The organism is Flammeovirga sp. MY04, from assembly GCF_001682195.2.
GTDB lineage: Bacteria > Bacteroidota > Bacteroidia > Cytophagales > Flammeovirgaceae > Flammeovirga > Flammeovirga yaeyamensis.
The window spans coordinates 1,384,117-1,441,787 of sequence record NZ_CP003561.2 but is presented as its reverse complement, the minus strand read 5'-3'; the positions used below and the strand labels follow the sequence as shown (position 1 = coordinate 1,441,787).

The following is a 57,671-nucleotide window of genomic DNA, read 5'->3' as shown; positions in this document are numbered from 1 at the left end:
TTTTGATCAATGTAATCGGGACGAGTAGAAAGTCGAATACCGTGCACCTTTCCAGAAAGGATATAAGCATGGGCAATCTTCAAATATTCTTCTTGCAATTTGATGTCAATCCCTGTAAAGCTACCTCCGAAGAAAGCGATTTCAATGGTTCTACCATCGTTCATCGTACTTAAATACTCATCAATAATATCTTTAATTTCATGAGGTTGTACAATGCTATCCTGACCAGAAATATTTTTCTGATTACAAAATACACACTGATGCGGACAAGCCAACTCAGGAATGAAAATGGGGATATTTGAATGTTTCTTCTTCACGGATTAGGTTTTCGATTACTCAAATGTACAATGAATTGAGTTGGATTGGAATAAGGTTAATATCTATTGATAAAAAAGTTATTCAACAAGTTGATCAAATTCATACCCTTAATTTCAACAATACAGCCCCCGTTAAATCAACCCACTTTATTTTACTTTTGATTAGATAAAAAATGAAATCGAAATGAATAAACTATCGCAAATTACTCTACTCATTTTATGGTTGATGAGTTTCGGCTGTACTACCCAAAAATCCTACGATGTAAAGGATTATGGAGGTGTTCCTGATGGAATTACTTTGAATACATCGGCTATACAAAAAGCAATTGATACTTGTTCAAAAAATGGTGGAGGAAAAGTGATCCTTCAAGGTGGCACTTTCTTATCAGGAACAGTCTTGCTTAAAGATAATGTAGAGTTACATATTGCCGAAGATGCACAATTGAAAAGCAGTCCAAATCCAAATCATTTCGAAAGCATCGATCCCTTTATTGATGCAACAGGTCAGTATAGAGGGCAATGTTTAATTGGAGCAATTGATGTAAAAAATATTCGTATTACAGGTAAAGGTACTATCGATGGACAAGGAAAAGAGTTTACATGGGAAAACATCCAAAAAAATATAAAGGCATTAGGAATAAATTTAAAGGTCCCTCAAATGCCCAAGGAGAATTTTGAGGAGAGAGGATATGTCGATAAAAATGTGAAGCCTTCTTATCGTCCTTTTTTGATTCGATTAGTACGCTCAAAGGAGGTGAGCATTCAAGATGTGAAATTAAAAAATTCAGCTGCTTGGGCATTGCACTTTTATCAGTGTCAGTCTTTTTTAGTGGACAATATTTCCATCTATAACCATGCAAATAGAAATAACGATGGGATCGATATTGATAGTAGCAAAGATGGTCAGATTATCAATACACATATCGATTCTGAAGACGATGCCTTGTGTTTTAAAACGACAAGTGCTATTCCTACAGAGAATATTAGTGTAAATAATTGTCGATTAAAAAGCGATTGGGGGGCAATTAAGTTTGGTACTGAATCGATGGGAGATTTTAAAAATATCACCATAAAAAACTGTGAGGTGTACGATACAAAAGGCGGTGGTATTAAACTTTTAAGTGTCGATGGTTCGAATGTGGAAAATATCCTGATTGACAGCATCAAGATGACCAATGTTGATATGCCGCTTTTTGTACGATTAGGTGAAAGAAGATTGGTGTATAGAAATGCACCTCAACAACCTGTGGGAAGTATGAAGGGAATAAAAATTAGTAACCTTACGGCCAAAGCCAGAAAGTTAGAGGAGTCAAGAGTACAGCCACCTTCAGGCATCATGATTACAGGAACACCAGATCATAGTATTGGTTTTATTGAGTTGTCTAACATCAATATCACTTTGCCGGGGGCAGGAATGAATAGTGATTTTCAAACGGTTGTTCCAGAAAACATTACCCAATATCCAGAATATACTTTATTAGGAAAATCGCCTGTATATGGACTTTACGGTCGACATATCGATAAAATAAAGTTGGAGAATATTGCCTTCCATTTAGAAAATGAGGATGGCCGTGAAGAAATGAAACTAATTGATGCTAACCAGATTTAACCATGAAAAAATACATTCTTTTTGTTCTCTATTTATTGATATCACTTTCTCTAAAGGCACAACGACCCAATGTAGTATTGATTTATACAGACGATCATCGTTACACGGGAATACATGCTTTGGGTGGGATGCAAGTAAAGACACCAAACATCGATGCATTAGCCGACGAAGGAGTGGTTTTTACTAAAGCTTATTTAATGGGTGCTTTTACTGGAGCCACTTGTATGCCTAGTAGGGCAATGTTGTTGTCTGGGAGGTCACTTTTTCAGCTGGAAGGAAAAGGATATACATTACCCAAAAAACACACTACTATCGGGGAATCTTTTCAGGCGGCAGGCTATCATACGCATATGGTGGGAAAATGGCATCAGGATAGAAAATCACTCAATAGGTCCTTTAATTCTGGTGGATTAGTAATGGGTTTAGGTGCCTATTTGGTTGATCATTATCGAATGCCCCTTTGGGAGTGGAACAAAAAAAGCGACTACAAAACAGAGGACAGCTTTTTGATAAGATACGATAAAAATGATCACCAAATAAGAACCGCTTACAATCCAAAAGAGGTGAAAGGACCCATATCAAATGATGAGGAGGGACCGCATACTTCTGAAATATTTTCCGATCAAGCCATTAGCTTCATCGAAAATTATCAAAATGAAAAACCTTTTTTTATGTACTTGGCGTATCACGCCCCTCACGACCCAAGACAGTCATCAAAGAAGTACAAGAAACATTATCCAATTGATAAAATTGAATTACCCCCATCTTATTTAGGTATGCATCCTTTTGATAATGGACATATGAATGTGAGGGATGAAGCACTTGCTTCATGGCCAAGAACAGAGACAATAGCCAAGGAACACTTGTCTGACTATTATTCGATTATTACTCATTTGGATCATCAAATTGGTCGTGTAATCGAAGTACTAAAGGAAACCGGGAGGTATGAAAATACAATTATTGTTCTTGCTGGTGATAGTGGTTTGGCCGTAGGGAACCATGGTTTAATGGGGAAACAAAATATTTATGACGAAGACGGAATACATGTGCCATTCATTATTTCTGGTGGTAAAATTGATGCACCGAAAAGGTTAGATGCTTTGTGTTACATCCATGATATTTTTCCAACAATTTGCGATTTGGCAGGGATTGATACTCCTAAAAGTGCCACCGGCATAAGTTTAGCAAAGGTCATTAATGGTGAAAAAACACAAATTCGTGATTATACCTATCATGCATATCGTCAACATCAGAGAGCCTATAGAGTGGGTGATTATAAATTGATAGAATACGTTTCGGCGCCAGATTATTCGAACAATAAAGGTGAGTTCAGAGCGGGCTCTAGAGTCACTCAACTATTTAAGCTTTCAGAGGACCCTTGGGAAGTAAATAATCTTGCTGCTTTGGATACTTACCAACCTATTGTAGAGAAAATGAGGATAGAAATGATGGAGAAATCAAAATCATTGGGAGATACCAAAAAGAATACTGGGGAACGATATGATTTTTGGGAGAATTATCAAATAAATAGAAATGATACTATAGAATAGGGCTCACGATGTAAAAATGAAATTTATTTATAACAAAAGGGTTGTTTCAAAAAAATGAAACAACCCTTTCTAAGAGATAGTTAGAAGTTAGCTTATTGCTCGTCGTTCATAGCGACAGCTTTTTGATAAGCTTCATATCTTGATTTATAGCTATCGATGAAATCATCGATTTGCTTTAATTGTCTTTCGAATTTACCCTCACCTAAGATTTTAAGTTGAGTAGTATGCATTTTTACCTTCTTGAAATCTTTAGTAAACAAATAAGCTGCCGCTAAGTTAAAGTGCATACCACCTGTTACTTTTGCGTTTACTTTTGCTTTCTTGTTTTTAGGGTCTTTTTCTTTTAAAGTTTCTTCCCAAGTTGCAATAGCACTATCGAAGTATTCTTTAGCATCAGCAAAATCTTCTTCATTTTCCATCATGTTGTAACCCATAGACACTTGGCTAAATGCTTCAGCGTGTTCTGGGTAGATGTCTTTTTTAGAAGCACCCATGAATACTTTTAAATCAGTCTCTTTTATAACATAACCGAATTTGCTGTTTAAGATACTGTTTGCCGCTTTCATGTTTTTAGAAAGTAAAGATTTCTCGTTGCTACGATAGTTCTTTTCTCTTTCAGGACCCCAAGCTTTTGATAACTTAGAATAACTTGTGTTTTCACCCCATGTGATCGTAGTGAAATCGTTAGAACCTGGTACAAATGCATCATACAAAACTTCTCCTGAAGCTGTAGTAACAGTCATTTTTACAGGATTTTTCATTGTATATTGAACTTTCTTTAATGAATCACCTACGATTTTATAATCTGTGTAATCCATACCGTTGAAAGAAAATTTGATCGTAACATTTGCATCTTCAGATTTTGTTAAACCTTCGATCTTAATGTTATTGTTCACTTGTGTGCTACCGTCAATCTCAGAAGGATACATTGGCTTTACTGGATAAGAACCTTTTTTTACCTCAGCTTCAGTAGGACGAGTGTCTCCAAGAAGTAAAGCTGTCGCAATTTTAGCACCTGCAGAAGCAGAGTCATATTGTGCCTGACGTCTTCTTAAATCAGCTAAGTCAGCTTCATATTTTGCGTCTACTTTAGCTTTTGCTTCCTCATAATTCTTCTTCATTTCTTCTGCACGTTCAGCAGAAGTAGTTTCAGTCTCAATTTTGTACAATCTTTCTGCTTTAGGAAAAGGAGCAGAAGGGTATTGAACATAGCGAAATTCAACTTTTTCGTTTTTGATTTTTTGACCAAATGACGTGATAGAAACCAATAAGGCAGAGAGTATAAGTAAATACTTATTCATCGTTTAGTTATCTTAATAGTTAGAAAAAATAATAGTTTAAAAAAATACAGATGCAAAATTAAAGAGCAAAATAACTTTAACCCATAATTGAAGAGACTATTTCATAATATCATAATTTATGTTATACATAAACTTAGAATTTTAATATTCTTTGATAATGAAATAATACAATTTTAAAATATAAATTGACATTAGGAGTTGTATAACATTGTAGTGTAAGAATCAGATGGAAAGAAATAGTATTTTGAATAAAGTTTGTATGGATGTTGCATAACAACACCCATACAAAATACATGACTTAACTTAAGATATTATCCTAAAAACGGATGGGCTGTCCATCGTTTTCCAGTGGCTTTTTTAACCGCATTGGCAAATGCCGCAGCCGCAGGAGGGTAGGCAGGTTCACCTAAACCTGTTGGAGCTTCATTTGTATCTACAAAATGTGTTTCCACAATTGGCGTCTGCATCATTCTACCTAAAGCATATTGATCAAAGTTCTGTTCTTGCACTTTACCTTTAATAATTGATATCTCTGAGTTTCTTGAATGTCCCAACGCATCTAAAATACTACCTTCTACTTGTGCTTTAGCACCAGATATATTGATGACAATACCACAATCTACCGCCGCAACTACTTTCGTAGGTATGGCTTTTCCATCTTTCATTTCTATTTCACAGACCTCGGCCACATAAGTGTTGTGGCTGAAGTAACAAGCAAAACCTTGAATAGCATCTGTTTTACCCCAATTGGATTTTTCTTTGACCAAATCAATGACTGCTTTCATGCGTTTTGGTGCATAAGGTAATTTTTTACCTGTGGCAGCATCCAATATTTCCTGATGAAACTCAATACAGTCTTTGTTTAAACTCTCGGCCACATCATCTAAAAAGCTACCCGTAGAGAAACCAAGGAAATTGGTGATGGGTGCTCTCCACCAAAGTGTACTGATATCGGTTTCAATATGCTCCGAAGTGGTATGATAATGATCGACCGTTCCGCCAGGGAAAAAGTTAGCATTCCATGGTCTTAGTCCACTTTTTTGAGTAATGGCTTCTTTAATCTCAAGAGAATCTAACTTGTTATTCTTCATCCCGGCAGTAAGTTTATATTTTACTTTAGGTCTAAACATTCCCGAATCCATATCGTCCTCTCTCTTGTGTACTAATTTTACGGGAGCTTTAATCTTTGCAGAAATTTGAGCGGATTCTAATGTGAAATCTGTACTCAAACGGCGACCAAAACCGCCACCCATACGTGTCATTTCCACTGTGATGTTCTCTTCTGGAATACCCAAATCTTCCGCCACAGTTTTAGCACTATTTCTAGGGACCTGTGTAGGGCCAATAAGTCGAGCACTGTTTTCTTTTACATCAGCAAAGAAACATAAAGGCTCTAAAGTAGCATGTGGTAGATAAGGTGATGAGAAAGTTTTAGAGATCACTTTATCGGCCGATTTAATTGCCTTGCTATACTGACCTGTAGAAACTATTTTCTCTCCTTTACCCAATAATGCCTTATCCATTTTCTGATCAATGATTTTGGTATCTTGATCCGATTTAATGTTCTTCCATTTTACTTTAACAGTATCTTTGGCTTTAAAAACACTCCATGTGTTCTTTCCAATTATACCTACTTTATTATCAAATGATATGACTTGTTCAATACCATTCATTTTAAGTGCTTCGGTAGCATCAAAGCTATCCAATTCTGCACCGAAAGGAGGGATGATGACGCTGGCGTATTTCATTCCTTCTTCTTTATAGTCAATACCGAAAATAGGTTTGCCGGTAATGATGTCATCGATATCCACATTTAAGATAGGCTGACCGATCAATTTGAAATCTTTTGACTCCTTTAAAGGAGCCTCTTCAGGAATCTCTAATTTTGCTGCCGCTTCTAACACATCAGCATATTTTAATTGATCGCCTTTGGCATTTTTGATGATCGCATCTTCTGCTGTACATTCTGACACATCCACTTTCCATTGCTGAGCAGCAGCTGTCATCAACATCAATTTGACAGTGGCACCGGCATTTCTTAATGTTGGGAAATTTTGACGAATGGATTGAGATCCACCAGCCACTTGACGATTGAAATCGTTGCTTAAAGGTGCCTGTTTTACCGTAACCATTTTCCAAGGCACATCCAATTCTTCAGCAACAATCATTGGCATAGCGGTCTTAATACCCTGACCAATTTCTGGGTTGGGAGAATAGATAATCACATGTCCCGTCTTGGCCATTTCGATATAGGCATTAAACGCTGTAAAGTCCAACTCATCTATGTTTACAGGCATTTCTGATCCTTTACTTTCACATCCTGCAAACTGTAAGCCTACCAAAAGTCCACCGCTTCCTAACAACGATAGACGTAAAAAATTTCTTCTGTTAATTGAGTTTCCCATGTCTATTTTGTTAGTTTTTCTGCAGCAACTGCCACGGCTTTTTCAATACGATTATAAGAGGCACATCTGCAAATATTAGTTTGCATAGCCATTCGGATTTCGTCTTTATTGGGTGATGGATTTTTAGCTAAAAATGCAGAAGCTTTCATCATCTGACCACCTTGGCAATACCCACATTGCGGAACATCGATGTCCTTCCATGCTTCTTGTACAGGATGATCTCCTTTTTCTGAGAGTCCTTCTATGGTAGTTATTTCTACACCTTCGGCCAATTCGACCATAGTCTGACAACTTTTTTGTGCTTCTCCGTCCAAATGAACAGTACACGCACCGCATTGTCCGACGCCACAGCCATATTTTGTACCCATTAATTGAAGTTCGTCGCGGAGCACCCATAATAAAGGTGTGCCTGCTTCGACATCTACCGTGTAGTTTTTCTTATTGACTTTTAGACTAAATTCCATGATTTATTGTGATGTGATAATCTTGATCAAGAGTACTATCTGATTTCTTATTTTTTTGAATTTGAATGATTTCAGCCATAATAGAAATGGCTATTTCTTGAGGCGTTTCCGCTCCAATATCTAATCCACATGGAGAGTGTATACTTTCAAGAAATTTATTTGATACATCTGGTGAGAATTCCTCCAAATGTTGTAATAGTTTTTTCTTTCTTTTCTTGGCCCCTAAGATGCCTATATAGCCAATTTCTTGGTGTTGAAGTTGGGTGAGGTAATGTAGATCTTTAATCAAATTATGAGTCATTAAAACCACACCCGTCTGATGATCAAAAGACAATTGACTTACCTCATCTTCGTTTATTTTGATATAATTGACCTCCTCAGGAAATAAACTCGCTTCTCCTTTTCCATGAATACTATCCACCACATTTACTTTCCATCCATTCCCCAAAGCAAATTGTGCTAAGGGTAAGGCATCGTGATCTACACCGAAAATATAGAGTTGATAAATAGGAAGTAATGTTTGATGAAAGCTTTGCAAATGAGGACTATCCATTGATATGTCATAGGAGAATAGAGGAGCACCGTCACAGATAAAACGTGTTTGGGAATACCTCATCTCTAAAACGTTTTCAGAATATAAAGAGTAACATTCTATGATTTTTCTACTTTCAATGGTCTTTTGAAAACGTTGGTAACTGTTTTCATCAATGTGAAGTGGTTCGATAAGAATACTGAGAACACCTTCGCAACCCAAACGTAGTTTTCCATTATAGCGAATCACTTTGGAAAGTCCACTTTGGAAAACATCGGCAGATTGTCTTCTAATTTCATTCTCTACACACCCTCCACTAACAGCCCCAACAAAATCGCCTTCCTCGGAGATTAACATACGTACACCAGGCTTACGATAGGAAGAACCGTCCAATGCCACGACTGTGACCAAGACCGTTTTTATATTTTGAGTATTCCATTTGTAAGATTGCTGGACAATATATTGAAGCTCGTGTAACATGTTTAGAGTGTAGAATTAGATGCAATGACAATTTATAAAATTTGAATAGTAATGTCCTGAGTTTCATTACAATTTTATGTAATGATAACATTCTCAGAGAAATATTTAAACTGATTATAAATAGGAGGGTAGAGATGGATAATTGAGGCGTAGTAAAAGATAAAATTAGAATAGAAGTTTTTTAATAGGACGTCCACAACGATGGGTGCAACCCATCGCCTGAAAAATGGTGTCATAAACCGCTCCACCACTAAAAAAATATAACTATACACAGAATCAATTGTGTACAACAAATAATATTCATTATCCTCCGATAATATCGTTTTAGAAAAATTGATAAAGTACTACATTCGAACTGCGAAAAATTAGACAGTTTTTCGTAATACGACTAATAAATTTTTTACACAGCGGTTATTTTTATCGATTCGCTAAAACTGAAATATTTTTAACATGAAAAACAAACTAACTACGCTAGTTGCCATACTAGGTTACTTGTTATTACTGACAACATCATGCGATAAGTCAGAAGAAGAAATTAACGGTGGTGATGATCCTGTAAATGGGATGGACGGCGTAACAGTATCTGCTTCAGATCCAACGATTGGTTATACCTCTTTGGAGTTAATAGGTAGTATTGCCAATTATGAAGATTCATTAGAGGCTTCTGCGAAATTCGTTTTATACGATGGTGAAGAAGTGGTTTCAGAAAAGACATTTACTGATTTACAAAATCAAGAGTATACTTTAGAAGTTGATCAATTAACTTCTGGAAAAGAATACCAATACGATTTTTCTGTGATTCGTGGAGAAGACGTAGTTACTACAGGAAAAAAGAAAGTAAGTACTCAGGAAGTGAAAACAAATTTCGCTGCTGATGGAGGATTTACTTCATTCAGAATAAACGGGGCTTTAGAAGGAGTTTTAGAAAATACTAAAATTGACATTGTTACAGAAGTGCTTTCAGGAGAGACTGTCGTAAAAACAGTAACCAATGAATACGACTCAGATGTAGAAGAATTAGAAATTGTGGTTCCTGGCTTAGACATGGCAACGAACTACTCTTCGAAAGTAACAGTGAAGTACGGTGATGAAGCACTTTCTGAAGAAGAATATGATTTTAAAACGCATACGTTTTCCGTTAGCACTAAAGATGTAAGTAATAATCAAGGTGGTTTATACATGGAAGGAACATTCACTTCTGATATCGAACCTAACGACGATCTTGCACTTGGTTTCTACTACAAAAAAGCAACTGATGCTGACGATGCATATACTTGGATGGATGCAGAAATGAAAGACGAAACGACTTTAGTAGCAGTAGGACACGGTTTGGATATTGGTGTTGCTTATGATATTAAAGCAGCTGTGAAAATTGTTTCAGAAGAAGTAGAGGAAGTAGCGAAAGAAGTGAAAACGTTAGACGATTTACATGGTGGTGTATTTGTTGATGTTGCTGCGACTGGTACTGGAGATGGTAGTAGTTGGGAGAATGCGTTTACGAGTATCAAAACAGCTGTGGAGACTACTGAGGCTGCAATTGAAGGAAAAGATAATACGATTAATGTTTTGGTTAGAAAAGGTGAATATGCAGAAGATGAAAATATTGTGGTATCAAATTCTGCCTTTTTAAATTTCTATGGCGGATATAACAATAATGATTTTGAAAAATATGAAGAAAGAAACTTTGATTTAAATATTACCAAATTATTATTTAGAATTCAATTAAAGATAACTAATACCAATTATCTAAACAATTATAGAGTTTTTGATGGATTTAATTTTGATTTATCTGATATTGAAAATCCATATTCAGCATTGTTTTTAGGTGATGGTGAATATAAAATAATTAATTGCTCATTTTCTAACATTAATGGTCGTGGGATTAGAAATCATCATACCTATTTAGGTAAAAATTATAATATTTCAATCGAAAATTGTGATTTTGAAAATATGACAGAAGGTGTATATATTGATAATTCTTTTGATGATAATTTAGTTAATATTAAAAATATTACCTTTAAAAATGTTGAGAATATTATTATAAAGAGATTTATTGATAATAATCAAAACTTAATTATTGATAACCTTAAAGTTACTGGAGATAATACTATTTATGTTTTGTATTTTGATACTGATGAAAATGCATCAAGTTATCAGAATTGGTCTAGTGTCAATAACGTTTGTATCTCTAGTGAATTAGATGGTGTTGCAGAGGTATCAACAAAATTAAATTCTATTAAAGGAATTTTTAGTAAATGCAATTAATTGTCCCCAACTGTTCTGAGTGTTAAACGATATCGTCACTCAGGACTCTCACATACTATAAGTTTATAAATTTATAACCACAAAATCCCACAAGACCATACATCTTGTGGGATTTTTTTATCTCTATTAAATATCAAATACAAATTAAGAAACCAAATCACTTCCTTTCCATTAAAATCACCTACCAACATAAGATCTGTATGTCAAACTAAGAAGAATATTCTCTACCCTCAACAATCAAAGTAAACATCATCCTTTCTAAATCATACAGCTCAAAGTTTAAGATTTACACAAAATACCAACTGAACAAAATATAGACAAGAGGTTGAAATTATCTTAGAATACGGGGTTATATCTGAACATTGCTCATAATAGTCCGAGTAAATAAAGAAGAGGATTCACTATTCATTATGTTTGATTAAGCGGTTACTATTAGAAGTAACATCATTTTAAATAAACAATGCTAACCTGATAGATGAAATGAAAAAATTTATTCAAACCATTATCTTCTTGACGCTTTCAATACCAACTTTTTCTCAAAATATTTGGGAAAACGAAGAGGTATATGAAAGGAATAAATTAGATGCACGAGTACCTTCTTACTCTTACACTTCAGAGGAGGATGCCAAAACCTTGGATAGAAGCAAGAGTAAATTGAAAATGTTAAACGGCACCTGGAAATTTAAGTATGTGGATGATGATAAAAAACGACCTTTAGAATTTTATAAAAAAGATTTTAAAAGCAGTAATTTTAAAGATATTGAAGTGCCTTCTAATTGGGAACTAAAGGGATATGGACAACCTATTTATACGAATATAGTGTATCCTTTTACCCCTCATATTTTGGAAGGTAAATTACCCAATTACGATTGGAGAGGTCCAAGACCTCCAATGCCTCCTTTTATTTATAGAGATAATCCTGTTGGATCCTATTTCAGAGATTTTGAAGTTCCAGCAGATTGGGAAGAGGATGATATTATTTTACATTTTGGAGGAGTAACTTCAGCTTTTTATGTATGGATTAATGGAGAAGAGGTAGGTTACAGTCAGGGAAGTAGATTGGCCGCAGAATTTGATATCACAAAATATCTTGTGAAAGGTAAAAATAGAGTGGCTGTTCAAGTATTTAAATACAGCGATGGCAGTTATCTCGAAGATCAAGATATGTGGCGATTAGCGGGTATTCATAGGGAAGTAATGATCATGGCCCAACCTAAAATATCAATAACAGATTTTAGAGTGAGGACCATTTTAAATGATGATTTAACGGAGGCTACGCTAAAAGTTGAACCCGAAATGTGGAAAGCATCGGAACATATTCAATTGGAGGATTACACCATAAAAGGTAAATTATTTGATGATAACGGAAAAGAGTTAGTCGAAACACTATCTGATGTTTCTGCGGATGATGTAGTGAATGTTCGTTGGCCTCAAAGAGATCTTCCAGTTATACCTGGTTTAAAAGCGACTTTAACGAATCCAAAGTTATGGTCTGCAGAACATCCGAATCTTTATACTTTAGTCATTTCCCTTTACGATAAGAAAGGTGAATTATTAGAGGCAAGAAGCGAAAAAGTAGGTTTTATAAAAGTAGCCTTCGATAACAATCAAGCACTATTAATTAATAATATTCCTACAAAAATATTAGGTGTTAACCGACATGATCATCACCCTGTAAGAGGAAAAGCGGTTACAAGAGAGGACATGGAAGAAGAAGTGAAAATAATGAAACGTTTCAACATCAATGCAGTGAGAACGTCTCACTATCCGAACGATCCTTATTTCTTGGAACTGTGTAATAAATATGGTTTGTATGTCATGTCTGAAGCCAACATAGAAACACATCATTTAGGAGGATATATTCCAAATAAAACGTCTTGGATTGCGCCATTAATGAGTAGAGTCTACCGTATGGTGGAAAGAGATAAGAACAATCCAAGTATTATCTCTTGGTCGCTTGGTAATGAGGCGGGAACTGGTCCTGCTTTCGCAGCAGCGGCCGCCTGGATTAAAGATTTTGATTCTTCAAGATTTATCCACTACGAAGGTGCACAAGGGGACCCGACACATCCACAATATCAAGAGGGCTTTGATATTGGGCAATCTCCAGCAATGGCGAATCCAACCGACCCTCCATACGTAGATGTGGTGAGTAGAATGTACCCTAATTTGTCGCAAGTAGTGAACATGTCGAAAAGCGAATATATTAAAAGACCAATTGTAATGTGTGAATATATGCATGCCATGGGCAACTCTATGGGCGGTCTTGGAGAGTATTGGGATTACATCAGAAAAACACCCAATACCATAGGAGGATTTATCTGGGATTTTAGAGACCAAGGGTTAGTCACTAAAAATGATAAAGGAGAATCCTATTATGCCTATGGAGGGGACTTTGGTGATGTTCCTAACAATCAAAATTTCTGTATGAATGGTGTTTTCGCATCAGATCTTACGCCTCATCCTCATGCTTACGAAATGAAACATGTTTTTCAACCATTCGAAATCCAATGGGAGGATAAAGAAAATGGAGTGGTGAAAATTAAAAATAGATTCCATGATTCTTCATTTAGTGACTATCAATTCGTAGTAGAGCTTTTAGAAAATGGAGTAGCGATACAGACTACTGAATTAGATAAAATTGATGTAATGGCAGGGGAGGAATCGACCTACACACTTCCCATCAAAAAGAAACTCATCAAATCCGATACAGAGTATCTAATCAACATCAAATTATTAGAGAAAAAAGATAGATTATGGTGTAAGGCCGGGAGTGAAGTAGGGAGCACTCAACTTGTCTATCAAAGCCAACATCAATCAATTGTTGTAAAGAACAAAAGAGCTTCAAAAGGTCAATTTAAAGTTGAAGAAAAAGAGGATCAGCTAATCGTTAAGAGTGAAAATACGCATGTTGTTTTCTCTAAGAAAACTGGAGAATTGACATCTTATCAAATCAAAAATGAAGAATTTTTAAAGCAACCTGTTAAGGTGAACTTTTGGCGACCATTAACGGATAATGACATGAGAGGATCATCTGCATACTCTATGCGTCAATCAACTAAATTCTGGAAAGATATAGATCAGAAATGGTTCACAAACATCACTTCAAACCCATTGAAAGGAGGCGAAGTGGAGGTCAATGTGCATCATAAAATGGAAGATAAAGTGGACCTTCAGCTCACCTATATCATATCAAACGAAGGGGTGAAAATTGATATGCATCTGAATGCTGAGAACGACTTACCCGATCTTATTAATTTTGGTTTGACTATGGGTATCAATAAAAGCTTCAATCAGACGGCCTTTTATGGAAATGGTCCTTATGGAAATTATATCGATAGAAACAGAAGTGGTCAAAAGCGTTTGTATCAACTTAAAACAGACGATTTGTATTATGCCTATGTGAAGCCTCAAGAAAATGGAAATAGAACAAATACAGATTGGGTGAAATTTTCGAATAACAGTTCATCCGAATTATTTGTACAAGGTGAACCAACACTAGAGTTTTCTATTTGGCCTTATTCGGCTTCAAAAATTAGAAAGGCATCGCATCAGTACAAACTGATTGAGGATGATTTTTATACTTTAAATATCGGTTTAAGACAAGCCGCCCTTGGTGGAACGTTAACTCACATACAAAAACAGTTTTTGATGAAATCTGGTGAGTATCGTTTTAGTTGTATTATTGGGGGTAAGATAGATACTAAGCAAGTGAATTAGTAAATAAAAAAATCCCACAAGATGATAAGTCTTGTGGGATTTTTTTTATTTCTGATTAATATCAAATAGGAATTAAGAAACCAACTCAGTAACACAACTTACTTCTTTTCCATCAAAAGCAACACCTACCAACATAAGATCTGTTTTGTTGTTTTCCTTTAGTGTAGTGATGTACTTTGAAGAATGAATTTGTTGCATAGCTTCTTGAGCCAATTCATTTAAAGGAGGAGAACTTCTCTTCAGCTTTTTAAATTCTAAAACCCAACCTCTTGGGTCGTTGTTATCTTTTGGATAGATCATTAAATCGGCTCTACCAAGTCCGGTTTCAGGGTTCGACTTAACTATAAATCTAGTAGACAAGTGTGCCATTAAACCTAAAATAAAAGCGTGGTAGACTTTCTCAGGTAGAGAGCCTCTATGTTGTACATCATGGAAGCTAAAAGAAGTAAGCATATATTCGGTTAATGCATATTCGAATTCTTTAGCATCTTGTTCTAATAAGGCAGTTAGAATAGTACTTTCACTAACCTCAGTAGATTTAGACAGCAATCGTTCGAGCATCTTTTCATACACTATCATCACCTCCTCATTTGGAATTTTTAAACCGTAATAAGTTTTTCTTCCATCATTTTTTGAGTATGAAGTTGTCAAATATCCATTAAAAAGCAGTAATCCTAAAACTGTCTCTTCCTTACCATTGTCCAAGTCTTGAAAGATGGTTGTTTCATCAATCTCACATTCCATCACTTGTCCATCGATAAAACCTGTCAATTTTTTTTCTAGATCAGCATTAGCATTAGTGAGAAGTACTTCAATCAATTCGTTGGCTGAAGTATTTACCCAATAGGGTTTAAAACCCTCGTCATGTTTATCTGCAAAGTTTAAAATCGACCAAGGGTTATACATTCCCGTATGTTGTCCAATTTTATAACCGTTATACCATTTTTTTATCTCATCAAATGCGGTGCTGATATTTACCTCTTGCAGAAGTTTTTTAACTTCACCCTCGGTTAGACCAAATTTATCTGCACTTTGGTTTTCCAAAACAGTACTGACCACAAGATTATTCAATCCAGAAAAGATACTTTCTTTAGCCACTCTTAGAATACCAGTAATTACACCTTTATAAAGGTAGTCGTTATCTTTAAAACCTCCAGAAAGGAAACCTCTCATAAAAGAGATCATGTCTTGATAATAACCAGCTTCCCATGATTTGATAATACAAGAATCGTATTCGTCGATTAAGATGACTACTTTTTGATTGTATACACTGTGAAGAATCCTAGAAAATTTAGCTAAAAAGTCGGATAAATGAGTAGCATTTAAATCATCTTGTTTTAATTGTTCCAGAAATGTTAAGTCATCATTATCAAGGTGTGAGGAGTTTATAATATCTTTGTACATTTTGATAAACTCCCTTAAAACATTCGAAATTTTATTAATTGCTGCCTCAAATGTATTCTCTTTGATATCTTTTAATGAAAGATAAATCACAGGATATTTCCCCTGATGTTCCCAAGCTTCCGTTTGTCTTATTTTTAGCTGATCAAAAAGCGATTTATTTTCTTCAGCCTTTTTAATATCAAAGAATGCATGAAGCATAGACATATTTAATGTCTTGCCAAATCGTCTTGGACGTGGAATGAGTATAGACGAAGCACTACCCTCAATAATATCTTCAATAAATAAAGATTTATCGACGAAATAGTAATTATCTTGTATTACTCTTTTAAAATCTGATATACCAATCGGAAATTTTCTCATGCAATTTTATTCTTTTCGTAAAGATAAGAAAATATACATTTCAATCCCTCACCGTGCTATGGACAAAAAAAATGAGGGATTCTTAAACCCCTCACTCAGAAAAATTATCTATTGCTATATACTACTATCCTTTAACGATGGACTTTCGATCAACTCAAAATGATCCACACGTACCTCATGTTTTTTCCACTTATTCGTGAAGTACACCAATGTTTTATTGGCATTGCTTCCTGTTGTAAACAAGATCGACTGTCTGTACCAATCGTTCTTAAAGTACTTGATTATTGGTTGCTGACCTGCACCGTAATTCTTTACACCCAACCAACCGTTCTCATAGATCGTTTTTCCATCAGAATTTGGAAGACGAGCATAGGCTGATAGAATGTAGGTCGTATTCGGTTTCAATTTTATAGTCTTAGAAATTGTCGCTTCGCTGTTTGGAGATAATTTGATGTGATTTTGTCCATCAAAGCTCCCTTTCTTCGTCATCAACTTCACTTTTCCTGTTGTTTCCCAATCGCCAATACCTTCTTCGAAACTAGCATTTGATAAAAGGTTTTCAGGTTGTTTGTATGCCTTAGTGACTACATCACCTTTCTTTTGCCAAATTCGAACATAATCGATATTGAATTTTAAACCGCCAGCAGGGATATCTTCTTTCTTAGGGTTCACTTTCCAAGGGAACACCTCATTGTCTACCCATACTTTTTGTTCATTGTTCATCACCCACTTATCACCCAATTCTTCTTTAGTAATGTAGCGGACTAAATGACCGTCGATAAAGATTTTCATAAAGTCTTCGTTCCATTCGCAACCATATACATGGTAATCCTCCGATAAACGGAAAGGCAATTGTACTTTATTGTCCCAGCTTGTTTTACCAAATAAGGGATCTTTCGGATTTCTGCTCCAATCGTGGAATGAAGTATGATAAACTTTCTCATGATGCTTGTCTTTTGGGTACTTCCCAAAGATCTCAAAAACATCTAACTCACCACCTTTTCCAGTAAACCAAAAAGCACTTGATAACGGACCATCAGCAGCTTTACACCTGATCTCCATATAGCCTTCTTTGAACTTACTTTTCGAGATGATCGCACCTGTCGTGATGTTCTCAAATTTATATCCTTTATGTTTCCCTTTAAGGAAGTTAAAGCCAGGTTCCCAGCGAGTCGTAATCACCAATTCGTTATTTTCTACGCTCACCGCATGCGGCACAAACTGAGAAGGGGCTCTTCCTTTAAAGTTGTTCTCGTAATTGTCATTTTCACCCTGAACAATCCACTTGTCTTTGTCGAGTGCGTTGCCTTTAAACTCATCACTCACAGATTCATTCAAGACCCATCCTTCTTTATTATTAGGATCGGTAAAAGGGTTTTGGGCATGCAACGTCATCGACGATAAAGTCACCCCACCAATAAGTAATAATTGCTTTATTCTATTCATTTCAATTGATATTTATGATTATCAAAAGCGAAGAACTACAATAATTAAAATAGGGGTGTTTTTCTAAGTAAATAAAAAGAAAGTGTCGGTCAGTTCAATTTTGATTTCTATCTTATGTAGAGGGTAAGTGGTACTTAATGAGGTAGTTAAGGGGTTTTGTTGAAGTAGAAATGTTTATCAAATGTTTCTTTTGATGCGGAATAAGTATTGACTAATAAAAACATCATTTTCACTAATAACAACCTGCTTCGGGGAGAATCAAAATACCTTTGGATCATTAAAAGCGTAATTTTCACATTATAAAAAGAAATGAAATGAAACAATGAATTAACAGGGAATACCTATCTGTAGGTTCTTGATGATACATGACTATTACAGAGACTATTAAGCAGACCGATCTCTCAAGAATCAAAAATTATTTAATTATTACATAACTAAAACAATATGATGAAAAGTTTTAGACTTTTTCTAGGGACTATTGCCCTTATTTTTTCACATTTTGTAGTAGCACAAGAAAAGCCAAACGTACTAATTATTCATACCGACGAACATAGTTTTAAAACTATCGGGAAGTATAGAGAATTAGACATGGGAAGTGGAAATATATCCAACGAAGATTATTACAACCCATGGGCGGCTACAGAAAATGTTCCAACTCCCAATTTAGATAGAATTGGCGATGAGGGAGCAGTAAGTACAAAGCATTATGCAACCTCTCCAACATGTACACCTTCTAGAGCATCGCTAATGACGGGGCGTTATCCTTTTGTAACGGGTGCGGCACGTAACGACCGACCTATGCATGGTGAACTAAAAACTTTTGCCGATGCCTTTAAAGAAAACGGCTACTCAACAGCTTATGTTGGGAAGTGGCACTTAGAAGGAAAAGACGATCCGGAAACCCAAGTTTGGGGTGCAGGTAGAAACTTTGGTTTCGATAACATTGAATGGAGAATTGAAAAAGAACACTGGACTTGGTACGACGAGGACGGTAACCCTCCTTACAACTGGGGAGAAAGTGGTAAGCCTGGCGATGGCTGGATTTATGCCACTGAATTCTACACCAACAAAGCCATAGAAATTATGGAACAAGATGTAGACAATGGCGATCCATTCTGTTTGATGATCTCGATTCCAGATCCACATACACCAAACCACTCGGCTCCAGAATATCAAGATTGGTGTCGTAATGTAGACTTCCAAGCTCCTTATACGTACGAACAGACGTATGTAACACCAGAGGAAGATGAAGCAGGTATTGTCAAAAGACCACATTGGGCAAACGATAGAAACAATAACGACGTATGGCATGGTTCGCAACGTTATGCAGAATTCGATGAATTCTATATGCAAGAATATTGGGGGATGCTTTCTGCAGTAGACGATAACGTTGGTAGAATGTTAGACTTCTTGGAAGAGAAAGGTCAGCTAGACAACACAATTATTGTGTACTCGTCCGATCACGGTGATATGTTATTCGAGATGAGTAGAATCAACAAAGGTCTTCCGTACGATGGATCAGCAAAATTACCTTTCTTGATCCGTTACCCTAAGAAAATCGATGCAGGTAAAATCGTTACTACTCCTCATACAAATGCGGATGTTGGGCAGACTTTATTGGCATTGGCAGATTTACCTTCGATGGATGATATCGATGGTCAAGATAAATCGGAATTATTTACCAGAGACCAACAAATGGTTACCGACGAAGATACGGTATTGATCGTACAAGACGGAAACTGGTGGATGTGTGTAGCCACAGAACGCTACAAGCTAGTATTGAACAACAAAGAAGAACCTTACCTTATCGATATGGTAGAGGATCCTCTAGAATTAGATAACCAATTGGCGGATAAAGATGCGGCAAATTATGATGAGTATTATCAAATCGCTTTAAAGCTGGAAGATAATATGAAACGTCAGGTAGTAGAAAAAGGCGAATTGTATGGCGCTGGTTTCAAGTTCTTGATGTGGATGACAGAAGGTCCGGAAATTCCACCACTTCCATCTGTTCCAGAATCAGAATTACCACTTGATGCAACATTATTTGGTTTCGAAGGTCCTGCCATCGTAGACGGTACAGCAAAACGTTGGACGTTGAATGCCGATTATCATGAGATTGTAGACACAAAAGCGTATTCGGGAGATCATAGTTTGAAATTCTCTTACAACTCTCCACTTGTAGACAATGCATCTTTACACGCTCCAGGTGGTGTGGTAAGATTGGCCGATGGATATTACACATTCAAAGCAAAAATGTTTGTGGAGCCGGGTAGTGGTTTGAATCGTTTCCGTTTGAATTTCAAAAACCCAAGTAAGAGTTTGGATCCATTCGATGTTTCCAATGTAAGAACAGGAGAATGGGTAGAAGTAGCTTTTAATTTTGATATGCTACCAGGGACAACATCAGAAGGTACGTTCTCTTTGGTGATCCAACCGGGAGATACAGACGGCGGCTCTTTTGCCGAAGTGTACTTCGATGATATCGAAATTGAAGAAAGAATTCCACTTCAGTTTACTGGATTAGACCCTGTATTGTACGGCTTCGAAGGCAGTGCATTCATCGATGGCACAGAGAAAAACTGGACCTTAGGAAATGGCGCAGCTTATAGCAGAGAGGAGATGCATACCGGACAAAGAAGTTTAGATTTATCGGATGTTTCGAACATTACATCAAGTGTTACTTTGGCCGCTCACTCTCCAGTAAAATCACTTTATATGAACCAAGGTGATTATAAATTGAATGTAAGAGTGAAGGCGAAGGAAAACAATAGAGTCAACACTTTCGATATCATCTTAAAAGACAACATGAGTCAGAGTCTGTATATCATTCATCAATTTGATATCTCAGGAATTACAGAAGCGGATGGATGGGTGACCTTATCGAAAAACTTCACTTTCAATAAAGAGAGCGATCCAAGTAATGGTCAGATCACCATTCGTGTAAGAGAATCTGATTTGAACCCATCGGGTACGGAAGAATACTTCTTTATCGACGATATCGAACTTATTAAATTCGAATCGGATAACGGTGGAGAGGAGACAGAAGTGGCCAAAGATGTTCCAAATGTAGAAGGAGACATCAACTTAGTCAATTCACATTTGCATAGTTTCGAAGGTCCAACATTATTGGATCTAAATGGAGATGGTACTAAAACTCGTGTGGATTGGATCAGTGCTCAAGCATTCTCCATTGTAGAGATGAACGGTGCACCTCATGGTAAACGTGTGATGCGTTTCACTCACGATGCCCCATTAAGTGCAAACCAAAGTACGTATTTGGAGAAATTATCGGCTCCATTGCCAAATGATAAAGACTTAGAGTTCTCGATGAAAGTCTACAAAGAAGAAGGCAGTACGATCAACACCATCCGTTTGATCAACATTTCTACAGCCGTTAACTTCGATATTTCTTCTATTGCAGAAGGCGAGTGGGTAACACTAAAAACAGTTTTCAAAGCAGGTACAATTCGTGAAGACTTGAGAGTAAACCTACAAGTACAAACAGATAATACGGGTGATCATGCCACGCTTTATATCGACGATATTCGCATTATCGATCCAAACGATATCGATGATGGAGGAGAAGAAGAAGGATGTGTTTCTAACCCATCAGCATTCTTAAACTCATGTAACTATGGTTTTGAAGAACAACAAAGCGAGTGGTCGAATACTTCTGGAGTATATACTTTCACAGACGAAAAATCTTGGGGAGGTAACTACAGTATCAAAGCAGTCGTCGGCGAAGTGATTGCAACAGGTAATAAAAACTTATCGCCTAAAACATCTATCCAACAGCCTAAAGTAATCCAAGAGGATTATGTGATTAGCATGAAAGTTTGGATCGACGAAAACTGTACTTTAGACAATATCGCCACGGTGTATAAGTACGATGTGAGCAATGCACAAACAGATTTAATTGCTTTAGATGAGCTACCTAAAAATCAGTGGGTAACGGTTACACAAAATCAGACTTTACCTGCAGGAGACGATATTGTTTTGGAATGGGTTGGACTTCGTTTCAATAAATTCACAGTTGGTACAGGTACGATGTACATCGATGATTTTAAAGTGACACCAATAAGCGAATACGTTCCTGAAGAGGAGAAAACGGTCACATTCACTGTAAAAGATGAAGAAGATCAAGCAATTGATGGAGCGGAAATATCAACTTCGAATTTCGACAACTTAATGACGGACATGTTAGGCGAAGCAGAATTAATGATCTCTGCCGTTTCTAACAAAGTATTTACTGTGATGAAAGACGGTTACAACACCATCACTTCTGCATTTACCGTAGAAAATGATGACGTATCCGTAAATGTGGTCATGAAGGAAAAAACATCTGATTTCATTGTCGAAGTAACAGATTTAGACGGTCAGATTGTACAAGGTGCAACGGTAACTTTAAACGAGTCGCTGACACAGCTTTCCGATGTGAGAGGTTTAACCGTCTTCCAAGGATTTAGCGTGGGTACGGTGATCGATTACAAAGTGTCATTGGCAGATTTTAAAGAAGTAACTGGTCAATATATTACAACTGAGGATCATAAAACAATGATTGTTCAGTTGGAAAAAATGATCTATGCACCTGTATCAGATTTTGAGGTAAATAGAACAACTGGCGAATTACCGTTGGTGGTGAGATTCACAGATTTATCAGAAAATGATCCAACAGAATGGACTTGGGATTTTGGAGATGGCAATACATCAACAGAAAAGAATCCTTTCCATACCTATGAAACGGCTGGAGAATATACAGTGAAATTGACAACGAAAAACGTAACAGGAGAATCGACAGAAACGAAAGAAGCGTATGTAATTGCAGGTAATCCTGTAGTTTCAGACTTCACAACAGACGTTACTTCAGGTACAGTGCCTTTGACGGTTCAATTCACAGATCAATCAACCAATACACCAACATCTTGGGCTTGGGACTTTGGCGACGAGTCGACTTCTAATGAGCAAAATCCGATACATATTTATACAGAAGTAGGAACATATACTGTAAAACTGATGGCTCAAAATGCAGACGGAGGCAACGAAATCGTAAAAGAAGATTTGATAACGGTCAATCAGATTCCAGCTCCTACAGCAGCATTCTCTGTGAATACGGAGGAAGCGATTTTAGGAGATCCGGTTCGCTTCACAGACGAATCGACAGGAACACCAACATCATGGGCATGGGACTTTGGCGATGGTAATATATCAGAAGTTCAAAATCCAACACATACCTATGCCGCATTGGGTGAGTATACGGTAACATTAACGGTACAAAATGCAGGTGGAGAATCTACAGAAACCAAAGAAAACTTTGTGACTGTCATCGAAGAACCACTAGAAGCACCTATCGCCGATTTTGAAGCAGACCCAACAACAGGGAAAGGGGAATTAACCGTTCAGTTTACCGACCTGTCTATTGGTGAGATTGTATCTTGGTTCTGGAATTTTGGTGATGGCAATACATCAGAAGATCAAAATCCGAAGCATACGTATACCGAAGCTGGTCAGTACGATGTAAGCTTAAAAGTAAGCAACGAAGCAGGTGATGACACCAAAGTTATGGAAGACATGATTACGGTAGAAAGTGATGCACCTACAAGTGCAGAATTGGATAGATTGAACATCAAGATCTTCCCTAATCCAGCACAACATGAAGTAAATGTGGTAGGACCAAACATCGAATCGGTAAGCATCTTCAATAGCCTAGGTCAGTTAGTGAAAACAATTGATCATCAAGGAGATGGTGTGAAGATTGATGTGAACGCACTTCCAAAAGGTATTTATATTTTCAACTTGCAATTAAGCAATGGGAAAGTGATATCCAACAAGGTGCATGTAAAATAATCAAACAGATTAAATAAGGGCTGTATATACCCTAAACCCCAAGAAACCGTGGGCTAGAGATAAACTCAAAGTATTGATAGCTATCTAATTATTTTGAGAAAAATCAATAAGACTTCAGTCTTTTTGATAAAGATTATCCCCAGCCCATGGTTTCAACCATGGGAAATCTAAGGGGAACTCCAATGTCTAATTTGTGGAAGGAATCTTATGGGTATATACAGCCCAATTTTTGAATAAATAGATCTATTAAATAACTTACTAAAATGACAAAAAAACTACCACTACTTATCTTTATCACCTTCTTATTTACAGGCATACACGCCCAATCATTTGAGAAAAACTTTCAGAAAGAGAAGAAAGCACTGTCTACACTCATTCAAAAAGCAAAGAAAAAAGGCATTGATGTTTACAAGGAGCAAACTACCTTAAGAACAGCCGAAATATGTTATCGATTTGCCGATTGGGATCGAAAGAACATTAAAAAAAATACGGAGTTATTTAAGAAGGTAAAAACCTACAGAGATTCTGCAGATCAGGTGGCTATTGATCTGCCTATGCGAGAAGAAAAAGAGATTTTGAGAATGCTCGAAGAAGCCCAATTGTCCTTGCAAAAAGCATTAAAAGGAGAGATTAAAAAGCAAAAGTCGGTAGCCATTGATTGGTCCAATTTAGAAATAAAAGAGAACGATATTTTATATAAAAACCAACCTGTATTCTTAGCCGATTATTCTTGGAAACCTTCCGATAAATTTACTACTGAGTATCACGGACAGTTAGATGGATTGTTTATGTCGACGGCTTACATCACTGACTCGAAGGGAGATTTGAAACCTAAATTGCTTAGTGAAATTGAGAATAAGCCAAGTAAAACAGCAGGCTTTGTTTTTATCAATCATAAAAATCCACCAAAGTGGTTTACGAAGCAATATCCGGAGACATCAATTGGTAAAAGAAGATATTTTGATTACGACATCGATCACCCAGAAACAAAGAAATTATTGGACTTACTTTTTAAGAATACAGTCCCACAGATTCAAGGAAAAAAGTACAGTCAGTTAGGCTATATGTTGGTGAACGAACCACATTGGCATACAAAAAAAGGAGAGTGGGATACGGGAGCAGTTTCAACGTTTACGCATCAGAAATTTAAGGAATATCTCAAGGAGAAGCATCAGCATATAGATCAGTTAAATTTAGTTTGGGGAAGCAATTTCACTTCTTTTGATGAGGTGACGATTGAAGTTCCCATCGATGAGAAATTACTCGGAACAGCACAGTGGTACGATTGGTGTCGATTTAATCAAATTAGAGGAAATGAGTGGTTTAAGTTCTTAAATGATGAAATCACACAATATGATCCAACCGCCAAAACACATATAAAAGTAATGCCTCATCTGTTTACCAATAATGGTAGAACACACGGAATCGATTTAGAATATATGACTCGTCTGACTTCAATTATTGGAAATGATGCAGGCGCGACTTATAGTGATATGTGGAATAAAAAAGCCGAGCCTTGGAAAGCACGTTACTATTTTGATTTCCGACAATTGTGCATGAGCTACGATTTTATGAAATCCGTTTCCCCAGAGAAAGTGATGTTCAATTCGGAATGCCATTTTATTTCGACGATCCGATTTAGAGATTTGTACTTAAAACCTGAGTATGCTAGAGCCACCTATTGGTTGGCGACCACTTTAGGAATGAATGCCGTACAAACTTGGTTTTGGCCTAGAGGATTGGATGGATCGTTACGAAAAGAAGCAAAAGGATATGCTGCATCTATCACTCAGATGCCTTCAGTACTTAACGAAATTACATTGACTTTTGCCGATTTAAATGCCAACGGAGCATCCATAGCAGCCCTTCAGAAACAAAGAAAACCCATCAGAGTTTTTCAGTCGGAAACTTCGGCTATTAACGTTAAATCGTATATGGATGACGTGTTTGCGACTTACGAAAGTGTATTGTTCGATGGCTTCCCCATTGGTTTTGTCACCAAAGGAATTTTAGAAGAGCAAAATCATAATCAATGGGATGTTATTCTTATTCGAAAAACTCCGAATGTAACGAAAGCAGAAAGAGATGCATTGCAAAGTTACATCGATATAGGTGGAAAAATTGTAATGGATAAAGAAAGTATTCTGACGGATGAATATGGTCGAAAACTCTCTCCTCTAAAAGGATCTTCGATTGTTTTTGTAGATGATTTGAAGGAGTTAAGGGAGAACGCTTTAGCAAGTGTTGCTATCAAAAAGCCATTTGATGTACAAGAACAAAGCGAATTGTCCAACCAAAGTTGTATTTGGAGATATCATCAAGTAGCGGAAGATCAAGGGATAGTTTCTATTGTTAATGTGGGTCACTCTGAGAAAGAAATCAATATCAAATCTTCAAAGAAAATGGTGATCAAAAACATCATTGATGGAACTTCATCTAAAGCTAACTTTGTGATGCAACCTTTGGAGGTGAGGTATGTACAAGTAAGCTTAAAGTAACTTTTATCGGCAGGTGATTTTTTAAATTGCATCAATCAATTCATTCCTAGAGTTTTATAAAATTCAATTTACTGATTTTGTATACCTGCGTTTGAACGTATAGTAACATAGGTAAAAATGAAAATCAGTCACATTTCATTTTCTGAGAGTCACGTTGCCCCGTACAGTTTGCTCTAATTTTACAATATGCATTTAGGGTGCATTCACGCAACAAACAATTTGATACAACTTAAAGAAATTGAAATGAAGAAAAAGATTATCATTTTGCCAATTTTATACTGTTTATTGAGCCTAGTGGGTCTTGCACAAAACAAGAACTTACAAAGCTTTAATGATGATTGGTATTTCACATTATCTGATCAACCTGAATACGCGTTAACTACTTACTCTCCCAAAGAATGGAGAAAATTAGATCTACCACATGACTGGTCGATTGAGCTGGATTTTTCTGAAGATTTGGAAGGATGTACAGCATTTTCTCCAGGAGGGATAGGTTGGTATTCTAAAATTTTTGATACACCTATCGAAGATCATCAAAAGTGTTACATCATTTTTGATGGGGTGTACAACAATGCCGACTTCTGGATTAATGGAATGAAGATCGGAAATCACCCTTATGGATACGCACCTATCTACTACGATTTATCACACCTTTTATCACCGAAGGGACAAGAAAATAGATTTTCTGTTCGAGTAGATCATAGCCGATATGCCGACTCAAGATGGTATACAGGTTCAGGTATTTATAGAAATGTTGAGATTTTAGTGGTCGACAAAATGCATATTCCGGTTTGGGGCATTTTTGCAACGACACCAAAAGTAGGGAAAGAAAGTGCGACAGTTCAGCTTCAAATCGATATCAAAAATGATTATGATGAGTCGTCTTCTGCCGAAGTGATTACAGAGATTTTGAATGTAAAGAATGAGGTAGTCAAAACAACATCCTCTAAGCTTGAATTATCAGCGAAAGCGAAAGGACAAATTGTTCAGTCTTTAGAAGTGAAAAATCCTGCACTTTGGGATGTGGATGATCCGAACTTGTACAAAGCGAAAACTATTGTAAAAAGAGGAGATGAAGTTTTAGAGGAAAGATTTACCACATTTGGCTTCAGAACCACGGTATTTGATAAAGACAAAGGCTTTTTCTTGAACGGTAAAAACATTAAAATTAAAGGTGTTTGTCTTCACCACGATGCAGGTCTTGTGGGTACAGCAGTACCAAAAGATGTGTGGAGAAGAAGATTACAAAAATTGAAAGATGGCGGATGTAACGCAATTCGTTCGGCACATAATCCAGCATCAGACGAATTCTTAGACCTTTGTGATGAGATGGGATTCTTGGTACAAAACGAGTTTTATGATGAGTGGGATTTACCAAAAGACAAGCGTTTCAATATGCACGATAAGGATGTAGATTATATTACGAGAGGTCACTCTGAACATTTCCAAGTTTGGGCTGAAACGGATTTGAAAAACGTGATGAGAGCGAGTAGAAATCACCCAAGTATTTTCCAATGGTCAATTGGTAATGAAATTGAGTGGACGTACCCTGGTAACCGAGGGGCAACAGGTATCTTTAAGGAAACGAACAAGGACGATAAAATGGACTGGACGTTGTGGAGAACAGAAATTCCTCCTCACACTCCAGAAGAAGTAAGAGCGTTTTGGGCGAATTTCCCAGAACAAACATTCAATATTGGAGAGACAGCTAAGATGCTTGCCGATTGGACAAAAGAGATGGATACCACACGTTACATAACAGCGAACTGTATTTTACCTACATCAAGTTTCGAAACGGGTTATACAGATGTATTGGATGTGGTTGGTTTTAGTTACAAGCCACACAAATACGATTACTTTAAAGAAACGTACCCTAACAAAGCCATGATGGGTACGGAAAATGTGCCTCGTTACTACGAATGGAAAGCGGTAAAGGAAAGAGATTTTATTCCAGGTTTATTCTTGTGGACAGGTGTAGATTATATGGGCGAACGTCGTCAACATCAATGGCCACTAAAAGTAACTAACGAAGGTCCATTGGATTTAGCAGGTTTCGAAAGAGGTTCTTATTATATGTTTAAGGCACTTTGGAGAGACGATATTCCAGTGATCACTATGTATTCTCAAACAGCCAAAAAATCGATTTATAAAGTAGATGAAAATGGTAAAGTAGTAGAGAAGAAAAAAGGCTATTGGGAGTTGGCGCCAAGAGTATGGCAAGATGTAAATCCTCACTGGAATTATGAAGAAGGAGACGAAACAATTGTAGAAGTATATTCTAACTGTGAGGAAGTAGAGTTGTTCCAAAATGGGAAATCGTTAGGCAAGCAATACTTAAAAGATCAAGAAGATTATACGTACAAGTGGGCAGTAAAATACAAAAAAGGAAAGATTGTCGCGAAAGGTAAGAAAGACGGTAAATCTACATCCACTGTCTTAGAAACAGCTGGAGAGGCGTATGCTATCAAGATTACTCCGGACAGATCTTCGATGTTGGCCAATAATACAGATGTGGTACATTTTGTAGCTCAGTTGGTCGATAAAAAGGGAAAACCTGTAAAATATTCGGAAGATGAGGTTATCTTTGAGTTAGAAGGTAAACACCGATTCTTAGGTACTGACTGTGGCGATTCTAGAATGATTACGAACTTCAAAAATCAGTCGGTAGCTACAGTAAACGGTAAGTGTTTAATGGTAGCACAATCCACTAAAAAGCCTACGGAGTTAAAAGTAACGGCCCGAACTAAAGATGGAAAATTAATTTCCAATCAGGTAATTATCAATATCAATCAAAAGAATACGATCGAACAATAAGAAATGAAATCAACAATCAAAAATATATTTACAGTGGGTGCCTCTCTAATGGCACTCACCACCACTTCACTATTCGCTCAAAATCCAGTTTCCGATCCTGATAATAAAGAAAAATGGATCTTCAACGAAACATTAAGTGATGAGTTTGATGGTAATACTTTGGATAAATCGAAATGGTGGATCTTGGGAGAGAATGGCGATTATAGATCTAAGTGGAAAGGTCGTGCACCAGGACAATTCGTTGCCGAGAACGTTCACGTTAGAGAAGGTGAATTAGTTATTCAAAGTAAGTGGGATCCCGATTTCGAATTCATCAAAGAGAAAAACAATGGGGTGTTCTACGGAGGGACGAAAGATAAATTCGATAAAAGTCATCCTATCACTCAAGCTTGTATAATGAGTGAGTCATTTTTTCAGTATGGATACATGGAGATTCGTTGTAAAGTAGCCGATTCCCCAGTAACTTCTGCTTTCTGGACGACAGGGTATAAATCAGAAATCGATATGATCGAAAACTTTGGTAAACTACCCATCGGAAATCCAGAAAATAAGCCAGAAGCATTGGAACGTAAATACAGAACGAATGTGATCAATTGGGAAGCCAAAAAAGATCCTGAGTTCAAAACGTACAAAGCTGAAGATGTAATGGAATATCGTTTGGCAGAAGATTACCATGTGTATGGTTTTGAGTGGGACAAAGACTACATGAAAACGTTTATTGATGGAAAGTTAGTTCGACATGTCACGCGAGCAGAATTAGAAGAGAAAAACCAATGGATGCATCAGTTTCCTCAAGAATTATGGATCAATTCGGAAGTATTCTCTTGGTACGGTTTACCAACCAAAGAAGACTTGGCTGAACCAGCGGAGTTTTATGTAGATTATGTTAGAATCTGGCAAAAAGAAATTACGGGTCCACATTTTGATGCATTGGGTTTTGAAGGTCCCTTCTTTTTTCAAGGAAGAAGCGTAAATTGGTGGTGTCCAGGAAAAGAACCTTGGAGATTATCAGACGATAAGGCTTCTGACGGAACGTTTGCCTTACGCTTTAAAATGGATAAGAAAATCAAAAACAAATCGTCGATTTTCTCACCATTTGGATCACTTGATTTACCGAAAGGAGAAAATGAGTTGACCTTTAAAATTTGGATAGACAAGAAGACGGACATCAAAAAATTAACCTTTGTCTTGCAGAACCCTTTCAAACCTGTGAATGTTAACTTAAGTAACGTGAAGAAAGGAAAGTGGGTAGAAGTAACAGTTCCTTTCAAAAGAAAAGCGGCATCTGATTTAGCCTTAAAGGGAGGAGATAGAATTCAGATTTCTGTGAGTGCTGATGACATCAAAGGGGAGCAAGCGTTATTCTACATAGATGAAATTTCATTTAAGCAGAATAATAACATTAAAGAGGCGAGATAGTGCTTAAAATAACCTTTAGATGATGTTTTGACACGTAAACCATCTTTCTTTTGACGGAAAACGACATCACTTCTAAAGGTTATTTCTAGATTGCAGTATCAATTTTTAGAATAAGTATTGATAAGAAATGAAAAAATTAACCAACAGCTTAATGGCAATTTTAGTGCTCTTCTTCTTTGGGAATATTGCACATGCCGACGACAAAGACAAATCACCTAGACCAAACATTATCATGATTGTTTTGGACGATCTAGGGTATGCAGATATGGGTTTTATGCCTAATTCAGCAAAAGATATTTATACGCCTAATTTAGATAAACTAGCAAGTGAAGGAACTGTATTTACATCTGCTTATGTAACGCATCCTTATTGTGGTCCGTCGAGAGCAGGTTTACTTACAGGTAGAATGCCTCACGTATTCGGAGCTCAATTTAACTTAGCCGCTTTTTCTGGTTTTGGTGTAGCAAAAGGAGAAACATTTATGTCTGATGTGATGCAACAGGCAGGTTACCATACAGGTATTGTTGGAAAGTGGCACCTTGGAGAAGAAGGAGAATTCCATCCCAACGAAAGAGGATTCGATTATTTCTACGGATTCTTAGGTGGAGGTCACGAATACTATTCAAATTCTTGGTTACCTGCAGCCACTTACGATCCTTCTCAATATAAAATTGGTCAGTACGCAAAAGATTACCATCGTCCGATGATGAAAAACGATACATTCTTGGAAACAGAAAAAGGATTGTTCCTTACGGATGTACTAACTGATGCAACTTTAGATTTCCTTGATGAATCTGCAAAAGACGATGAGCCATTCTTCTTGTATTTATCTTACAACGCTCCGCATACTCCACTTCAAGCCAAAGAAAGTGATATCGAAGACATGCAAAAGCATCTAGGAAAAAATGCTGCCGAAAAGGGAAGCAAGCGTTTGACTTATACCGCCATGGTATACAATGTCGATTATAACGTAAAGCGTATAGTTGATAGGTTAGAGGCTAATGGAGAACTAGAAAATACCATGATCGTTTTCATTAGTGATAACGGTGGTAAAACGACAGCAGGAGCCGATAATACTCCATTACAAGGTAAAAAAGGTGATGCTTACGAAGGCGGTTTTAGAGTGCCAATGTTTGTATATTACCCAAATTCTAAATTAGAAAAAGGAGGAACGTATACACACAATATTTCTACTTTAGACTTCTTCCCAACATTTGCTGGTTTAGCAGGAGCAAGTATCCCTAAAAGCAAAATTCTTGATGGAAAGGATGTTTGGACAAACATTATCGAAAAGACAGATCCAAGAAAAGACGAAAGCATCTATGTTATGCGTCATTTTAATGCCAATAACAGAACTGGTGTTGTTAGAAACAACTTCAAATTATATACAGACGGTACCGGAGAATGGCAATTATTTGATCTGACAAAAGACATTGGGGAAACAAAAGATATCTCTGCGAAAAACAAAAAACTGGTGAGTATTATGAAGAAGGATGTGAACGAATGGTCGTACACTTGGGAGGAAAAACGCCCAGAATTCTTCGATGCACCACACTATAACTTCGAAATGAAGTGGGATAAATTCAACATGCCAAATCTGGAAAGAACTTTTGGCGATATCCACAAAAAAAGTAAATAGTTAATAGCATACCATATAAGAGGCTGTTTCAACATTCTTGATCAATTATGATGGGTGAAAACCGATGATGAATAATCTTGATATGTTTTGAGGTGGCCTCTTTTTTTTGGCAATCAATTGATAAACAACTCCATGAATCAGCATGGACTAAGAACACTGACGAATGAAAAGAATTATACTTACCACCACTTTATCACTAATATCATTTTATATTTTTGGACAAGTCAACCCTCTATCAGATCCCAATAACGAAGGTGGTTGGATCTTAAATAAATGGGCAAGCGACGAGTTTAATGGAGACGATCTTAATCGCGGGAAATGGTGGATCCTCGGAGAAAATGATGAATATCGAGCAAAATGGAAGGGCAGGGCTCCTGGTCAGTTTGCCGGACATAATGTGAGAGTCGAAAACGGAGAACTCATCCTAACTTCCAACTGGGAACCCGATTTTGATTATGCTTTAGAAACCAATAATGGATGTTATTATGGTGGAACAACTTCTGGTCCTGACGGCAGCAAACCTATCACTCAAGCAAGTGTAATGAGTGAAACATTTTTTCGATATGGTTACATGGAAATTAGGTGTAAAGCAGCTGATGGTCCTGTAACCTCGGCATTTTGGACCACAGGTTACCACGGAGAAATTGATATGACCGAAAACTACGGTCGTCGACCAATAGGAAATCCACAAAATCAGCCAGAAACCTTAGAAAGAAAATACAGAACCAACCTAATCAGTTGGGATCCCGATAAAGCAGACGATCACGAAAACTGGAAAGTAGAAGACGATATGGGTGTTCGTATGGCTGAGGATTATTATGTGTTTGGTTTCGAGTGGGATAAGGAATATATGAAGACCTATTTTAATGGTCAACTTCTCAGATCAGTAACAAAAGAGGAATTAGAAAAGAACGATCAATGGCGTTACGATTATCCTCATGAGTTGTGGTTATCTTCGGAAGTATTCTGGTGGTACGGACTACCTAGTGAAGCAGATTTTACACAACCTCTAGAATACAAAGTAGACTATATCAGAGTGTGGCAAAAGGAGGAAACACAATCTTTCTTTAACGCAAAAGGCTTTGAGGGACCATTTTATTTTCAAGGAAGAAGTGTGCAGTGGTGGAATAGCCCCAATCACCCTTGGAGAATAAGAAACGAAAAAGTAGCAGAGGGAGAATTTAGTTTACGTTTCCAAAAAGAGGGAGATTTCTCAGGAAACTATTCAATTTTCTCACCTTATGGATCTATGAATTTACCTTCTGGGGAAAATGAAGTAAGCTTCCAAATTTGGATCGATCAAGAGACAGAAGTGGATTTTATTGAAGTGATTTTATCCAATCCAAGAACAACTGTAAAAGTCGATATCAAAGATCTGCCAAAAGAAGAATGGGTGACTGTCTCTCAGATTTTTACACGAAATGGAAGTTCAAATCAAAGTCTCGAAGATGGCGATAGATTACAGTTAATGCTAAGATCTCGTGACATCCAAAGTACAAAAGCTTTATTCTATATCGATGATATTCAGTTTAAAAACGATCTAGATGAGGGTGCTCCAGAATATCCTTATCCAGATGATGAATATCCAGAAGAACCTGATGGCGGATTGCCTCCAACAAGTATCACGCCTCCTTCGGAATCATCTCTGAATTTATATCCAAATCCAGCTTCAGATCAGTTGACTATTAAAAGTTTAGATAATGGATGGATTGAAGTTTACTCGTCTCAAGGCGAGTTGATGATCACTTTAGAGAAAAAGGAAACACAAACAACATTCTCTTTAAATCAGCTTCCATCAGGAATGTACATTTTGATGTTGAAGACCTCTAAAGGAGATATTGAGAGAATGAAATTCATAAAGAAATAGATCAAATAATAACTACCAATATCTGATAATTAATCGAAAAGGCTGCTCTTGTGGAGTGGCCTTTTTTTGTGTATCGAGGGGTTTTAACCCCTCGAACTATGTAAGCCAAACTCCATCAACTCGTCTGCTCCAAACTCTTACTATACTTGCTCGGCGACACCCCATAGTATTCCTTAAACATTCTACTAAAGTGGGTTCTATTTTTAAAGCCAGTTCTCACACAAACATCAGCCACCGGCAATTGTTCTTGTACGAGAAGTTCAGCCGCTTTTTTCAGACGGTAGATCTTAAGTAATTCGTAAGGAGTATAGTTGGTAATTGCTTTTACCTTTTGGAAGAAAGTCGTACGATTTAGGTAAAGTCCTTTAGCGAAAACATTCATATCAATGTCTTCATTTTCGAGGTTCTCTTCAATCAATTCGTAGAATTTCTCGATAAAGATCGCATCTTCTTTATTAGAGTTTTTCTTCTCTACTTCTACAGGGAAATCGATTTGGAAACGTTCTCTCAATTGCTTTCTGTTTTTCAGTAACATTTGAACGGATGCAATTAAGTGTTTCATTTCGAATGGCTTAGAGATGTAGTAATCAGCACCCACTTCCAAACCTTTTACTTTGTCGTCTAAAGAAGACCTTGATGTAAGCAAGATGATTGGAATATGAGAGGTACGGACATCAGATTTTATTTTCTGACACAATTCTAGACCATTCAATTCCGGCATCAAGATATCACTAATAATCAAATCAGGCCACTCTTTTTCGAGCTGATCCAAGCATTCCTTACCATTCACGAAAGTGGTGACATTAAAGTAATCCGATAGAATGCTGTTCACGAAGGTTCTTAATTCCTCATTGTCCTCCACATAGAAAATATTCAAACTCTTCAGACTTTCATCGTACAAATGTGTCGGTAATTCCAGTGCCGAAGGAAGTATTTTCTGCTTTTCATCATCATCTTCTTGAGCGATAAGATCTTGCATCCTCGATTCGTTCATCGCCTCTTTTGCATTTACTTCTACAGGAAGAGCGACTGTAAAGCAAGTGCCTTCACCTTCTGTACTATCTACCTTGATGCTACCGTAGTGCATTTCTACCAATCGTTTCGAAAAGGCCAATCCGATACCAGAACCAATAGAGTAGGTGTTTGAATTTTCATTTTGATAGTATCGATCGAAAACATAAGGTAAGTCCTCTGCTTTCACACCAATACCCGTATCTTCTACCTTGAATTTCAATCCCTCAGCATCATAATGATAACGGATAGAAATTGTGTCTCCTTTTTTAGTAAACTTGAAAGCGTTATTCAATAAGTTATTGAGGATGATTTCTAATTTATTCTCATCAGCTGTAATGAAAAGTTGATTGACTTCTCCCTGTATCAATAGTTTCTTTTTCTGTTTTTCGGCCAATTGCTCAAAGTCTTTTTTGACATTGACGATCAGATCACTAAAATCAAAGTTCTCTTTGTTTAGTTTTAAAATGCTTTGTTCTGCTTTATGGAAATCTTGCACCTGATTGACCAATTGCAACATTTTTTTCGATTGTCTGTTGATCAAGTCCAAATGCGTAAAGGCATCCTGATTGGATTGGAACATTTTCAATAGTACTTGGATAGGCCCAGTAATTAAAGTAATCGGTGTTCTGAATTCATGAGAGATATTCATAAACATCTTTTCCTTTGTTTTATTCAGTTCGTCCACACGATGTCTTTCCACTTGTTCCAGTTCTAATTTGTGTCTCAATTTGGTGTGGTTCAAGACAAAACGACCAACAAAGAATATAATCACAAGGATTATCATCACGTAGATGCTGTAGGCCAACGGTGTTTTCCAATATGGAGGGGAGATGACAATATCTAGGCTTATCGGTTCAGTCCACTTATCTTTTGAATTTGATGCCATCGCTTCCAACGTATAAGATCCCGGAGGTAAACCGTTAAATGATGCATTTTTAAACTTAGAAGATGTTTCTATCCATTCATCATCTTGAGGTAAAAGTCGATATTTTAATTTATAACTCTTTGGATTCGAATAGTGTAATGATAATAACTCAATCGAAAAGATATTCTGATCATAAGCCAAATTGATTTCCTTTTGTTGATACAACGGCTTATCTAAAATGACTTTGCCATTGATACTGTCATTTACATGCACTGTTTTATTGATAATCACTAAATCGCCAAAAGTAAACTCAGGTAGGTTAGAGGAAACCTCTGTTTTTTCAGGATCAAAACCACAAATACCATTACCGCCAGCAAAGAAGATATCTCCATTCTTTTGTTTAAAACCGATGTTTTCGAATGCATACGTATGCATTCCATTTTCTTTGGTGAAATGTTTAAACGTTTTGGTTTTCGGATTGAAACGATTTAAACCACTATCTGTCGTAATCCACAAAGTATGTTCGTCATCTTCCACCACTTTTTTAATGATATTGTTGTCCAAACCATCGCTTTCTGAATAGGTTTTATAAACCACTTTCTGATCACCTAGCTCTGTAAGGATCAGTAAACCAGAACCTTCTGTTCCTAGTGCAATGTTCCCATCTGCTAAATTGATAATATTCGAGATATGATTGCAAGGAAGATATTTCTCTTTTGAAGATTGTGTAAAGTATTGCACTTTTTTCATCTCACTTAAAGGAATATCTTTACTATTATCGATGTTAATCATCCCACTTAATGTATTTCCTACTAAAATTCTTTGGTTAAGGGTATCGTTCAATACACTTTTTACGTGATTCACCTCAGAAATATGGATGTGTTCTTCCTCAACTAATTTTTCATCAGATAATACATTTCCTTTTTGATCCATCTTAACTCTATACAACCCCTGATTGGTTGCTAACCAATAATATCCGAAGTGATCCGTGGTAATTTGAGTTAACCTTGCTTTTAATAGCTTCGATTCTTTATTGGTTTTAATTGGGTACCAATGACTTACCTCTTCTTTCGGCTGATAATACCAAACTCCTCTACCTTTTGTATATCTTAACCACTTCCCACCTTTATCATCCTTAATCACCGATGACCATGCATTCGGCATTGGATTGTTTTTAAACTCTTTTGGTAACGGTTCGATCTTATTCGAAGTCGTATTGTAATTCACCAAACCTCTTAAATACACACTGCATAAAATATGTTCATTATCCCATAATGTACTTTCAAGAACTTTGTTTTTAAACTGTTGTCCTCTTAACTCATCCGTATTGAGGTCGTTGTAACTAAACGCACGAGGTTGACTATCATACAAGAACAAACCTTCATTATAAGAGGAAATCCAAACCTTATTGGTTTTAGTAAGATCCATGATGGCATTCACACGCCCAATTTCGAAGTATTTGCTGTATGAATTTTCGTCTAGCATGGTATTGCGTTCAACAAGAATCGGATTTTCTACCAACCAACAACCTTTAGATAATGACCCCAACCAAAGTTTCCCTTCAACAGTAGCATCTACTTTTAAGAATCTTTCGTTCTGGAAAAAACGTTTGATCTGATGGAATTTATAATCGTCGTTTTGTTTAACAATTCGAAGATGAGTGATACCATTATATAAGGCCACGTAAATGTTCTTTTCATTATCAACCGTAATACTTTTTGCAGGACCAAATCGATCGGTAAAAACATACTCGTGTGTATCATTCGCCACATTGTACATCAAAAGACCTTTTGATGTAGTCATTAGAATCAATTCATCATTATAATTAATCGCATCAAAAATATATTGATAAGTTTTATTCTTAACTTCTATCGGATGCACCCTTTCAATTTTATAGGTATCCTGATTAAAGAAGAGTAAACCATCATATTCCGAAATACATACAATCTGATTATCGATTGCAAAAATCTTATTGATAATAAATGGATGATCAGATTTTGAATTGGAGATCAGATGTTTTGGGAAGTTGACGAACTTTTGCTGATCGTAATAATAGATCGTAATGCCATCTTCGGTGCCAATCCATATATTATGATGTTTATCCTGATATAAAGATCTCACCTTATTATTACTGATCACTATTTTATCGTCAGAGTTTCTAAAGATCTCGAAATCGTAGCCATTAAATTTATTTAAACCATTATAGCTGCCTATCCAAATGTAGCCCTTATGATCCTCTAAAACAGAGGTTAAACCAAAATGAGATAGACCTTCGTTTGTGGTGTAATTAATTAATGATTGGTCGTTTGCTTGTCCATATAAATTATTACTAAATATAAATAAATATAAACAAGAGAATGCAAGTAGTTTTATTCTATACATTTATTAGGATTTAGTTCTGCGGTTGTACAGAAAATTTTAAAAAATTGTTTTTCATTTCATCATTGAATTTAAATATAATATTATTTCAATTAATACTAAACTAATAAGAATAAAAGTTTGAGTGAATGATGTTAACAGCGTAAATAAGTTGACTATAAGTAAAAATGCCGTTTTTCTTAAAAAATCTCTTTTCTCTATTAGTGTTTAAAAGTAACTTATTAAATAATTGATTATCAATTGTTTTTACTATAAAAAACATTTAATTGATTTAAAGTCACCTCAATTTTTCATCATATTTCTACTTTTATTTCATGAAAACGATCAGAATTTTAATACTTTGTCTCTATAAGTTCAAGTGATTTTTTTCGATCTGTATTTTTTTAGAATTAAAATTTCAAAATTCGCTGACAAATCAATGAATTAATATTTAATTTTGAAATGAATTAAAATTGAAATGAAATAATAAATTACAATACAATCGACACATTTTTTGACTTCTTATAAAGAACAATTTTTTAATATTCTATAAGATTTTCGCTTCAATAAATAATAGGCAACTTAATTGATGAAATGAAAAAATGAATGGATACTACTCGATAACCAGAAAATTTAAGGTAGGGATCATCTTTTCTATTACTCTATTACTATTCTCTTTTACTAATCTCTATGCACAAAATAGAGTGATCTCCGGTAAGGTAATAGGACAAGACGATAATCTACCCCTTCCAGGAGTAAATGTCACTCTACAAGGAACTACTACAGGTACCATTACCGACTTCGATGGTAACTTTTCAATTGTAGTAGAAGATGGAAACGTATTAGTGTTTTCATTTATAGGTATGAAAACGAAAACCGTGACTATTAAATCTCAGTCTACTTTAAATGTTACTTTAGAAAGTGAAGTAGAAATGTTGGATGAGGTAGTTAAAATCGGGTATGGTGAGCAAAAGAAGAAAGAAGTTTCGGGTGCAGTAGCACACGTGAAGGCTGAAAACTTAGAGCAAATGACCACTTCCGATTTAGGTGATGCATTACAAGGACAAGTAGCCGGTGTGAGTGTGACTGCTGCTTCGGGTGCTCCAGGTGAGAGTGCGGTAATTCAAATCAGAGGTGTAAGTACACTATCTGAGGTAGAAGGAGCCAACCAACCATTATATGTGGTCGATGGTATTCCTCAAAATGAAGATCCCCGATTAGCACCTAACGAAATTGCGAGTATTGATATCCTTAAGGATCTGGCTTCTTGTGCGGTCTATGGTACTCGTGGTGCAAATGGTGTAATTTTGATTACTACTAAGACAGGTAATCAAGGAAAATTAAAGGTGTCTATTGATGGTAACTATGGTGTGAGAAAGATCATTACCAACACTCCATTAATGAATGCCTCAGAACAAGCGTATTTCGACATCTTACATCAAAGAGCCTTAAATCCAGGCATTTCTGATGATGAGATCAATATGTTGGTATCAAGAAATAAGAACAACTACAAAAATGATAATAACTTAGACGATATCGTTTTTGAAGATTATGCACCAACACAACAATATAACATCAACCTAACAGGTGGTTCAAGTGCAGGATTTACTTACAACTTAACAGGTGGTTATTATGGTCAGAAAGGTAACGTCATCAACTCTAATTTTGAAAGATTGAACTTTAGAGGTGGTTCTAGTTACAAATCGGATAAATGGACAATCAATACTTCATTGGCCTTGTCTACAGAAGATAGACAACGTCCAAGCGGTAACTTATTGAATCAAACGATTCGCTACAAGCCTTACATGGCGCCACTAGATCCTGAAAAGAATATTTACGAAGGAGCATCGGACCAAGAAGCAATGCAAGCCAACTTCTTGTATCAAGCATTGTATTTCCAAGACGATGAATCGAGAGACCGTTTATCTGGTAATATCAGTATCAAATATGATTTTACCGATTGGTTATCATTTACTACCAATGCAGGTGGTAATATTATGAACCGATACAGAAACCGATTAAACCCTTATTTTAAGGTAGTGAACCAACAAACAGGGAAAGAATTCTCTAACCCTAACAATTCGTACTATTCGGAAGCAGTGGAGAGATCGACAGGTTTTAGCTGGGATGGACGTTTATTCGCTAAGAAATCATTCGGAGATCATACGGTTTCTGCTTTGATTGGTGCTTCAATGGAAGAGTATGGTGGACAAAGTCATACTGTACAAAGAAGAGGTATTGTAGATAACGATAAGCCAGGCTTTGGATCGGCAACTTTGGAAACAACAGTGACTCCAGGGTTTAACTATGCCTACAAAATCATTGGTACAATTGGTCGTTTACAATACGATTACAAAGGCAAGTACTTACTATCGTTAAGTGGTAACTATAACGGTAACTCAAAGTTTGCAGAAAACAACAAATTTAAGTTCTTCCCATCAGCATCAGTAGGTTGGAACGTTTCTGAAGAAGATTTCTTCGCTGATTTTAGATCAACAATGAACATGTTCAAAATTAGAGCATCTCATGGTAACGTTGGTGGACAAAGCTTTAGACCTTATGCCGATCTTCCAACGATCAGAAGAGGATTTGATTATAGCTTTAATGGACAAGTGTATAGTGGTGCTGCTCAAGCAGCATTTGCTAACCCTGATATTCAGTGGGAAACATCCATCCAAAATAACATTGGTGTAGATATGGCATTTTTTGATAACCGTTTAACATTCAATGCAGACGTTTACCACACCACAAAACAAGACATGTTATTCCCGATTGCCACGCCAGCATCAGCGGGTTCTTCAGCAGGAAGTAACAACGATAAATTGGTGACACTAAATGTGGGTAACATGGTGAACCAAGGTCTTGAATTGGCACTAGGTTACAAAGGTAGATTCAAAAAATTGAATTGGAATATTACAGGTACTTTTGCTACAAATAGCAACGAGATCACAAACATGAACTCGGAGGACTTTGTATACACTGCCGATCAAGGTTTGATCTATGGTGCTACTAACCAATCGAGAGTGACGGCTTATGCGACAGGTCATGAAGCAGGTGCTTTCTTCTTGTACAAAACAGAAGGTATTATCAACTCTGAAGAGAAATTGGCAGAATATCAAAAAGTGAACCCTGCTGCTAGAATGGGCGACTTGATGATTAGAGATACCAACGGGGACGGTCAGATTACTGAAGCAGATAAAGTATATGCAGGTAGTGGTCTTCCGAAATACGAAGCAGGTTTTATCCTAAATCTTCGTTATAAAAACTGGGACTTTATGATGAACTGGTACGGAGCTTTTGGTCATGAAATCATGAACGGTAGTAAGTTAATGGCTTACTCAGAAGGTAGACACTTGGATCAGATCCATACCTACTCAGCTGATAATCCATATTCTCCAATTCCAGCATATAGAGGTGATTTAAAACAAGGTACGACCAACTTTAGAGGAGATACAGACCTTTGGTTGGAAGATGGTTCTTATTTGAGATTGAAAAACGTAACGTTAGGTTACACTATTCCTAGGAACAAATTAAAGAAAGCCGGTATCGATCAAGTGAGATTCTACATTAGAGCTCAGAACCCACTAACATTTACAAAATACACAGGATATGATCCTGAAGTAGGTGGTAACGGGGTATCATCAAGAGGTTTGGACAAAGGTAACTATCCAATTGCCGCGCTTTACTCAACAGGTTTTAGATTCAACTTCTAATCAATTAGACAAATGAAGAAATTAAATAATTATATATTAAAGTGTATATTATTTCTCGTTATTCCGTTGATAGCAATTAGTTGTAACAACTATCTAACAGAAATAAATCCAAACGAAACAACGAAAGCAGATTTCTATCAGAATCTGGACGATTCGGAGTCAGGACTAACTGCCGTGTATGCTTCTATGATGAATCATTACATCTGGAACTTTGGAGAAGAAGCTTGTCGTTCAGATTTGGGCTACCCAGGAATGGATCGTCCAACGCCAACAAGTAGATACTTGGCTTTTTATCAGCATACTTATACCGAGACGACCAATGAGATAAACAAAAAGTGGGATGCTTTGTATGCAGCTATCTTCAGGTCAAATCAAGTAATCCATGGTTTGCAATCAGAACCTATGGAAGATTACAGAGAAGATGAAAAGTGGATGCTGCAAATGGCACAAGCTCGTTTCTTTAGAGGATTGTATCACTTTTATGCACATCAAGCATTCAATAATGGCAAAGTCATTATTAGAGACTCTTGGACGGATGCAAATGATATGTACAAAAAAGCTTCTGAACCTGCAGAGGTGTTAGCATTTATCAGAGAGGATTTTAGATTTGCTTACGACCACCTTCCAGCTATTTTTAATAACGCAACAGGTTATGTAGCAGAAGGTAGAGTAACTAAAGGTACTGCAGCAATGTTGTTGGCCAACTCTTACATGTTTGATTTTGTGAATGGTACCAACTACGATTCGGCAGCATATTACTACGAAGATGTGATTTACAATAATGAGTACGGTTACAAGTTGGAGACAGACATGGAAAAGATGTTTACTACAGCGGGTGACTTTAATTCAGAATCAATCTTAGAAATTGCTTACTCTAACGAAGTTAGACCAGATTTAGGCGATTGGGATGAAGTGAATGGTCAGAACAGATGGGCAGCCGTTTTCTCACCTCAGATTTATGGTGGACAAAGACAAACAATTCCTGTAGGTTGGATTACTTATGCTTACAGATTGGATCCCGTGGACCCATTAGATGCTAGAAATAATGTAGAATACGATGGCGACAACTTCGATAGAATGATCTCTATGAGAGCATCAGCAATGATGGCTTTACCACAAGACGATTTAACGCCATACTACAAACAACCTTCAGTATCAGAAGCGGATCCTTATAGAGCAGGTGGAGCAAGATCTCCAGAATTCGGTTACTTTAAACACTTCTCGAATTACGATGTGTTGGATTCTGAAAGAAGCTTGCCAATGGGCTTAAACAGATCGCCTAAAAATGTGATCGTAAATAGATTATCAGAAGCTTATTTGAACTTGGCAGAGTGTAAAATCCAACAAGGAATGATACAGGATGCATTAAACTTGATCAATACAGTGAGAGACCGTTGGGGTGTTGTTCTTTTAGGAACATCACAAGGTTTAAGCAAAACATATGATGGTAAATCTTATGATGCTACTTCTTTGATGGACCACTTAATGTATGTAGAAAAGCCATTGGAACTTTCAGTGGAAGGATACATGACACGTTGGATCGATTTAAGACGATGGAATGTGATTCGTAAGAACTATGAAAGAATTTCTAGTCAGAATTATTGGGTGATTCACTTTAAAGATGCTAGAACAAATTCTAAGAAAATCCTTTGGAACTCAGAAATTATACCAGGTGGTGATACTCACCCGATGCCTGAGAAGGAACATACTGCAAGACCTAACTACAAGATTGTAGATGGTGAATTGGCATTGATGAACTACATTCCAAGTTTACATGATTTTTATCCGATCCCAACATCGGAAACTTCAACCAATCCTGAGGTGAACAATTAGAGATTAGAACTATGAAAAAGATAGTATTAAATATATTGAAGCTAACACTGCTTATGTCGATTGTCTTCTCTTGTAAGAAAGATGAAGAATTGCCAGACGAAGCAAAAGTGAGGGCCGTTGCATGGTCAATTAGTGAGGAACATAAAGATACTTTAGAGATTAACATTAATAACTATATCTCTTTTATGGACCTTTCCCAAGGAACATTGTTCCATCAATGGGAAATTACTGATAACCTACATTTTCTATCAGGCGATTTTACGGCATCAGAAGAAGATTATACGCCATTTATTGATAATGCCAAAGGAAGTAAAACAGAAGACATTACTGTGCATGTTTTATTTGAAGAAGCAGGTTATCAGAAAGTGAGACTTTACAATACTTACGATAGAAAAGTGAAGCATAATGGTCTATCGAGACAGTTAGAAGCAGTTCCTCATGAGACGGAAACAGGTATTTGGGTAATTGATACTGCGTTTACAGTTGATGTTTATGCTGATCTCGCTCCTGCTTTTTATGTATTAAAAAATGGAGTAGATACACTTTGTGTCGTTGGTGCAGAAGACGTAATTGATGGATCTGACGATTCTGATTGGGCCACTGTAAACCTTGTTGCGGGTGAAGATAAGCTAACTTTTGTAGATACTACCACTGTTGGTCGACCTACTGAAAGAGAGTGGAACTTATCTTGGTTAGGGGAAACAAGTAAACAAAGAATTTTTGAAGTGACTCCTATGAAAATCGGTTGGGGAAGAGCTGGAAATTTAACAACTATCAGACAAGGTTCATCTGGACGTATAAATCAAAATATAGCAAAGACTATACCTCTGAATTTGAACGTGAAAGCTCCAGAAATTCATCCTCAATACGAAGTGTATAAAGACGGTATGTTAATCTTCGCTTTCAATGAAGGAGATGAAATTCCATCAAATACAGATCAATGGATGAAGGTGGATCTTAAAATTAATGAGAAACTGACTTTCGTTGATAAAACGGTAAGAGGTTTGACGGATAGCAGAGAGTGGACATTAAACAATGCGGAACTTCCTGTATATACTGACGAAACTTCTGAGGTCACTTACCCTGAAATCTTGAATTACTTCGAAGCAGGTACTTTTGCGGCCATCCGTACTGCTGGTGACTTCGATGAAGCAAGAGCAGAAGTGAAGATTCCATTGATGATAAAAGTAGATGAAGCTTTATTGAAAACTTCAGACTTAATGGAAAACAGTGCGAAGAAAATCACTTTCGAAACATCAATTCCTGTAGCATCAATTGGTTCTAACGCAGCGAACTCATTCAAAGTACATATCAAAAACTTAAGTGGACACGATGCTGCCTCGTCAATATCAAGAGTTGAAGTGGATCCATCGAACAACAAGAAGTTAGTACTTACAGTAGGTGAGCAAACATATAACTCTGATCAGATTTTCATCTCTTATGATGGTAATGGCGATATTAGATCAGCTACTGGAAATGTATTAGATGCATTTGATACAGAGCAAGTAGAAATGTACATCACCTCTACCAATGAGTTTGAGAATCCAGAAATGATTGACTTCGAATTAGAAGGTGTAAATGTACAAGATGCTTTCGCTACCGGATGGTGGGTTGATAATTCAGTTGTAGGAGGAAGATTATGGAAACGTACAACAGATAAAGCATCAAAAGGAAATGCATCTATGTCGTTAGTTATTGAAGATCGAGCAACTCAAGGCGCTTCTCAATTATTCAGTATTCATAATGTGCATAATGGAGGACCTAACAATAACGGTATGAAAAACCCAGCAGGTGATTATGAATTCACTTTCGATATTTATATCCCTGAAGGCGTTGATTTTACTAGCGGTTTAGAGACTAACTTCCAAGATTTATCTAACTCAGATGATAAACAATTCTTGACTCCAGATCTATCTGATGTTGAGAAAGGACAGTGGGTAACTGTAACTCAACATATTACTTTCGATAAAGATGGTAACAGAAGACAAGTATTCTTTGGTATTGACACGCCAGTACCAAGCACAGGAAGATTGGAATTCTACATCGACAATATCGTGGTAAGAGCCATTGAATTAAGACCTTAATAGATAAAGGAAAACACAGGGCGTTATCAAAAGACGTCCTGTGATTTATAACTCCTCACGTTGGAGCACTCCTTTAATAAATGATACAATTATGAAACTAAGACATATTTTATGGGTGGCTGTACTTGCTATAGTACAAACATCTTGTCAAGATATTCATCCAGAAGTAGGAGCACCTATCAGTAAAACTGAAGTATTCGAAATAAAAAGTACTACCGCTTTTCCTTCGGCATTGAACATGATCGGCTTTAATTTGTACAAGGAAAAACCTTTACAAATTTCCTACATCACAGATCTTACTTTGAGAAATCATACGATAGAAGATTACTCAAATAATGTAACCGGAACGGACAAAGAAATTACCTATAAGATCAACGATTTTAATGGTCCGATGTACTATACGGTAAAACAAGAAGCGTCTCAGGACAGTATGGTGATGCCGAATGTAGACATTATGGATTATCAAATTAATCTTTCTTATACAGATGCGGAACAACCTGCACAGGCAGAGGGAATCATCAGAATTACCTCTTACTCAGATACATTAATTCATTTTCCTTTTGAGCGTTATTTAACTGACTCAGATGGTGGAATTATAGGTGTTGAATACGGAACACCTGATACATTAGTCAACAGCGAATTATTTAGCTATACTATCGATGATATGGTGATCGCTAATGATAATGAGGTATTCAACTAATCGTTCATTTTGATATCAATTTAAGACCATCTCAATTACTGAGATGGTTTTTTTATGCTCTACCTTTTGATTTGATAACTAAAAAAGACAGCCCAAATTGAACTGCCTTTAACTATCTGCTTACTGATTTTACTTTTAGCTAACTTAGTGCATTGATTTCGAACAATTTTGCAGCAACTGCACCATAAGTTTCTTTCAGTTTTATTCTAAGTCCTGTCGTTTTTATTTGATCAAACTCAAAACATATTCTTCTCGTTTGATTGTTGTCGACATCACCTAATTCGACCCATTTACCATTTACTCTTGCTTCTAATGAGAGCGACTTGAGCATTTCAGGGGGTACTTTATCCGTATAAATTTTATTCTTGTAGACATGTCGCATCATAATGTTTACCTTCACATTTGTATCGCACTTAATGATCACCGACGATAGATCGACCGCTTCATCCCATTCGCATTGAACTTCTGCGGGCAAGCCTTTCGACATCCAGTGGTTAGTACTTTTTTGAAGATCTCTCGACCAACCGTCTTTTAGCAATTCGACATCACCTGATGCGGTCGAAGAAGCAATTATCTTATTGGCTTTTTTAAACTGATCGTTCTTTAAATTGGATGGACGATTAGGAATAAAGGCGTCATTCATCAATAAAATATCCTGAAGGTCATTCATATATTTTTGATAAATACCTCTTGGAGAAGTCTTCTTTTTGATACACATCGAAGCGGCTGTTCCTGTAGCTTGTCCCATCAAAGCACAAGTCGCCATTACCCTTGTAGAAGATAAGGCAATGTGCGTTTGACTAATATTCCTGCCACTGAACATCAAATTATTGATGTTTTTACTATACAAACTTCTGAAGGGGATTTCATAAACTTTGCTGAATTGCTTGTGGAAATAACTCGGTGGTTCTTTCATGTTTTCCAATCCGCCAGGGTTATGTTCATCCAACGACCAACCCCCAAAAGCGACAGCATCTTCGAAATGTTTGTGATCGACTAAATCTCTTTCACTTAGAATATGATCTCCGATGAAACGTCTTGATTCTCTTTTACCAGGAACTGATCCGATCCAATCCAAAGCAAAGTTGGCAGAATCCGGATATTCCCCAGAGTTTTTGATGTAGTCCCAAATGCCATGTACATAGCCCATCAATTTTTTACGCATTTCCTCTTGATCCTCTATGATGTCGAATTCCGAACCGACTTCGCACCACCAATATCCCTCTGTATACGACTGCACTTTACGTTTAGGATGTGATCCTTCTAAAGTAAATGGAATAGCAAAAGAAGGAGGTGTGTAAGGCATTGGCTTTCCATAGTCTTTGCCATGGATTAGAATTGATGTACCCATTTGCCAACCATCCGCCTTTTTAGGGGCATATTTTTCGTTGAACTCATGAGAGGCCTCTCGACCCGTTCTATATTCTGCACCCGCTTTGGCAGCAAGCAGACCATCGCCAGAGCAATCGATAAACTGTTTGGCGGAGAGATGAAGCTCCGTTTCTGTTGTATTTTGCCAACAAACGGCAGTTTTGATGGTATTCCCCGACATTTCCGCATGTATTGCCTGAGTGTTTAAGATCAGCTCCAAATTGGGTTCTCTATCCACAAAATCATACAATACGTGATCCCAATAAGGGAAAGATTCTTGTGGATTTTGAAAACGGTTTTGCAGTAATAGTTCCTCAATAATTCCTGTCTCTCTTTCGGGAATCCAATCGGGTACCAAGTGATTTACACCATTCACCAACACACGGATTTCGCTTGAAGCATTGCCCCCTAACACCGAACGATCTTGCACTAAAGCTGTTTTAACACCTTCTCTTGCACTTGCCACAGCTGCACAAATTCCAGCGAGTCCACCACCAACAACCACGACATCGAAAGTCTTGGCCTTCATTCTCTGAGGCACTTTTTGTTGATGTCCATTCATGTCCGTCCACTGATCTTTACTTCGATCGCTCAAGACGGTTTTCTTTCCTTTTTTGTCTTTGGCTTCCAATTCTGAAGCACCCAGAATGCCCAGCCCCGCAGCACCGAGCATTCCGTTTTTAAAAAAATCTCTTCTTTTCATTTCACCTTTTTATGATTGTTGTTGAGGCACATTTCCTTTCCATCCTTTATCAAATTGTAGCATAAGTTGTTGCACTAGTTCAGGACGTTCATCGGCAATGTTTTTAGTTTCTTTTGGGTCGTTTTTATGATCAAATAGTTCGATAAAAATAGGTGCTTCATGAGGTGCTTTTCTATTCTTCCAAACGATCATTCTATAGTCATTGGTACGCATACTGTACCCCATAATATCATTTTCGAACAAGGCACGATCCCATTCCTCTTTCATCTGATCTTTGATTTCTTGCTCCACCTCTTCGATGAGTGGACCAAAATAAGTTTCTCTCATTCCTTCCGATAAAGGATTCGCCGCCCATTCTCTCAATGCAGGCGTTGGGAACTGACTAAACACCGCTTCTTTCCATGGTAAGTTTGGTTGACCTAATAATGGAGTAAATGATGTTCCTTCCAAATGTTCAGGCTTTGGCAACCCGGCCATATCACACAAAGTAGGGTACATGTCTACCAATTCAACCAGAGCATTTGATGATTGTCCTCTAGTTTTATCGTTTTGGAATGGACTCCAAACCACTAAAGGAACACGAGTAGCGATTTCGTAGTTAGTTGCTTTCCCCCAAATACCCATTTCGCCTAAGTGGTAACCATGGTCCGACCAAACCATCACGATAGTATTCTCCAATAATCCTTCTTCTTTAAGGAAGTCCAATACTTTTCCAATTTGAGCATCTACATAACTAGAAGTGGCTAAATAGGCATGTTTTAATTCTAAAGCCAAGCTATCCGGAATATCACCTTTATTTGGAATATTGGCTCTTGTTCTTAGCTCAAAAGAAGCATGTAATCCCATAGCAGCACCGTTTTCTGGAGCCGTATTGTTTTCTGCCAATTTGATATTGTTACGGTCGTATAAATCCCAATATTTCTTTGGAGCAATAAAGTTGAGGTGAGGGGCGATATATCCCAATCCCATAAAGAAAGGCTTTTCAGGATTTTCCTCAACAATCTTTTTGATGTTCGCAATTGCTAAATCAGTCACGTATCCATCGATATATTGATTATCGGGAACGTCCATGCATTCGAAAGCTGGACCTAATCCCAATCCGTATTTTGCCTTATCGCCATACTTTTTAATCATGGCCGATTTATTCTTCTTAAAGATCTCTTGATTCTTAGGATCGATATATCCACCAACAAGTCCTTTTAAAGTATTTTTAATTAAGGATTTATCAGGCTTCACAGACCAAGATAAACCTGGATCGTTGTATTTCGCATGATACACTTTGCCACAATTAATTGTAGTATAACCATGGTCTTTAAAGTGTTGTGGAAGCGTGATAATATCGGGATTCTCGTCTCTAAAATACGTATAGTTCTCGATTACGTTAATGGTTTCCGGACGAGCACCCGTCATTAAACTAGCTCTAGACGGACTACAAATGGCTTGCTGACAATAGGCTCTGTTGAACTGTGTTCCTTGCTTCGAAAGCTTGTCGATATTAGGCGTAATGGCCATACTGTTGTCGTAGGAACTCATCTCCGGTCGAAGGTCGTCGATAGAGATAAATAAGATGTTGGGCTTCTTTTTCTGTGCTACTTCGTGTTTACATGAAGAGAATAAAGAAACGCCACAAACGATGAGTAATAAGAATTTCAATTTCATTTTTTAGTTTGTTTTGTTCGTAGCCAATATCGTGGGGAAAATCAGTTTTGTGAGTGTTGCTGATCAAAAGGATGTTGTTGAAAGTAAATATCAAAAAATCGATGGGAAGGAGGATAGAAAATTAATTTGGAAGACTAGACTAGAAATGAACATCAAGTAGTTTGTGGGTAGGAGTGATGTGTTTCTAAGTATCGAAATAGTACAATTTTCCAGATTATTTGATGATCATCGAGAAAAAATCACCAAAAAAATCATCACCAATAAAAAATGAGAAAAACGATGATGTGACTTTAAGTTAAAACGGATAGTTACATAAAAAACAGTATAAAAACCCCCTTAGTATATCTAAATAAATCACTTTTATACTATCATAAACCATGATTTTCTGTTGAATAGGCTGTATTGGTAGCCCAAATTTTCATTATCAATTTTTCACCCCTTTACCCATTGCAACAATTATTTAATGCAAAGAAACCCGCTTCGTACTGTCTCAAATTAATTTTGTGTTGTAGATAATTCTAGATAACACATCAATAGAATTAAACAGAACAAACAATAAAAATACAATTTATTCAATTTGTTAAGGCAGCTATTCGAAATAGGTAATTAACAATAACTCTTATAATAGAAATGAAAAAGTTACTTGCAGTTATTTGTGCAGCAGCGATGGTGAGTACATCGTCGGTAGCACAAGAAAACAAGGGTATCCTTGGACAACAAAATACGAAGCATGTTGAGCTAAAATCCATTAATATCGGAGATTGTAAATGGACAGAAGGTTTTTGGGCAGACAGATTCCATACCGCTGAACACGCAATGGTTCCTTATATGGGTGAGGTGTTGACTGGTGAGGTTGGACATGCCTTAAACAACTTTAAAATTGCAGCCGGATTAAAAGATGGGAAGCACAAAGGGATGCGTTGGCATGACGGTGACTTCTACAAATGGATGGAAGCGGCAATGTATGTTTATGCTCAAAACGGTGATGAAAACCTAAGAAAGGAAATCGATAATTACATCGAGATCATCGCTAAAGCACAAGCTGAAGACGGATACCTACAAACGCAAGTGCAATTAAACGATAAAGTGGATCGTTACGAAAACCGTAAATACCACGAAATGTACAATACAGGTCACTTATTAACGTCGGCTTGTATTCACCATAGAATTACAGGACAAGATAACTTCTTAAATATCGCTATTAAGCATGCAGACCACTTGTATTCTGTATTCAGTACTGGCGAAAGAAGATACGGTCGTTTTGGTTTCAACCAAACTCAAATTATGGGATTGGTAGAAATGTACAGAACTGTTGGCGATGAGAAGTACTTGAAATTAGCGGAGACGTTTATCAATAACAGAGGTACTTATAAAATTGAAGATACTCCAGAAACAGTTGGGTATCCTATCGGTGATATGGTACAGGAAAGAGTGCCACTTCGTGAGTCGAAAGAAGCAGTAGGTCACGCTGTATTGGCATTATATTACTACGCAGGTGCGGCCGATGTTGCTGCAGAGACAGGTGAAAAAGCATTAGTAGATGCGTTGGATCGCCTTTGGGAAAATGTAACAGACAAGAAAATGTACGTTACAGGTGCGGTAGGTCAGGCACACTATGGTGCATCGACTTCTAAGGATAAAATTGAAGAAGGTTTTATCGATGCTTACATGATGCCGAACACAACAGCATATAACGAGACTTGTGCCAACGTTTGTAACTCTATGTTCTCTTACAGAATGTTAGGCTTACACGGTGAATCTAAATATGCTGATATTATGGAATTGGTATTATTCAACTCTGGTTTATCAGGTATTTCGATCGAAGGTAAAGACTACTTCTACTCTAATCCATTAAGAATGGTGGATGGTGCTAGAGAGTATGGTGAATCGAATACAAATACAGAAACTCCTCATAGAGAACCCTATTTAGAATGTTTCTGCTGTCCTCCAAACATTGTGAGAACGGTAGCAAAATCGTCAAACTGGGCATACAGTCTATCTGAAAATGGGATATCAGTGAATCTTTACGGAGGAAACCGATTAGAAACTAAATTAGAAGATGGATCAACTTTGATTTTAAACCAAGTAACGAATTACCCTTGGGAAGGTCTAGTGAACATCACTGTAGAGAAAGCAAAGAAAAAGCCATTCGATATGATGTTCAGAATTCCAGATTGGGCAATCGGAACAACTGTAAAAGTGAATGGTGAAGCTGTAGATGCTAAAGTGAAAGCGGGAGAGTTTGCAGTAATTAATAGAACTTGGAAGAAAGGAGACATCATTACGATTGATATGCCAATGGAGGTGACTTTAGTAGAGGCCAATCCGTTAGTAGAGGAAGCGAGAAACCAAGTTGCTGTTAAACGCGGACCAATTGTATACTGTGTGGAAACACCTGATCTACCTCAAGGTACTAAGATCTTAGACATCTATGTGAAAGGTGGATCTGATTTTAAAGTAAACTACGATAAAGAATTATTAGGAGGTGTGGCTACAATTGAAGCACCTATGTTGATTAGAAATGATCATAAGATTGAGTCGAGTATGTACTCTAAAGTAAGCAAACCAGATTTTAAAGACGCCAAAATCAAAATGGTTCCTTACTTCTCATGGTCGAACAGAGGACAATCAGAAATGACTGTTTTCTTACCAGTGATCTGGAATAACTTATAATCTAGTAGGGACGTTGCATTGCAACGTCCTTTCTAGGTATTAAATCAATTACTCATCTGAGTTGAGCTTATAAATAAACAACAATGAATACTTTAGCTATTGTCTTGATCTTATGTGCCTCATTTTTTCAGGGTACATTTGGATTAGGAATGAAACATATCGCTCCTGTTAAATGGGAGAATTGGTGGATCGTTCACGCAACGGTTGCTATGATTGCTTTCCCAATGGTCTGGTCTTACATCGCAGTGCCAGAAACATTTACAATTATCTCTGAGACAGCTACTAATGTCTTATTTATGGCGATGTTATTTGGCTTCCTTTGGGGGATAGGCGGTATTCTATTCGGTGTATCAGTAGAATACACAGGAGTGAGTATCACATATGGAATCGTGATGGGCTTAGCGGCTTCGGTAGGCTCTTTGATTCCGATGTTCCAAATGGAAGAACTACCCGCCAATTTTAATATAGTATTAGTAGGTGTAGCTTTCTTACTTGTGGGTGTTGGTATTACTGCCATAGCCGGGGTAAAAAGAGATAAAGTACAAAATGCAGTTGCTGAAGAAGAAGTAGAGGAAGATGGAGATGTGCTAGTAGCAGCTCCTCCAAAAACAGCTTCAAAAAAATCGATCAAGACGGGTGTTGCTATTGCTGTTACAAGTGGTGTTTTATCTGCTTTGTTAAATGTAGGGTTCTCTAATGCTTTACCGGTAGCCGAATTGGCATCAACGAAATATGGAGCAAATCCAACCGATGCTAGTTTGGTAGCATGGGTAGTGGTACTTATCGGTGCCTACATTATGAATGCAGGTTTTGCCTTATTCAAAATGGCATCAAATAACACTTTTGGATCTTTTAAAGTAGCAGGAGGCAAGAAAGCATATTTCTGGTCAATAGCCGCTGGTTTATTCTGGTTTGCAGCCTTGGGAGTATACGGTCAAGGTGCGGCAGCCATGGGCGATTTAGGCCCAGTAGTCGGTTGGCCAATGATGTTGGGTATCTCTCTAATCGTGAGTAATGTATGGGGATACCGTTCTGGTGAGTGGAAAAATGCAAGTGGACCATTTAAGATATTATTAGGTGGTTTGGGTGTGTTAATCTTTGCGATCTGTGTGTTGGGGTATGCGAATGCTTAAAAAATAAGAAAATGAAAATAATAGATATTCAACCCTATGTATTGTCACAAGACCTGGAAACGCCGTTTTTCTTTTCTCAGTGGCATTACGCTTCACGTAAGATCTGTTTGGTGAAAATCACCTTGGAAGACGGAACTTATGGATGGGGAGAAGGTTATGGACCTGCGGACATGATCAAGCAGGGGATAGAGTTTTTCAAGCCTTTCGTGATTGGCGAGAACGTTTTGGAAAACGAAAAGATATGGCAAGTGATGTACCTAAGATCACTTGATTTTGGTAGAAGTGGCATCTTTAACGCGGCTATCTCAGCCATCGATTTAGCCATTTGGGATTGTAAAGGAAAGGTGTTGAACCAACCTGTATCCGTGCTCTTGGGAGGTGTGAAAAATCCAATCATCAATCCTTATGCTACAGGTTTCTATTTTACAGATTCACCAACCTTGGATGATGATCTAAGAAAAGAAGCTGAATTCTACAAAAGAAGTGGCTTTAAAGCAGCAAAAATGAAAGTAGGTTTGGGTCTTGAAAAAGACTTGCACTATGTGAACCTGCTTAAAGAAGCACTGGGTGATGATGTGAAATTAATGATCGATTCCAACCATGCTTACAATTATAGAGAAGCATTGGAATTGGCGAAAAAGATTGAGCATCTGAATATTGGCTGGTTCGAAGAACCTGTTCACCCAGAAGATTATAATGGTTACAAAAAGCTGAAGGAGAACACAACTATTCCTATTGCCGGTGGTGAGTGTGAATATCATAAACACGGTTTCAAACGACTGTTTGATAACGATTGTGTGGACATTGCCCAACCTGATATTGCAGCCACAGGTGGTCTGACAGAAGCCAAACGTATTGCTGCTTTGGCATCAGCTTACCATAAAGATATTGTTCCTCACTCTTGGGGTACTTGGATAGCCATAAGTGCAGCGGTGCATTTTGTAGGTAATCTAGATAAAAACCCAGGTAGAATGTATATGGACGCTCCAATGATTGAATTGGATCGTACAGAAAATCCATTAAGAGACGATGTTACTATCCCAAGTATTGAAGTGATTAATGGTGAAATAAAAGTACCTAACACTCCAGGTTTAGGTGTAGATGTTAACGAAGAATTCCTAGAAAAATATGCAATCGACAATAGAAAAGAGTTTGCTTAAATTCGGAAGCAAAAAACTATATATCGACGGTGAGTTCGTAGATGGCTCCAACCGTGATACATTTATGGCTTTATGTCCACACGACAATCAGCCAATATGTGAAATCGCTCAAGCGACAAAAGAAGATACACTTCGTGCCTTGGATGCAGCAGAAGCGGGTTTCAAAGTATGGTCAAATACTCCACTAGAAGAGCGTTTGGAAAAAGTACTTCAACTGCGTGAAAAGATGCTGGAGAACGGCGATCGTTTGAGAGAAGCAGTTTGTCATGAAATGGGTAAAACTTGGGAGGCATCAGGAGAAGACCTTCAGAGTATTACGGATTCCTTAGAATTCTATGCCCATGAAATGAGAATCAAGGAGAACTTTACCATCGACGACCGTGCGGGTACTCACTCTCATAGAATGGTGTATCAACCATTAGGTGTGGTTGCTGCATTCTTAGCTTGGAACTTCCCATTATTAAACCTTGGTTTTAAGTTGGGTCCAGCTTTAGTTACAGGATGTTCGATCGTGATCAAAGCATCAGAATCATCGACCATTTCCTCATTAATTATAGCAGAACTAGCCCACGAGGTAGGTTTCCCTAAAGGTGTGATTACAGTACTTTGTGGTGACCGTAAAAATGTGGGAATCCCATTGTGTGAGAGTACAATACCTCGTTTGATTACGATGATTGGCTCTACATTTACTGCCCAAAAACTAATCGAACAATCAGTAAAGACTTCCATCAAAAGATACTCAATGGAATGTGGAGGTAATGCTCCATTCATTCTATTTAATGATGGCAATATGGATGATGCTTTGGGCATCACCAATGCTATCAAGTTTGGAGGAAACGCAGGTCAAGTATGTGTAGCACCAAATAGATTTTTCATTCAGGAAGGAGTGTATGATGAGTTCATCACCAAGCTAACTGATAATGCAAAGACAGCAAAATTAGGTTTCTACCAAGAAGAAGGTATCAACATGGGACCTTTAGCCAATCAAGCACAAGTGAAATCAGTACAACACTTTGTTGATGAGTGTGTGAGAGAGGGGGGTAAGATCCTAGCAGGCGGACATAAGATTGAAGGAGAAGGAAATTACTTTGCTCCAACAGTGATCGAGATGGAAAACCGTCAGGCAGATATCCTTCAGCATGAGGTCTTCGGTCCTGTTTGCGTTGTAATGAAATTCAATGTATTGGAGGAAGTGATTGAGCTATCGAATGATTCTACTGCTGGTTTAGCTTCTTATGTTTTCACAGAAGACGAAGAGCTGTTGGAAACAGTGGCTATGGCTTTGGAATTTGGAGAAGTTCAACAGAATGGAGTCAAATACGATATCAATTTGCCTCACTTAGGAGTGAAGAATAGTGGTATTAGTATGGACTGTTCGAAGTTCGCTTTGGATGACTACTTGGTACTAAAGCGTATCTCTAGAAAGCTTTAGATTAGGTAGTAGGTAGTAGGTAATACCTAAAAAAGTAGAACGAATGAAACAGCCAAAACATTTTGTAAGTTGTGATTGGGGGACCTCCAATTTCCGTATCCGTTTGATTGATTTTGATACTTTAGAAGTGATCAAAGAGCACAAAACGGAGATGGGAGTGAAGAAGTTGTATCAACAGTTTCTATCAAGTGAAAGTGAAGATCAGCAAGCTTATTTTTCGGAGTACCTGATTTCCCAACTTACTAAAGTAACAGATTTAACAGAGCAAATAGTAATTGTCGCTTGTGGTATGATTACTTCATCGATTGGGCTTAAAGAATTATCCTATTCAGAAGTTCCTTTTGAGAATGAATCTCTAAATATTGAAAAGTTACAACTAACGGAAAACATCGATCTTTTATTGATTTCTGGAGTGAAAACAACAGAGGACGTCATGAGAGGAGAAGAGGTGCAAGCGTTAGGAATGACCGAATTTTTAGAGGAAGATTGTTATCTCTTACTTCCGGGAACCCACAGTAAGCATTTACTTTTTAGTGAGGGACAATATCAAACATTCAGGACGTTTATGACCGGCGAATTGTTCGAGTTGATTTCTTCACAAAGCATATTAAAAGACTCTATTCAGAAGGTCGATTTTACCGATGAAGCCAAGAAATCCTTCGTTGAAGGCGTTCGAAAAGGCATAAATGGATGGCTAACAAGCTCTTTATTTTCCATTCGAGCTAAACAAGTACAGAATCAGTCAGCTTTGGGTAAAATTGAGGAAGAAATAAAAACATCAAACTTCTACCTTTTGAGCGGTTTATTGATTGGGGATGAACTTTCTTATTTGAAGGATCAGAAACTACCGATTAAGATGGCGGCTTCGGGTGTATTATCACTATTATATACCGAGGCACTGAAGGTAATAGAAGGGGTAGATTTCCAAACTTTTGAAGACGGAGTTCTAGAATACTCATTGATAAACGGTCAGAAATTAATCTTAAAAAATTATATAGAAAATGAGTACTTTTTCAGCGCAGAAGTTTAGAGAATT

30 protein-coding genes (2 of these 30 only partly in view) are annotated in these 57,671 nt (G+C 37.1%); 20 read left to right on the top strand and 10 right to left on the bottom strand.

Translation table 11 applies throughout. The features are described 5' to 3' along the window. A protein-coding gene (locus MY04_RS25435) for an elongator complex protein 3 (RefSeq protein WP_066215641.1) crosses the window boundary here: on the bottom strand, positions 1 to 317 show its start. The gene continues 694 nt to the left of window position 1, outside the view; only the first 317 of its 1,011 coding nucleotides appear in the window; it begins with the start codon at positions 315 to 317; the stop codon falls past the left edge of the window. 184 nt (positions 318 to 501) lie between these two features. Between MY04_RS25435 and MY04_RS25430 the strand changes: the two genes are divergently transcribed. Further along, on the top strand, positions 502 to 1,926 hold the full coding sequence (locus tag MY04_RS25430) for a glycoside hydrolase family 28 protein (RefSeq protein ID WP_066215639.1): 1,425 nt from the start codon (positions 502 to 504) through the stop codon (positions 1,924 to 1,926). Positions 1,927 to 1,928: 2 nt separating this feature from the next. Further along, complete coding sequence (locus MY04_RS25425) at positions 1,929 to 3,476, top strand: sulfatase-like hydrolase/transferase (RefSeq protein WP_066215637.1); 1,548 nt, start codon at positions 1,929 to 1,931, stop codon at positions 3,474 to 3,476. A 92-nt stretch (positions 3,477 to 3,568) separates the two neighbouring features. Here the strand turns inward: MY04_RS25425 and MY04_RS25420 are convergent, their stop codons facing one another. The 4 genes from MY04_RS25420 to MY04_RS25405 all read right to left on the bottom strand — a co-directional run bounded on the left by MY04_RS25420 (position 3,569) and on the right by MY04_RS25405 (position 8,658). Further along, entirely contained in the window at positions 3,569 to 4,777 is a 1,209-nt protein-coding gene (locus tag MY04_RS25420) for a hypothetical protein (protein ID WP_066215634.1), read from the bottom strand. A 311-nt stretch (positions 4,778 to 5,088) separates the two neighbouring features. Next, positions 5,089 to 7,182 (bottom strand): xanthine dehydrogenase family protein molybdopterin-binding subunit, encoded by a 2,094-nt coding sequence (locus MY04_RS25415; protein WP_066215632.1) that lies wholly within the window; start codon positions 7,180 to 7,182, stop codon positions 5,089 to 5,091. Positions 7,183 to 7,184: 2 nt separating this feature from the next. Continuing rightward, positions 7,185 to 7,649 carry a (2Fe-2S)-binding protein gene (locus tag MY04_RS25410; protein ID WP_269467719.1) on the bottom strand — a complete coding sequence of 155 codons (465 nt, stop codon included), beginning with the start codon at positions 7,647 to 7,649 and terminating at the stop codon, positions 7,185 to 7,187. Beyond that, a complete protein-coding gene (locus MY04_RS25405; protein WP_066215628.1) occupies positions 7,636 to 8,658 on the bottom strand; it encodes an XdhC family protein in 1,023 nt (340 codons plus the stop codon). Before MY04_RS25405 ends, MY04_RS25410 begins: the two co-directional genes overlap by 14 nt. 450 nt (positions 8,659 to 9,108) lie before the next feature. On the opposite strand from MY04_RS25405, the gene MY04_RS25400 reads away from it, so the two are divergent. Then, the gene (locus MY04_RS25400; RefSeq protein WP_066215625.1) at positions 9,109 to 10,923 is read left to right on the top strand and encodes a hypothetical protein; all 1,815 of its coding nucleotides are present in this window, start codon (positions 9,109 to 9,111) and stop codon (positions 10,921 to 10,923) included. Between the two features lie 480 nt (positions 10,924 to 11,403). Next, a complete protein-coding gene (locus MY04_RS25395) occupies positions 11,404 to 14,643 on the top strand; it encodes a glycoside hydrolase family 2 TIM barrel-domain containing protein (protein ID WP_066215624.1) in 3,240 nt (1,079 codons plus the stop codon). A gap of 72 nt (positions 14,644 to 14,715) precedes the next feature. Here the strand turns inward: MY04_RS25395 and MY04_RS25390 are convergent, their stop codons facing one another. Then, positions 14,716 to 16,407: an AAA family ATPase gene (locus MY04_RS25390; RefSeq protein ID WP_066215623.1), complete on the bottom strand. Its 1,692-nt coding sequence runs from the start codon at positions 16,405 to 16,407 to the stop codon at positions 14,716 to 14,718. 114 nt (positions 16,408 to 16,521) lie between these two features. Further along, positions 16,522 to 17,853 carry a family 16 glycosylhydrolase gene (locus MY04_RS25385; protein ID WP_066215622.1) on the bottom strand — a complete coding sequence of 444 codons (1,332 nt, stop codon included), beginning with the start codon at positions 17,851 to 17,853 and terminating at the stop codon, positions 16,522 to 16,524. Positions 17,854 to 18,297: 444 nt separating this feature from the next. Here MY04_RS25385 and MY04_RS25380 point away from each other — a divergent pair, with 444 nt between their 5' ends. From MY04_RS25380 to MY04_RS25355, 6 genes are all read left to right on the top strand, one after another. After that, positions 18,298 to 23,700 (top strand): PKD domain-containing protein, encoded by a 5,403-nt coding sequence (locus tag MY04_RS25380; RefSeq protein ID WP_066215620.1) that lies wholly within the window; start codon positions 18,298 to 18,300, stop codon positions 23,698 to 23,700. Between the two features lie 263 nt (positions 23,701 to 23,963). After that, entirely contained in the window at positions 23,964 to 26,198 is a 2,235-nt protein-coding gene (locus MY04_RS25375; protein ID WP_066215618.1) for a beta-galactosidase, read from the top strand. A gap of 243 nt (positions 26,199 to 26,441) precedes the next feature. Continuing rightward, positions 26,442 to 29,012 (top strand): glycoside hydrolase family 2 TIM barrel-domain containing protein, encoded by a 2,571-nt coding sequence (locus MY04_RS25370; RefSeq protein ID WP_066215617.1) that lies wholly within the window; start codon positions 26,442 to 26,444, stop codon positions 29,010 to 29,012. A 3-nt stretch (positions 29,013 to 29,015) separates the two neighbouring features. After that, on the top strand, positions 29,016 to 30,431 hold the full coding sequence (locus MY04_RS25365) for a family 16 glycosylhydrolase (protein ID WP_066215616.1): 1,416 nt from the start codon (positions 29,016 to 29,018) through the stop codon (positions 30,429 to 30,431). A gap of 127 nt (positions 30,432 to 30,558) precedes the next feature. Beyond that, the gene (locus MY04_RS25360) at positions 30,559 to 32,070 is read left to right on the top strand and encodes a sulfatase family protein (protein WP_066215614.1); all 1,512 of its coding nucleotides are present in this window, start codon (positions 30,559 to 30,561) and stop codon (positions 32,068 to 32,070) included. 163 nt (positions 32,071 to 32,233) lie between these two features. After that, entirely contained in the window at positions 32,234 to 33,937 is a 1,704-nt protein-coding gene (locus MY04_RS25355; RefSeq protein WP_066215612.1) for a T9SS type A sorting domain-containing protein, read from the top strand. Between the two features lie 115 nt (positions 33,938 to 34,052). On the opposite strand, the gene MY04_RS25350 is transcribed toward MY04_RS25355, so the two are convergent. Further along, a complete protein-coding gene (locus MY04_RS25350) occupies positions 34,053 to 38,198 on the bottom strand; it encodes a hybrid sensor histidine kinase/response regulator transcription factor (protein WP_066215610.1) in 4,146 nt (1,381 codons plus the stop codon). A 578-nt stretch (positions 38,199 to 38,776) separates the two neighbouring features. On the opposite strand from MY04_RS25350, the gene MY04_RS25345 reads away from it, so the two are divergent. The 4 genes from MY04_RS25345 (at position 38,777) to MY04_RS25330 (ending at position 46,504) form a co-directional block, all read left to right on the top strand. Next, on the top strand, positions 38,777 to 41,887 hold the full coding sequence (locus tag MY04_RS25345) for a SusC/RagA family TonB-linked outer membrane protein (protein ID WP_066215608.1): 3,111 nt from the start codon (positions 38,777 to 38,779) through the stop codon (positions 41,885 to 41,887). Positions 41,888 to 41,899: 12 nt separating this feature from the next. Next, positions 41,900 to 43,720, top strand: a complete 1,821-nt coding sequence (locus tag MY04_RS25340) for a RagB/SusD family nutrient uptake outer membrane protein (protein WP_084006129.1) — start codon at positions 41,900 to 41,902, stop codon at positions 43,718 to 43,720. 11 nt (positions 43,721 to 43,731) lie between these two features. Next, entirely contained in the window at positions 43,732 to 45,804 is a 2,073-nt protein-coding gene (locus MY04_RS25335; protein WP_158297913.1) for a hypothetical protein, read from the top strand. A gap of 91 nt (positions 45,805 to 45,895) precedes the next feature. Beyond that, on the top strand, positions 45,896 to 46,504 hold the full coding sequence (locus tag MY04_RS25330; RefSeq protein ID WP_066215600.1) for a hypothetical protein: 609 nt from the start codon (positions 45,896 to 45,898) through the stop codon (positions 46,502 to 46,504). Positions 46,505 to 46,643: 139 nt separating this feature from the next. Here the strand turns inward: MY04_RS25330 and MY04_RS25325 are convergent, their stop codons facing one another. Together MY04_RS25325 and MY04_RS25320 are read right to left on the bottom strand one after the other, a co-directional pair. Beyond that, the gene (locus MY04_RS25325; protein WP_066215598.1) at positions 46,644 to 48,578 is read right to left on the bottom strand and encodes an FAD-dependent oxidoreductase; all 1,935 of its coding nucleotides are present in this window, start codon (positions 48,576 to 48,578) and stop codon (positions 46,644 to 46,646) included. A gap of 9 nt (positions 48,579 to 48,587) precedes the next feature. Next, the gene (locus MY04_RS25320; protein ID WP_066215596.1) at positions 48,588 to 50,237 is read right to left on the bottom strand and encodes a sulfatase; all 1,650 of its coding nucleotides are present in this window, start codon (positions 50,235 to 50,237) and stop codon (positions 48,588 to 48,590) included. A 630-nt stretch (positions 50,238 to 50,867) separates the two neighbouring features. Between MY04_RS25320 and MY04_RS25315 the strand changes: the two genes are divergently transcribed. The 6 genes from MY04_RS25315 to MY04_RS25290 all read left to right on the top strand — a co-directional run. Further along, complete coding sequence (locus tag MY04_RS25315; protein ID WP_066215594.1) at positions 50,868 to 52,910, top strand: glycoside hydrolase family 127 protein; 2,043 nt, start codon at positions 50,868 to 50,870, stop codon at positions 52,908 to 52,910. 83 nt (positions 52,911 to 52,993) lie between these two features. After that, positions 52,994 to 54,043, top strand: coding sequence for an L-rhamnose/proton symporter RhaT (locus MY04_RS25310; RefSeq protein ID WP_066215592.1), 1,050 nt, complete (start codon positions 52,994 to 52,996; stop codon positions 54,041 to 54,043). 11 nt (positions 54,044 to 54,054) lie between these two features. After that, positions 54,055 to 55,203 (top strand): mandelate racemase/muconate lactonizing enzyme family protein, encoded by a 1,149-nt coding sequence (locus MY04_RS25305; protein ID WP_066215590.1) that lies wholly within the window; start codon positions 54,055 to 54,057, stop codon positions 55,201 to 55,203. Beyond that, positions 55,172 to 56,635 carry an aldehyde dehydrogenase family protein gene (locus tag MY04_RS25300; protein WP_066215589.1) on the top strand — a complete coding sequence of 488 codons (1,464 nt, stop codon included), beginning with the start codon at positions 55,172 to 55,174 and terminating at the stop codon, positions 56,633 to 56,635. Before MY04_RS25305 ends, MY04_RS25300 begins: the two co-directional genes overlap by 32 nt. Before the next feature lie 43 nt (positions 56,636 to 56,678). Continuing rightward, entirely contained in the window at positions 56,679 to 57,665 is a 987-nt protein-coding gene (locus MY04_RS25295) for a 2-dehydro-3-deoxygalactonokinase (RefSeq protein ID WP_066215587.1), read from the top strand. Then, positions 57,637 to 57,671, top strand: the 5' end (the start) of a protein-coding gene (locus MY04_RS25290; RefSeq protein WP_066215586.1) for a bifunctional 4-hydroxy-2-oxoglutarate aldolase/2-dehydro-3-deoxy-phosphogluconate aldolase. It continues 613 nt past the right edge of the window; only the first 35 of its 648 coding nucleotides appear in the window; it begins with the start codon at positions 57,637 to 57,639; its stop codon lies off the right edge, out of view. Before MY04_RS25295 ends, MY04_RS25290 begins: the two co-directional genes overlap by 29 nt.

Excerpts from the sequence above, each read along its gene's own strand:
- MY04_RS25380 (WP_066215620.1), top strand. The coding sequence starts at position 18,298 with ATGATGAAAAGTTTTAGACTTTTTCTAGGGACTATTGCCCTTATTTTT.
- MY04_RS25335 (WP_158297913.1), top strand. The coding sequence starts at position 43,732 with ATGAAAAAGATAGTATTAAATATATTGAAGCTAACACTGCTTATGTCG.
- MY04_RS25395 (WP_066215624.1), top strand. The coding sequence starts at position 11,404 with ATGAAAAAATTTATTCAAACCATTATCTTCTTGACGCTTTCAATACCA.
- MY04_RS25370 (WP_066215617.1), top strand. The coding sequence starts at position 26,442 with ATGAAGAAAAAGATTATCATTTTGCCAATTTTATACTGTTTATTGAGC.
- MY04_RS25390 (WP_066215623.1), bottom strand. The coding sequence starts at position 16,407 with ATGAGAAAATTTCCGATTGGTATATCAGATTTTAAAAGAGTAATACAA.
- MY04_RS25295 (WP_066215587.1), top strand. The coding sequence starts at position 56,679 with ATGAAACAGCCAAAACATTTTGTAAGTTGTGATTGGGGGACCTCCAAT.
- MY04_RS25315 (WP_066215594.1), top strand. The coding sequence starts at position 50,868 with ATGAAAAAGTTACTTGCAGTTATTTGTGCAGCAGCGATGGTGAGTACA.
- MY04_RS25305 (WP_066215590.1), top strand. The coding sequence starts at position 54,055 with ATGAAAATAATAGATATTCAACCCTATGTATTGTCACAAGACCTGGAA.
- MY04_RS25415 (WP_066215632.1), bottom strand. The coding sequence starts at position 7,182 with ATGGGAAACTCAATTAACAGAAGAAATTTTTTACGTCTATCGTTGTTA.
- MY04_RS25345 (WP_066215608.1), top strand. The coding sequence starts at position 38,777 with ATGAATGGATACTACTCGATAACCAGAAAATTTAAGGTAGGGATCATC.
- MY04_RS25310 (WP_066215592.1), top strand. The coding sequence starts at position 52,994 with ATGAATACTTTAGCTATTGTCTTGATCTTATGTGCCTCATTTTTTCAG.
- MY04_RS25360 (WP_066215614.1), top strand. The coding sequence starts at position 30,559 with ATGAAAAAATTAACCAACAGCTTAATGGCAATTTTAGTGCTCTTCTTC.
- MY04_RS25300 (WP_066215589.1), top strand. The coding sequence starts at position 55,172 with ATGCAATCGACAATAGAAAAGAGTTTGCTTAAATTCGGAAGCAAAAAA.
- MY04_RS25340 (WP_084006129.1), top strand. The coding sequence starts at position 41,900 with ATGAAGAAATTAAATAATTATATATTAAAGTGTATATTATTTCTCGTT.
- MY04_RS25430 (WP_066215639.1), top strand. The coding sequence starts at position 502 with ATGAATAAACTATCGCAAATTACTCTACTCATTTTATGGTTGATGAGT.
- MY04_RS25325 (WP_066215598.1), bottom strand. The coding sequence starts at position 48,578 with ATGAAAAGAAGAGATTTTTTTAAAAACGGAATGCTCGGTGCTGCGGGG.
- MY04_RS25365 (WP_066215616.1), top strand. The coding sequence starts at position 29,016 with ATGAAATCAACAATCAAAAATATATTTACAGTGGGTGCCTCTCTAATG.
- MY04_RS25330 (WP_066215600.1), top strand. The coding sequence starts at position 45,896 with ATGAAACTAAGACATATTTTATGGGTGGCTGTACTTGCTATAGTACAA.
- MY04_RS25420 (WP_066215634.1), bottom strand. The coding sequence starts at position 4,777 with ATGAATAAGTATTTACTTATACTCTCTGCCTTATTGGTTTCTATCACG.
- MY04_RS25400 (WP_066215625.1), top strand. The coding sequence starts at position 9,109 with ATGAAAAACAAACTAACTACGCTAGTTGCCATACTAGGTTACTTGTTA.
- MY04_RS25385 (WP_066215622.1), bottom strand. The coding sequence starts at position 17,853 with ATGAATAGAATAAAGCAATTATTACTTATTGGTGGGGTGACTTTATCG.
- MY04_RS25375 (WP_066215618.1), top strand. The coding sequence starts at position 23,964 with ATGACAAAAAAACTACCACTACTTATCTTTATCACCTTCTTATTTACA.
- MY04_RS25355 (WP_066215612.1), top strand. The coding sequence starts at position 32,234 with ATGAAAAGAATTATACTTACCACCACTTTATCACTAATATCATTTTAT.
- MY04_RS25425 (WP_066215637.1), top strand. The coding sequence starts at position 1,929 with ATGAAAAAATACATTCTTTTTGTTCTCTATTTATTGATATCACTTTCT.
- MY04_RS25405 (WP_066215628.1), bottom strand. The coding sequence starts at position 8,658 with ATGTTACACGAGCTTCAATATATTGTCCAGCAATCTTACAAATGGAAT.
- MY04_RS25320 (WP_066215596.1), bottom strand. The coding sequence starts at position 50,237 with ATGAAATTGAAATTCTTATTACTCATCGTTTGTGGCGTTTCTTTATTC.
- MY04_RS25350 (WP_066215610.1), bottom strand. The coding sequence starts at position 38,198 with ATGTATAGAATAAAACTACTTGCATTCTCTTGTTTATATTTATTTATA.